Source organism: Syntrophaceae bacterium (genome assembly GCA_013177795.1).
Taxonomy (GTDB): domain Bacteria; phylum Desulfobacterota; class Syntrophia; order Syntrophales; family UBA2192; genus UBA2192.
Genome location: JABLXY010000003.1, coordinates 111,027 through 168,697, shown reverse-complemented (window position 1 = coordinate 168,697; position 57,671 = coordinate 111,027). Strand labels below are relative to the sequence as shown.

At 64.8% G+C, this 57,671-nt stretch carries 50 protein-coding genes and 1 pseudogene (2 of these 51 cut by a window edge); 10 read left to right on the top strand and 41 right to left on the bottom strand.

Features of this window, described 5'->3' with window-relative positions; genetic code table 11:
• The 3 genes from HPY67_10685 to HPY67_10675 all read left to right on the top strand — a co-directional run.
• Positions 1-340: the 3' end of a nitronate monooxygenase gene (locus tag HPY67_10685; protein ID NPV05184.1), read on the top strand. The gene continues 701 nt to the left of window position 1, outside the view; the window shows 340 of its 1,041 coding nt (coding positions 702-1,041); its start codon lies off the left edge, out of view; the stop codon is at positions 338-340.
• A gap of 213 nt (positions 341-553) precedes the next feature.
• On the top strand, positions 554-1,276 hold the full coding sequence (locus HPY67_10680) for an enoyl-CoA hydratase/isomerase family protein (GenBank protein ID NPV05183.1): 723 nt from the start codon (positions 554-556) through the stop codon (positions 1,274-1,276).
• Positions 1,277-1,539: 263 nt separating this feature from the next.
• A complete protein-coding gene (locus HPY67_10675; GenBank protein ID NPV05182.1) occupies positions 1,540-3,375 on the top strand; it encodes a GNAT family N-acetyltransferase in 1,836 nt (611 codons plus the stop codon).
• 170 nt (positions 3,376-3,545) lie between these two features.
• Here HPY67_10675 and HPY67_10670 read toward each other — a convergent pair whose 3' ends face one another.
• The 6 genes from HPY67_10670 to acs form a co-directional block, all read right to left on the bottom strand.
• Positions 3,546-5,249, bottom strand: a complete 1,704-nt coding sequence (locus tag HPY67_10670) for a long-chain fatty acid--CoA ligase (GenBank protein ID NPV05181.1) — start codon at positions 5,247-5,249, stop codon at positions 3,546-3,548.
• Between the two features lie 167 nt (positions 5,250-5,416).
• Positions 5,417-6,763, bottom strand: coding sequence for a transporter (locus HPY67_10665; GenBank protein NPV05180.1), 1,347 nt, complete (start codon positions 6,761-6,763; stop codon positions 5,417-5,419).
• Between the two features lie 207 nt (positions 6,764-6,970).
• Complete coding sequence (locus HPY67_10660) at positions 6,971-9,055, bottom strand: 4Fe-4S dicluster domain-containing protein (GenBank protein NPV05179.1); 2,085 nt, start codon at positions 9,053-9,055, stop codon at positions 6,971-6,973.
• Between the two features lie 508 nt (positions 9,056-9,563).
• Complete coding sequence (locus HPY67_10655) at positions 9,564-10,541, bottom strand: electron transfer flavoprotein subunit alpha/FixB family protein (protein ID NPV05178.1); 978 nt, start codon at positions 10,539-10,541, stop codon at positions 9,564-9,566.
• Between the two features lie 22 nt (positions 10,542-10,563).
• Positions 10,564-11,334 (bottom strand): electron transfer flavoprotein subunit beta/FixA family protein, encoded by a 771-nt coding sequence (locus tag HPY67_10650; protein ID NPV05177.1) that lies wholly within the window; start codon positions 11,332-11,334, stop codon positions 10,564-10,566.
• A 177-nt stretch (positions 11,335-11,511) separates the two neighbouring features.
• Positions 11,512-13,473 carry an acetate--CoA ligase gene (gene acs, locus HPY67_10645; GenBank protein ID NPV05176.1) on the bottom strand — a complete coding sequence of 654 codons (1,962 nt, stop codon included), beginning with the start codon at positions 13,471-13,473 and terminating at the stop codon, positions 11,512-11,514.
• Between the two features lie 807 nt (positions 13,474-14,280).
• Here acs and HPY67_10640 point away from each other — a divergent pair.
• The 4 genes and pseudogenes from HPY67_10640 (at position 14,281) to HPY67_10625 (ending at position 20,193) form a co-directional block, all read left to right on the top strand.
• Entirely contained in the window at positions 14,281-15,645 is a 1,365-nt protein-coding gene (locus HPY67_10640; protein ID NPV05175.1) for a porin, read from the top strand.
• Positions 15,646-16,014: 369 nt separating this feature from the next.
• Positions 16,015-16,218 (top strand): zinc ribbon domain-containing protein, encoded by a 204-nt coding sequence (locus HPY67_10635; protein NPV05174.1) that lies wholly within the window; start codon positions 16,015-16,017, stop codon positions 16,216-16,218.
• 104 nt (positions 16,219-16,322) lie between these two features.
• Positions 16,323-18,082 (top strand): annotated as a pseudogene (hflX, locus tag HPY67_10630) (GTPase HflX).
• Between the two features lie 53 nt (positions 18,083-18,135).
• Positions 18,136-20,193: a tetratricopeptide repeat protein gene (locus HPY67_10625; protein ID NPV05173.1), complete on the top strand. Its 2,058-nt coding sequence runs from the start codon at positions 18,136-18,138 to the stop codon at positions 20,191-20,193.
• 119 nt (positions 20,194-20,312) lie between these two features.
• On the opposite strand, the gene HPY67_10620 is transcribed toward HPY67_10625, so the two are convergent.
• From HPY67_10620 to HPY67_10595, 6 genes are all read right to left on the bottom strand, one after another.
• Positions 20,313-21,104: an SDR family oxidoreductase gene (locus tag HPY67_10620; GenBank protein NPV05172.1), complete on the bottom strand. Its 792-nt coding sequence runs from the start codon at positions 21,102-21,104 to the stop codon at positions 20,313-20,315.
• A 26-nt stretch (positions 21,105-21,130) separates the two neighbouring features.
• A complete protein-coding gene (locus HPY67_10615) occupies positions 21,131-22,036 on the bottom strand; it encodes a pyruvate synthase subunit beta (GenBank protein ID NPV05171.1) in 906 nt (301 codons plus the stop codon).
• 4 nt (positions 22,037-22,040) lie between these two features.
• Positions 22,041-23,249 carry a pyruvate ferredoxin oxidoreductase gene (locus tag HPY67_10610; protein NPV05170.1) on the bottom strand — a complete coding sequence of 403 codons (1,209 nt, stop codon included), beginning with the start codon at positions 23,247-23,249 and terminating at the stop codon, positions 22,041-22,043.
• Positions 23,242-23,535 (bottom strand): 4Fe-4S binding protein, encoded by a 294-nt coding sequence (locus HPY67_10605; GenBank protein NPV05169.1) that lies wholly within the window; start codon positions 23,533-23,535, stop codon positions 23,242-23,244. Before HPY67_10605 ends, HPY67_10610 begins: the two co-directional genes overlap by 8 nt.
• A 45-nt stretch (positions 23,536-23,580) precedes the next feature.
• Positions 23,581-24,147 (bottom strand): pyruvate oxidoreductase subunit gamma, encoded by a 567-nt coding sequence (locus HPY67_10600; protein NPV05168.1) that lies wholly within the window; start codon positions 24,145-24,147, stop codon positions 23,581-23,583.
• A 441-nt stretch (positions 24,148-24,588) separates the two neighbouring features.
• Positions 24,589-25,914, bottom strand: a complete 1,326-nt coding sequence (locus HPY67_10595; protein ID NPV05167.1) for a 3-deoxy-D-manno-octulosonic acid transferase — start codon at positions 25,912-25,914, stop codon at positions 24,589-24,591.
• A gap of 284 nt (positions 25,915-26,198) precedes the next feature.
• On the opposite strand from HPY67_10595, the gene HPY67_10590 reads away from it, so the two are divergent.
• On the top strand, positions 26,199-26,936 hold the full coding sequence (locus HPY67_10590) for a hypothetical protein (GenBank protein NPV05166.1): 738 nt from the start codon (positions 26,199-26,201) through the stop codon (positions 26,934-26,936).
• 137 nt (positions 26,937-27,073) lie between these two features.
• A complete protein-coding gene (locus tag HPY67_10585) occupies positions 27,074-27,739 on the top strand; it encodes a ribulose-phosphate 3-epimerase (protein NPV05165.1) in 666 nt (221 codons plus the stop codon).
• A gap of 104 nt (positions 27,740-27,843) precedes the next feature.
• On the opposite strand, the gene HPY67_10580 is transcribed toward HPY67_10585, so the two are convergent.
• Positions 27,844-28,959, bottom strand: coding sequence for a bifunctional oligoribonuclease/PAP phosphatase NrnA (locus HPY67_10580; protein NPV05164.1), 1,116 nt, complete (start codon positions 28,957-28,959; stop codon positions 27,844-27,846).
• A gap of 387 nt (positions 28,960-29,346) precedes the next feature.
• On the opposite strand from HPY67_10580, the gene HPY67_10575 reads away from it, so the two are divergent.
• Positions 29,347-29,877: a hypothetical protein gene (locus HPY67_10575; GenBank protein NPV05163.1), complete on the top strand. Its 531-nt coding sequence runs from the start codon at positions 29,347-29,349 to the stop codon at positions 29,875-29,877.
• Positions 29,878-29,968: 91 nt separating this feature from the next.
• Here HPY67_10575 and holA read toward each other — a convergent pair whose 3' ends face one another.
• The 28 genes from holA to HPY67_10435 form a co-directional block, all read right to left on the bottom strand.
• Positions 29,969-31,372, bottom strand: a complete 1,404-nt coding sequence (gene holA, locus HPY67_10570) for a DNA polymerase III subunit delta (GenBank protein ID NPV05162.1) — start codon at positions 31,370-31,372, stop codon at positions 29,969-29,971.
• 291 nt (positions 31,373-31,663) lie between these two features.
• Positions 31,664-32,320, bottom strand: coding sequence for a TIGR00730 family Rossman fold protein (locus HPY67_10565; protein ID NPV05161.1), 657 nt, complete (start codon positions 32,318-32,320; stop codon positions 31,664-31,666).
• 94 nt (positions 32,321-32,414) lie between these two features.
• Positions 32,415-32,606: a 30S ribosomal protein S21 gene (locus tag HPY67_10560; protein ID NPV05160.1), complete on the bottom strand. Its 192-nt coding sequence runs from the start codon at positions 32,604-32,606 to the stop codon at positions 32,415-32,417.
• Positions 32,607-32,813: 207 nt separating this feature from the next.
• A complete protein-coding gene (locus HPY67_10555) occupies positions 32,814-33,653 on the bottom strand; it encodes a lipoate--protein ligase family protein (GenBank protein NPV05159.1) in 840 nt (279 codons plus the stop codon).
• A complete protein-coding gene (gene gcvH, locus HPY67_10550) occupies positions 33,650-34,051 on the bottom strand; it encodes a glycine cleavage system protein GcvH (GenBank protein ID NPV05158.1) in 402 nt (133 codons plus the stop codon). The genes HPY67_10555 and gcvH overlap by 4 nt, the downstream gene beginning before the upstream one ends.
• A gap of 124 nt (positions 34,052-34,175) precedes the next feature.
• The gene (locus HPY67_10545) at positions 34,176-35,261 is read right to left on the bottom strand and encodes an aminopeptidase P family protein (protein NPV05157.1); all 1,086 of its coding nucleotides are present in this window, start codon (positions 35,259-35,261) and stop codon (positions 34,176-34,178) included.
• Positions 35,254-36,132, bottom strand: a complete 879-nt coding sequence (locus HPY67_10540) for a hypothetical protein (protein NPV05156.1) — start codon at positions 36,130-36,132, stop codon at positions 35,254-35,256. The genes HPY67_10545 and HPY67_10540 overlap by 8 nt, the downstream gene beginning before the upstream one ends.
• 197 nt (positions 36,133-36,329) lie before the next feature.
• Positions 36,330-38,018 carry a hypothetical protein gene (locus HPY67_10535; protein ID NPV05155.1) on the bottom strand — a complete coding sequence of 563 codons (1,689 nt, stop codon included), beginning with the start codon at positions 38,016-38,018 and terminating at the stop codon, positions 36,330-36,332.
• Positions 38,015-38,602, bottom strand: a complete 588-nt coding sequence (locus HPY67_10530; protein NPV05154.1) for a hypothetical protein — start codon at positions 38,600-38,602, stop codon at positions 38,015-38,017. The genes HPY67_10535 and HPY67_10530 overlap by 4 nt, the downstream gene beginning before the upstream one ends.
• A complete protein-coding gene (gene pilO / locus HPY67_10525) occupies positions 38,568-39,209 on the bottom strand; it encodes a type 4a pilus biogenesis protein PilO (protein ID NPV05153.1) in 642 nt (213 codons plus the stop codon). The genes HPY67_10530 and pilO overlap by 35 nt, the downstream gene beginning before the upstream one ends.
• Positions 39,210-39,211: 2 nt before the next feature.
• The gene (locus HPY67_10520; protein NPV05152.1) at positions 39,212-39,760 is read right to left on the bottom strand and encodes a PilN domain-containing protein; all 549 of its coding nucleotides are present in this window, start codon (positions 39,758-39,760) and stop codon (positions 39,212-39,214) included.
• On the bottom strand, positions 39,757-40,827 hold the full coding sequence (gene pilM / locus HPY67_10515; protein ID NPV05151.1) for a type IV pilus assembly protein PilM: 1,071 nt from the start codon (positions 40,825-40,827) through the stop codon (positions 39,757-39,759). Before pilM ends, HPY67_10520 begins: the two co-directional genes overlap by 4 nt.
• A 531-nt stretch (positions 40,828-41,358) precedes the next feature.
• Entirely contained in the window at positions 41,359-41,625 is a 267-nt protein-coding gene (locus HPY67_10510) for a septum formation initiator family protein (protein ID NPV05150.1), read from the bottom strand.
• 22 nt (positions 41,626-41,647) lie between these two features.
• Positions 41,648-42,853, bottom strand: a complete 1,206-nt coding sequence (locus HPY67_10505; GenBank protein ID NPV05149.1) for a hypothetical protein — start codon at positions 42,851-42,853, stop codon at positions 41,648-41,650.
• Positions 42,854-43,038: 185 nt separating this feature from the next.
• Positions 43,039-44,130, bottom strand: a complete 1,092-nt coding sequence (locus HPY67_10500) for a hypothetical protein (GenBank protein NPV05148.1) — start codon at positions 44,128-44,130, stop codon at positions 43,039-43,041.
• 262 nt (positions 44,131-44,392) lie between these two features.
• Positions 44,393-44,851 (bottom strand): dUTP diphosphatase, encoded by a 459-nt coding sequence (dut, locus tag HPY67_10495; GenBank protein ID NPV05147.1) that lies wholly within the window; start codon positions 44,849-44,851, stop codon positions 44,393-44,395.
• A gap of 115 nt (positions 44,852-44,966) precedes the next feature.
• Positions 44,967-46,238 (bottom strand): insulinase family protein, encoded by a 1,272-nt coding sequence (locus HPY67_10490; GenBank protein NPV05146.1) that lies wholly within the window; start codon positions 46,236-46,238, stop codon positions 44,967-44,969.
• Positions 46,198-48,327, bottom strand: a complete 2,130-nt coding sequence (locus HPY67_10485) for a polyribonucleotide nucleotidyltransferase (protein ID NPV05145.1) — start codon at positions 48,325-48,327, stop codon at positions 46,198-46,200. Before HPY67_10485 ends, HPY67_10490 begins: the two co-directional genes overlap by 41 nt.
• Positions 48,328-48,510: 183 nt before the next feature.
• Positions 48,511-48,777, bottom strand: a complete 267-nt coding sequence (gene rpsO / locus HPY67_10480) for a 30S ribosomal protein S15 (protein ID NPV05144.1) — start codon at positions 48,775-48,777, stop codon at positions 48,511-48,513.
• A 48-nt stretch (positions 48,778-48,825) separates the two neighbouring features.
• The gene (truB, locus tag HPY67_10475) at positions 48,826-49,761 is read right to left on the bottom strand and encodes a tRNA pseudouridine(55) synthase TruB (GenBank protein NPV05143.1); all 936 of its coding nucleotides are present in this window, start codon (positions 49,759-49,761) and stop codon (positions 48,826-48,828) included.
• Positions 49,758-50,714, bottom strand: coding sequence for a bifunctional oligoribonuclease/PAP phosphatase NrnA (locus HPY67_10470; protein ID NPV05142.1), 957 nt, complete (start codon positions 50,712-50,714; stop codon positions 49,758-49,760). The genes truB and HPY67_10470 overlap by 4 nt, the downstream gene beginning before the upstream one ends.
• Positions 50,695-51,063 carry a 30S ribosome-binding factor RbfA gene (gene rbfA / locus HPY67_10465; GenBank protein ID NPV05141.1) on the bottom strand — a complete coding sequence of 123 codons (369 nt, stop codon included), beginning with the start codon at positions 51,061-51,063 and terminating at the stop codon, positions 50,695-50,697. The genes HPY67_10470 and rbfA overlap by 20 nt, the downstream gene beginning before the upstream one ends.
• Entirely contained in the window at positions 51,044-51,388 is a 345-nt protein-coding gene (locus tag HPY67_10460) for a DUF503 domain-containing protein (GenBank protein ID NPV05140.1), read from the bottom strand. Before HPY67_10460 ends, rbfA begins: the two co-directional genes overlap by 20 nt.
• An 82-nt stretch (positions 51,389-51,470) precedes the next feature.
• Complete coding sequence (gene infB, locus HPY67_10455; protein ID NPV05139.1) at positions 51,471-54,086, bottom strand: translation initiation factor IF-2; 2,616 nt, start codon at positions 54,084-54,086, stop codon at positions 51,471-51,473.
• A gap of 55 nt (positions 54,087-54,141) precedes the next feature.
• Entirely contained in the window at positions 54,142-55,398 is a 1,257-nt protein-coding gene (nusA, locus tag HPY67_10450) for a transcription termination/antitermination protein NusA (protein NPV05138.1), read from the bottom strand.
• A gap of 73 nt (positions 55,399-55,471) precedes the next feature.
• The gene (locus HPY67_10445) at positions 55,472-55,984 is read right to left on the bottom strand and encodes a ribosome maturation factor RimP (protein NPV05137.1); all 513 of its coding nucleotides are present in this window, start codon (positions 55,982-55,984) and stop codon (positions 55,472-55,474) included.
• A gap of 186 nt (positions 55,985-56,170) precedes the next feature.
• Positions 56,171-57,007 (bottom strand): N-formylglutamate amidohydrolase, encoded by an 837-nt coding sequence (locus HPY67_10440; protein NPV05136.1) that lies wholly within the window; start codon positions 57,005-57,007, stop codon positions 56,171-56,173.
• A gap of 29 nt (positions 57,008-57,036) precedes the next feature.
• Positions 57,037-57,671: the 3' portion of a hypothetical protein gene (locus tag HPY67_10435; GenBank protein NPV05135.1), read on the bottom strand. 358 nt of this gene lie beyond the right edge of the window; 635 of the gene's 993 nt are visible here — the last part of the coding sequence; its start codon lies off the right edge, out of view; its stop codon occupies positions 57,037-57,039.

The following is a 57,671-nucleotide window of genomic DNA, read 5'->3' as shown; positions in this document are numbered from 1 at the left end:
GCCGGCGGCCCGAAGGGCCATCAAGAGGGGCCTCGACCTCCCCGCCGCGTTCTTCTCTTCCAAGGATATCGCCCGCCAGTTGAGGCTTCCCTATGCAAAGCTTTTTTTCGGCGTGCTGGCCTCGGGCTGGAAGAACGCAAGGCAAATGGCCTTCATGGCCAACGCCTTCAAGGCCATCCGGATCGCAACGGAAAGCGGCGACAATGAGAAGGGCGTTCTCACGGTGGGACAGGTGACGGGCCTCGTGCATGATGTCCCGTCGGTGGCCGAGCTGATGGAGCGGATCGTCGCCGAGGCGGCGCAGGTGCGCGAGAGGCTCGACCGGGCCATTCCGTTTTGATGGCTCACCGGGCTGGTTCCCTTCACGCGGCCGCAAGAAAAGGCCTCATCGTTTCCTCTCCCTCGACGGGAGGGGATCAAGGGGAGGGTGACGACTGATGTCAGGCCCCCTCACCCTGCCCTCTCCCGCAGGGGGAGAGGGTGCTTCTTCCATCGACAGCCGCGTCCCCAAACGAGATCCGCGGTTCTCAACGACATGCAGGAGGGAAAAGAGATGTCCATTCTGGAGTGGAGGAAAGAGGAAAGCGTCGCCGTCATCACTTTAACCAACGGTGAGAACAGGCACAACCCCGAGTTCGTCACGGCGTTTCTCGGGGCGCTCGACGAGATCGAGAAGGACCCCGCAGCCTCGTCCGTCGTCATCCTGTCAAGCGACGCGAAGAGCTGGTCACAGGGGATCGATCTCAACTGGATCATGGGGAAGATGCAGCAGAAGGACATCCAGGCGATCCGTGACTTCATGTACGGGATCAACAGCGTGTTCAAGCGGGTGTTGCTTTACCCCATGCCCGTGATCGCCTGCCTCAACGGCCACGCGGCGGCCAACGGGGCCATCCTGGCCTGCGCCTGCGATTTCCGCCTCATGCGCGCCGACAGGGGGTTCTTCTTTTTCCCCGAGATCGACATCGGCATCCCCTTCCTGCCGGGGATGATCGCCTTCCTGAAGAAGGCCATCCCCTACGACACGTTCAACGAGATGGCCCTGACGGGAAAGCGCTATACGGCGAAGGAGATGGCCGCCTGCGGCGTCCTCGTGAAGGCCTGCGACACGGAAGAGACGCTCATCGCGGAAACGATGGCCTTCGCGAAAACCTTCCAGAAGAAGCGGGGCGTCTTCGGCGAGATGAAGCGCCGCCTCCACGCGGGGATCGTCGAGGTGATCGAGAAAGAAGACCCGAAGTACATCGAGCCGCTGAAGCTGTTCTGGAAGGACTGATCTAAAAAAAGAAGCTGGGAAGCTGAGAAGTTGAGAAGCTCGGACAGCCCCGGGAGCCGTATGCTTGCCCTGCGATATTTCCAAGCTTCACAACTTCAAAACTTCCCAACTTCCCGTGGTTGACTCCGGGACGTTCCTGCCTTCATAATGCAAATGAAAACAAGAGGAGGACATTCTCGGTGCTCCACGGCCCCAAGAACCCGCCCTTCTGGAAAGACCGGATCGTCGATCCCGAGGCCGTGCTGGAGAAGATCAGGCCCGGCATGACGATCTTCCTCGGCACGGGGATGGCCGAGCCGCGCACCTTCGTCAGGCACCTCATGGCCTCGGACAGGGGGAACCTCCAGGACCTCGAGCTGATCCAGCTCGTAAGCCTTGGCGACACGGTCTCCATCGACGAGCGCTACTCGAAGAAATACCGCCTCAAGACGTTCTATTCCGGCTGGGTGGCCAGCGACGCCGTCACGGCGGGCCGGGTCGATTTGATCCCGAGCCGGTTTTCCCGGATCCCCTGGCTTTTTCGGTCGGGGGCCGTCCGCATCGACGTGGCCGTCATCCAGATCACCCCGCCCGATGGGCAGGGACACGCGAGCCTCGGCCTCGGGGTCGACGTGGCCCGCCACGCCATGGAGCAGGCGTCGCTCGTCGTGGCGGAGATCAACCCCGGCATCCCCCGGACGATCGGCGACACCTTCGTGCACATCGACGATTTCGACCTCTTCGTCGAGGCGAAGGAGCCCCCCATTTACCTTCCCCGCTGGCCCGTCCCGGAGGCCTACGACCGGATCGCCGAGCACATCGCGGCCGTCGTCGAGGACGGCAGCTGCCTGTCCTTCTCCATCGGGCCCATCTACGAGGCCCTGGCCGGCCATCTCCGTCACAAGAAGCACCTCGGCATCCACACGCCTTTCTTCACCGACGCCCTCATGGATCTCGTAAACTCCGGCGCCGTCACAAACCGGCGCAAGCGGTTCTTCCAGGGCAAATCGGTGGCCGCCTACGTGCTGGGGACCCCGGTGCTGATGCAGTGGCTCGACGGCAACGCGCTCGTGGACTTTCAGCCCATCGACGTCGTCATGAACCCCCGCAACATCGGGCTCAACGACCGCTTCATGGCCATCCTGCCGGCCCGCAGGGCCGACCTCACAGGCGGCATCGCCCTGCACGTCGGCAGGGGCAACGTAACGGCGGGGCCGGGCGCGGTGGCGGAACTCTTCGCCGGGGCGGCATTCTCCCGCGGGGGGCGCACGATCTTCGCCCTGCCCAGCCGCAACCGCAAGGGCGAGTCCAACATTCTCGTCTCGATCGCCGACTACCCCAACCAGTTCACCAACCAGGAGTCCCTCGACATGGTCGTGACGGAGTACGGGGTCGCCTACCTCACGGGGAGGACGATCCGGGAGAGGGCCCAGGCCATGATCGACATCGCGCACCCCGACGACCGGCCGCGGCTCGTGGAGGAGGCCAAGGAGGCGAAGATCCTCTACCGGGACCAGATCTTCCTGGCCGAGTCAGGGCACCTCTACCCCGAGCACCTCGCCCGGACGGAGACGTTCAAGGATGGCCTCAAGGTCCATTTCCGGCCCATCAAGCCCTCCGACGAGGACGGGATGCGGAGGCTCTTCTACCGGTTCTCCGACCAGGCCGTCTACTACCGCTACTTCTGCCGCATCAAGGCCATGCCGCACGGGAAGATGCAGGAATACGTCAACGTGGACTACCGGAAGACCATGTCCATCGTGGGGGTCGTGCTGGAGGATGGCGTGGAGAAGATCATCGCCGAGGGGCGCTACGTCCGCCTGCCGGACAGGCCCTACGCCGACACGGCATTCCTCGTCGACGAGGCCTACCAGGGCAAGGGGATCTCGACGTACCTGCTCAACATGCTGATCCGGATCGCCCGCGAGCAGGGCGGCATCGAGGGGTTCCGGGCCGACGTGCTGCTCGACAACAAGGCCATGCTCCGAGTCTTCGAAAAAACGCCCTTCCCGCTCCGTGCCGTCGTCTCCGAGGGGGCCTACGAGATCGTCCTTTCCTTCCGGGACAAGGACGCACCGGAGGAGCTCAAGCGGCTGGAGGAGGAGAAGCTGAACAAATAAAAACGAAATGTTGGAGTCATGGAATATTGGAAAATGCGTTTTTCAATTCATTTTGAGACCCGGTGTTCCATCATTCCATGTTTTCATTATTCCGGCGAAAAAAGGGAGAATAACGGAAACCCGCTATCCTCCCTTTTGTTTTGCGGCTGTGATGAACGGGGGTGGCTCGCCTATCCCTTTTTTCGCTTGGCCATCTCCTCGGCCTTGAGCTCCTTGCGCAGCACCTTGCCCACGGTGCTCTTGGGCAGCTCCTTGCGGAACTCGATCTCCGTGGGGAGCTTGTAGACGGCGAGCTTTGCCCTGGCCCACTCGATGAGCTCCTCCTGGGTGGCCGTCTCGCCTTCCTTGAGCACGACGAAGAGCTTGACGTTCTCGCCGCGCTTGGGGTCGGGGATGCCGATCGTGCAGCACTCCTGGATCTTGGGGTGCTCGTAGAAGACCTCGTCCACGTCCCTCGGGTAGATGTTGAAGCCGCCCGAGATGATCATGTCCTTCTTGCGGTCCACGATGTAGAAGTAGCCGTCTTCATCCATCTGGGCGATGTCCCCCGTGAAGCACCAGCCGTTGCGGATCGTGTAGGCCGTCTCCTCGGGCTTGTTGAGGTAGCCCTTCATGACCTGGGGGCCCCGGACGATGAGCTCGCCCGGCGTGTTGACGGGCATGTCGATGAGGCCGGTCTCGAGGTCCACGATCCGCGCCTCCGTATCGGGAAGGGGAACGCCGACACTGCCCACCTTGCGGGCGCCTCCCGCGAAGGGGTTGACGGTGACCACGGGCGTGGTCTCCGTCATGCCGAAGCCCTCGACGATGACGGCCCCCGTGATCCGCTCGAACTCGTGGATGACCTCGACGGGCAGCGGCGCGCTTCCCGAGAAGGCCCCCTTGATGCAGGACATGTCGGTCTTCTTGAGGTCCGGGTGGTTGAGCATCCCGATGTACATGGTGGGCACGAGCGCCGCGAAGGTGGGCCGGAACTTCCGTATCGCCTCCAGCAGCTGAGGGGGCTGGGGCCTGGGGATCAGCACGTCCGTCCAGCCCATGTGCACGGAGATGTTCATGGCGCCCGTCATGCCGAAGACGTGAAAGATGGGCAGGGCCCCCAGGCAGATCTCGTCGCCCTTCTTGAACTGCCGGAACCAGGCCTCGGCCTGCTGGATCTGCTTGCTCAGGTTGGCGTGGGTGAGCATGCAGCCCTTGGAGACGCCCGTGGTGCCTCCCGTGTACTGGTACATGGCCACGTCCTCGAAGCCGATCTTCGGCCGCGGCGGGTTGGGGCTGTACCTGGCGATGCAGTCCTTCCACTTGTAGACGTCGGGTGCCGGCTTGACGTCGGCGGCCATCTTCTTCTTTTTGGCCACCAGCGGGAAAAGAAGGCTCTTCGGGAAGGGCAGGTAGTCGCCGATGGAGGTGTAGACGATCTGCTTGATCTTCGTCTTCGGCCGCAGGTCGATCATGCGGTTGCCCAGCAGGTCCAGCGTGATGAGCACCTTGGAGCCCGAGTCGTTGAACTGGTGCTCCAGCTCCCGGTCGGAGTAAAGCGGGTTGTTGAGCACGGTGATCGCCCCGATACGCAGCGTGGCATAGTAGCTGATTACTAGCGGGATCGTGTTGGGAAGCAGGATCGCGACGGCGTCGCCCTGCTTGACCCCGAAGTCGGTCAGACAGGTGGCGAAGCGGTCCACCATGTCCTTCATCTGGCGGTACGTGATGGAGTATCCCTGGAAGATGAGAGCGGCCTTGTCGGGGTACTTTGCCGCCGTCCGGTCCAGGATGTCGGGCATGGTGATCTCTTCGTAGTTGATCGTGGCCGGCACTCCCGGCTCGTAGGACTTGAGCCAGGGCTTCTTGTAGTAGATGGAGTCTTCGTAGGCCATGGGGCACCTCAAAAGGCAGACATTAGGCCTGGGGCGTCAGGCATGAGGTTCCTGCGGAAGAAGATACGCAATATCTACCGCTGAAACCCTCGGCCTGCAGCCCGCAGCCTGTAAGTCAGCACCGAAAAGAAAGCCCGGACGAGCCGGGCTTTCTTTCGGAGCAGCGGTTAGAACTTGTAGCCGAGGCTGAACCCGAACAGATGGGCGATACCGTTCCGGAACTCCGAGGCCAGTATTCCGTCGGCCGGACGGGCCGGTATCGTCCGTGAGTTGATAAGGATCAGCGTGTAGGAGAAATCAGTCGTCCAGTTCCTGTAGTCCCAACCGAGGCCCGCGCTCAACATGTTACGGTCGTTCGCGGGCACGAGGTAATCCGCATACTGGTCGTTGATCGGCTCCTGGTCATAGGCGTAACTGACGCTCGCTCTCCAGTTGGGCATAAATTTCCACTCACCGCCGATCATGAAACGGTAGACGTCTTCCCAGTTCTTCGTCTTGGTCACCGTATCGACCCCCGGAGCGATGGGCAGCTTGTACGTGATCTGGAGCTTGTCGTAACTGCTCCAGCGTGTCCAGTAGATGCCGCCGCCCAGGGTCACGGTGGGAGTTGCCTTCCAGGCGATGCCCGCGAAGACCTCGTCAGGGAGATGGAGGCCGCCGGAGGCCTTCGTATCGCGCAGCAGCAACGCATTGGTTGCACCGAAAGCGGCCCACTGGGGGGGCTTCGTGAAATCGGCATCACCCTCGGTGATCTTCTGGCTCACCCGGCTGCGGTAGGAGATACCCAGCATCCAGTCCTCCGTGGGTTTGTAGTGCATCGCCAGGTTGAACCCCCACCCCCAGGAATCGCCTTTCAGCGTCGAATTGGCGTCGGGAAGAGTCGGGTATGTCGTGGCCGCCCCGCCGAACGTCCCGGCATTGATCTTCTGCTCGAGCTTCAGATCGAAATACATGAGGTTGAGGCCGCCGGCCACGGAGAATTTCTCGTTGACCTTGTAGGCGATGTTGGGGTTGAGCTCGAGCGAACGGATGCGGGCGTAGTAGCTGTTGTAGCGTCCGGGCCAGTTCGGGTCGAACTGCGTGCCGAGGCCGAAACGGGAGAAGATGCCGAATCCCGCCCACCATTTGTCGTTGATCTGCTGCGTGATGTAGGCGTGGACGGGGATCCACCAGTTGTCGGTCGAACCCGTGTCGTTGATTCCCGTGCCGGTCGTGCCCGGAACAGCGGCGCCGGGTGTGCCCGACCATGTGATCGAACCGGTGGTCAGCACATCCGTCTTGGGGTAGATGAACGTTGCGCCGCCCATGACCTGGGTGCCCTTGAGCTGGGTGATGCCCGCCGGGTTGTAGAAGACGGCCGACGCGTCGTCGGCCGTGGCCGTCAGGCCCGCCCCGAGGACGTTGCCGCGGGCACTGCCCTCATACAGGGCGAAGCCGGCGCCGAAGGCGGACGTGGAGAGAAAAAGAACGAAAAGGACGCTTAGAAACGGATAGACAGACCTCCTCCTGGACATAGTACCCCCTCCTAATAATTAAAGAACTGATGATGCATTCTGCGCCCGGGGGCGCTCTCCTCTTGCGGGTTTCTGTAATCATAACTTCCTGTCTATGTCAATGGAATTTATAAAAAAAAGTCCCTGCCCGCGGATGCAGGCAGGGACATCATTCCATCAAGTTCACTGACCGGGGGTCAAGCCGGCCCTTTCCCGTTCAGGACCCTCTCAGGCCTCCGCCTTCGGCGCCTCCATGGCTTCCCACACGATCTCGGCGATGTCCTTCGCAACGACCTTCTCCTCGGCGTTGCGGGCCTTGAGGCCGTCCATGATCATCGTGTTGCAGAAGGGGCACGCCGTGGCGACGCCCGTGGCGTTGACTTTCAGGGCCATGTCGGTGCGGTAGTTGTTGATCCGCTCGCCGTGGTGCTCCTCCATCCACATCCGGCCGCCGCCCGCGCCGCAGCAGAAGCCGTGGTCGTGGTGCTTTTCCATCTCCACGAGCTTGAGGCCGGGCACGGCCTGGAGGATCTTCCGGGGTTGCTCGTAGACGTTGTTGTAGCGCCCCAGGAAGCACGAGTCGTGGTAGGTGAAGAGCCCTTCCATGGCCTTCGTGGGCTTGATCTTCCCCTTGGCGATGAGGTCGGCGATGATCTCCGTGTGATGGTAGACCTCGTACTTGCCGCCCAGCTGAGGGTAGTCCTTCTTGATCACGTTGTAGCCGTGGGGGCAGGTGGTGATGACCTTCTTGACCCCGTAGCCGTTCATGACCTCGATGTTGGCCTGCGCGAGGGCCTGGTAGAGGTACTCGTTGCCGCCCCGCATGGCCGAGTCGCCGCAGCAGCTCTCCTCGGTGCCGAGGATGGCGAAGCTGACGCCCGCGGCCTGGAGGATCTTCGCGAAGGCCGCGGAGATTTTCTTGCCCCGGTCGTCGAAGGAACCGGCGCAGCCCACGTACCAGAGGTACTCGGCCTCGGGGTTCTCGGCCATCGTCTTGACCCCCAGCTCCTTCGCCCAGTCGCCGCGCATGTGGGCACCGATGCCCCAGGGGTTGGAGTTGTTCTCCATGTTGCGGTAGGTCAGCTGGAGCTCGGGGGCGAAGTCGGCCTCCATGAGGACCTTGTAGCGCCGCATGTCGATGATCTTGGGCACGTGCTCGATCATCACGGGGCAGTGCTCCATGCAGTGCATGCAGTTCGTGCAGTCCCAGACGGGGTTGACGCCCACGGCGTCGTTGATGAGGCTCTTCTCGCTCTCGGGCACCGCGGGGGGCTCCGCCCCGGGCCCCGCCGCCTTGGCGGCCTTCGCGGCGGCCGCGTAGAGCGGGGCGCGCTCGAGCCAGTGCTCCTTGATGTCCTGGATGAGCTTCTTGGGCGAGAGCTCCTTGCCCGTCAGGTAGGCCGGGCAGCCGTTCTGGCAGCGGCCGCAGCGCGTGCATGCGTCGGAGTCGAAGATCTGCTTCCACGTGAACTCCTCGAGCTTGCCCACGCCGAAGCTCTCGGCGTTCTCGAAGTCGCGGATGGGTTCGAGCTGGCCCACGGGCTTCAGGGAAGCCATGAACTGGTTGGCCGGCGAGGTCACGATGTGCAGCAGCCTCGAGTAGGGGATGTAGGCGATGAAGCCGAAGGCCAGGAAGGCGTGCACCCACCACATGACCTTGTGGGAGGTCTTGAGGGTCTCCATGTTGATCCCGACGAAGAACTGGCCCACCGTGTAGCCGACGAAGGACCACTTCTCGAAGTCGGGGTTGCCCGTCGCGACGATGCGGATGCCCTCGACGATGTAGCCCGTCACCATGATGGAGAGGATGAGGAGCAGCACGATGGCATCCTCGGGCCGGTTGTCCGGCTTGCCCTTGTAGCCCAGGCGGTCCGGCTTCTTGATGTAGCGCCTGTCGATCGCCAGGATGCACCCCACGATGGCAAAGAGGCCGAAAAGATCCATGATGAAGGAAAAGGCCAGGTACCCTTTGCCGGGCAGGTGGATGCCCGTGTAGAACGAGGTGGCGTCGATGGCGGCGCCCCAGATCAGGACGAAGAAGGCGAAGAAGATGAGGCCGTGGATCAGTCCCGGGTAGAAGTCCCGCCACACGGACAGCTGCAGGATGCCGTTACGGAAGAGGTTCTTGATGCGCTCGCCCCGGTTGTCGTCCCGGACTTCGGCCTTCCCCATGGCCTTCCAGAGATTCGAGCGCGTGTAGAGCCCGTAGCCCATGATGGCCAGGGCGATGATCGCGAAGATGTCGAGGGGAATCTGGTAGTTCGTGGTATTCCAGAATACCTCCCTCCCCTCGTTGCCGGGTCCAAATACCATGTTCTGCATACGTCACGTCCTCCATTCCACGGTTGCGTTTCGAGGGCCCCGCCGGAGCCCTCCGGTCAGGAAGGAGTCTCTCCCTGTCTCTCCCTCGGATCGCTGTCACCCTGCCGGGGAGCCCGTCCCCGGGGGCGACAAGGGCGTTCGTCAGCCCCCCGATCGGCCGGCCCGCCCTCGCCCTTCCCGTCACAGGGGATTGGACGGCCGTGTGGCGCTTCCGTCGACGTGCATCCGGTGGAGACGGCTTTCAGACAGGATTCGGCGAAGACGGAGGCACCCGGATTCGGCCGGGCAGGAGTGCCTATGTCCAATGAACAGGCAGTTGAAAAACACCTGCCTGCGGCGTTGCCCTCGTCCCTCGCCGCTCAACGTACACGACGCAGTACGCCTCGCCCCTCGGGATGTCGGGCGCCCTGCATTCAGGCATTTTTGCACCGCCTGAGCAAGGGCTATGGTCAAAGAGGAATCGGGGCCGGCCCCGGGCCGGCCCCGATCTGTGTCATCGTTACGCAAGCAGCTTCTTCGCCGCCGCCGTCACCTCGGGGACGACCTTGAAGAGGTCGTCCACGATCCCGTAGTCCGCCCGCTGGAAAATGGGGGCCTCGGGGTCCTTGTTGATGGCGACGATGTACTTCGACGAGCTCATGCCCGCGAGATGCTGAATGGCGCCGGAGATGCCGCAGGCGATGTAGAGGTTCGGCGACACGGTCTTGCCCGTCTGGCCGACCTGGTCCGTGGCGGGCCGCCAGCCGGCGTCCACGGCCGCGCGCGAGGCGCCGACGGCTGCGCCGAGGACCTTCGCGAGCTCCTCGAGCAGGGGGAAGTTCTCGGGGCCCTTCATGCCGCGGCCGCCGGAGACGATGATGTTGGCCTCGGTGAGCTCGATCTTGCCGCTCGTGTCCTTGGCGACCTCGGCCACCTTGGTCTTCAGCTGGCCCGCATCGAGGGCCGGGTCGAACTTCTCGACGGCGCCGGCCTTGGCGTTCTCCACGATGGGGAACACGTTGGGGCGCAGCGTCGCCATGGCGGGCGCCGCCTCGAAGGCCACCTCGCCGTAGCACTTGCCGGCGTACATGGGCCGCACGGCGACGAGCTTGCCGCCCTCGATCTTCAGGGCGGTGCAGTCCGTGGCCAGCCCGCAGGCCAGCTTGCCCACGAGCCTCGCCGAGAGGTCCTTGCCCTGCACAGATGCCGCCAGCAGCAGGATGGCGGGATCCTTCTCCTTGACGATCTTCGCGACAGCCGCCGCGTGCGCGTCCGTCGTGTAGGGCTCCAGGGCGGGGTTGTCGGCCACGTAGACCTTGTCCACGCCGTACTTGCCCAGCTCGGCGGCCTTGCCTTCGATGCCCGAGCCGCACAGGACGGCGCAGACCTCGTCACCCAGCTCGTCGGCCAGCTTGCGGGCCGCGCTGGCGATCTCGAAGCTCACCTTCCGGTAAGCCCCGTCTCTGACTTCCGCAACGATCCATACACCTTTTGCCATGGTTCGGTACCTCCTCCTTTCCTTAGATCACTTTCGCCTCTTCCCGCAGCAGCTTCACGAGCTCCTGAGCCTTCAGTGCCGGATCATCGCCCTGGAGGATCTTTCCGGGAGGTCTTGCCGGAGGCGGTACGGTCTTGGCAACCTTCGCCTTGACGGCGGCGGTGACGCCGATGGCCGCCGCGTTCTTCACGTCGACGGGCTTCTTCTTGGCCTTCATGATGCCGGGCAGGGACGCGTAGCGCGGCTCGTTGAGCCCCTTCTGCGCCGTGATGAGGCAGGGGAGGCTTGTCTCGATCGTCACGGTGGCGCCCTCGATGGCCTTCTGAGCCTTGACGGCCGTGCCGGCGATCTCGAGCTTCGTCACGAGCGTGACCGAGGGGATCCCCAGCAGCTCGGCGAGAATCGAGCCGACCTGGCCCTGGTCGCCGTCGATGGCCCTCTGGCCGCAGAAGATGATGTCGTAGGGAAGCCCCTTGATGACGGCGGCCAGCGCCTGGGCCGTCGTGTAGGCGTCGGCGCCGTTGAGGGACGGGTCATCGATGTGGATGCCCTTCTCGGCCCCCATCGCCAGCGCCGTGCGGATGGTCTCCATGGCCCGGGCGGGGCCGACGGACACGATGGTCACCTCACCGCCGAGCTTTTCCTTGAGCTTCAGCGCCTCCTCGACGCCGAACTCGTCGTAGGGGTTCATGACCCACTTGATCCCGTCCTCTACGATGCCCGATCCGTCGGGTTTGACCTTGATCAGGGTTTCCGTGTCGGGAACCTGCTTCACGCATGCAATGATGTTCACAGCTGCCTCCTTTCTTCGGACGCGGCGCGCCGGGCCGCCCTTCGGCGGCCCGACGGTTCGCGGACCCACATTGGTTGATATGCCTTCGGCATCCGGCTGAGGGTCCCGGCGTCGAAAATGAAAAGCCTCTCTCCCTCTGCGCCTCGAGCCCTTCGCCCTATGCCTTTTGCCTCGTTTCTACAGCCTGTTCTTGACGATGTCGTCGACCACGGAGGGGTCGGCCAGCGTCGTCGTGTCGCCCAGGTCGCTGATGTCGCCCGCGGCCACCTTCTTGAGGATGCGGCGCATGATCTTCCCGCTGCGGGTCTTGGGCAGACCGTCGGCGAACTGGATCTTCTCGGGCGTCGCGATGGGGCCGATGAGGGTGCGGACGTGCGCCACGAGCTCCTTCTTAAGCTCCTCGGACTTCTGGACACCCGTCTTCAGCGTGACGTAGGCGTAGATCGACTGGCCCTTGAGCTCGTGGGGGTAGCCCACGACGGCGGCCTCGGCCACCTTCGGGTGGGCGACCAGCGCGCTCTCGACCTCGGCCGTCCCCATGCGGTGGCCGGAGACGTTGATGACGTCGTCGATGCGGCCCGTGATCTGGTAGTAGCCGTCCTTGTCACGCCGTGCACCGTCGCCGGTCACGTAGTAGCCGGGGAACTGCTCGAAGTAGGTCTCCTGGAAGCGCTTGGGGTCGCCGTAGACGCCCCGCATGATTCCGGGCCAGGGCCTCTTGATGCACAGCGCGCCGCTGGCTTCCGTCTGGGTGATCTCCTTGCCCTCGTCGTCGAGCAGCACGGGCCACACGCCGAAGAAGGGCAGCGTCGCCATGCCGGGCTTGATGTCGATGGCGCCGGGCAGCGGGGTGATCAGGATGCCGCCCGTCTCGGTCTGCCACCAGGTGTCCACGATGGGGCACTCGCCGCGGCCGATCACGTTGTAGTACCAGTTCCAGGCCTCGGGGTTGATGGGCTCGCCGACGGTACCCAAGATGCGCAGTGTCGAGATGTCGGCCTTCTTCACCCACTCGTTGCCTTCCTTCGCGATGGCGCGGATGGCCGTGGGGGCCGTGTAGAAGATCGTGACCTTGTACTTCTCGACGACCTTCCAGAAGCGGCTCACGTCGGGGTAGTTGGGCACGCCCTCGAACATGATCGACGTGGCGCCGTTGCACAGCGGCCCGTAGACGATGTAGCTGTGGCCGGTGACCCAGCCGATGTCGGCGGTGCACCAGTAGATGTCTTCCTCGTGGTAGTCGAAGATGATCTTGTGGGTGTAGGCGACGAAGACGAGGTAGCCGCCGGTGGTGTGCATGACGCCCTTGGGCTTGCCGGTGGAGCCGGAGGTGTAGAGGATGAAGAGAGGATCCTCGGCGTCCATCCACTCGGGCGGGCAGTCGGCCGAGGCCTTCGCCATGGCCTCCTCGTACCAGATGTCCTTGGGACCCATGGTGGTCTTGATCTTGTCGCCCACGCGCCTGACGACGATGACCTTCTCGACCGAGGGGCACTCCTTGACGGCATCGTCGGCGTTGGTCTTCTGGGGGACGGCCTTGGCGCCGCGGAAGGTGCCGTCACAGGTCACGAGGATCTTCGAGGCGCTGTCCTGGATGCGGTCGCGCAGGGAGTCGGAGCTGAACCCGCCGAAGACGACGCTGTGGATCGCGCCGATGCGGGTGCAGGCCAGCAGGCCGATTGCCAGCTCGGGGATCATGGGCAGGTAGAAGCAGACCCTGTCGCCCTTCTTCACCCCGAGGGACTTGAGCACGTTGGCGAACTTGCAGACCTCCGCGTGGAGCTGCCTGTAGGTGAGGGCCCGGTCCTCGCCCGGCTCGTTGCCCTCCCACTGGATGGCGACCTTGTCGCCGCGGGTCGTGAGGTGCCGGTCGAGGCAGTTGTAGGACACGTTGAGCTTGCCGCCCTCGAAGAACTTGACGTAGATGGGGCCCTTGCGCATGTCGAAGTTGTAGTCCATGACCTTGTCCCACTTCTTGAACCACTCGACATACTCGCTGGCCACTTTCGCCCAGAAGCCTTCCGGGTCCTCAATGGAGCGCTTCCAAAGCTCGTCGTAGGCCGCCCTGCCGGCCACCCAGGCCGACTTCTTGAGCTTCTCCGGAACCGGATACACATCTTTCAGCTGTACATCTGCCATCTCCACTCCACCTCCATATGAACGTTATTTTCGGTGATATCCCAGGGAGAACCTTCCCGGTATCGAAACACCCCGCCCGCGGGCCGGGTCCACTGGCCGGTTGAGCGCCCGGAGGAAGCCCCGTGCCCGCTCGATGAGGGCTGGAGATCCGGCAGAGGCGACGCCGGGCTGGCGAGTGCGCCCTCCCGAATGGGAACGGCGCATGAAGATACTCCCTTGCTCCCCTCTCTGAAAAGCCGACGCACTATAAGTTGACGGTCCTTTTTTGTCAAGAAAAAAGTGGCTGATTTCATCGGATTTTACGGGCAAAACCGTTGCAAAAAAACCTCATTCCGCCGAGTATGTGTTTTTTTCTACACACCGCTTGCCATTCCCGGCGACCCGCGCTGGCGGGGGCGAATCCGCCGCCCGTAAATTTACATCATCATATCAAGAACTTAAGATCATCCCGTGGCACAACTGCCGGGTGGTACGGGAATTGCTCAATAATCGGGCCGTTCTTCGTATGACGGACTGGCGGTATTGCGTGTCCAGGGTTTGTGCGGGCGCAGCGGGACCGGGTCCCGGGTCGCCGCCGGCCAAAAAATGCTTGACACTCATCAGCCGCCGGTGTTAGTGGTTGACGCTAGTAAAACAGGGGGGGCACTGTGCCCCGAGAAAGGGGGTGAGGGGCAACCGTTTCGGTGCCGGGAAGGAGGGAGCATCCATCCCGAAACCGGCGGCCGCAAGGCCGCAGGATTCATCAGGATGCCCGTCGGCCCTGCCGGGGGGCGTTCACCAATCCCAAACTCGAAAGAGGAGGAGAAAATGAAGAAGCTTTTAATCGGTTTCCTCGCTGTCGGCCTGATCATGGGCTTCGCCATGACGGCCTCCGCTCAGCCGAACATCAAGGCGAGCGGGCAACTCTACGTGTACGGCACCTATGCCGATAACGTCAGCCTTCTGAAGAACGGCGACTCCCGCGCCAATATCGCGAACCGCCTGAGAATGCAGTTCGAGATCCAGGTGCAGGAAGGCCTGAAGCTCACGACCCGCTTCGACGCCCTCGAGAGGGTGTGGGGCGAGCAGCCGGCCGCGGCGGCCCCGAGCCCGGCGGCGTCCACGGCCAACATGGGTGCCGTTGCCACGGAGCGCAATATCTCCTGGGAGCGCGCCTACGTGACCTTCAACGCCCTCTACGGCGTGTTTGACGTGGGCTACCAGCAGTCCCGCGCCTGGGGCACCTGCGCGTTCTGCGACGACTTCGACTCCGACGCAGGCATCCACTACCGCTACATGATGGGCCCCTGGACCTTCGGCCTCGAGTACGAGAAGCGTGCCGATGCCAGCGCCTCCGGTGAAGGCTCCCGCCAGGGCGGCTACACCGTCGGCGGCACGGACAACGACCACGACGTCTACCACATCTTCGCGATCTACCGCTGGGCCACGGGCCAGGCGGGCCTGCGCTACGAGCTCGACCGCAACGCCACGGACGGCGCGCTGGCTGCTACCGAGTGGGTCTCGACCTACCACGAGCTGGCCCCCTACGTGCAGTGGGTCTCCGGCCCCTTCTCCATCGAGGCCGAGCTCCGCTACATCTGGGGTAAGCAGGACTTCGACGGGACCACGACGGACATCACCCGCAAGGGCTACTCGCTGTACCTGAACCCGAAGTACACGATGGGCGCCTTCTACGGCGGCCTCGAGTTCGCCTTCATCAGCGGCGACGACCCCACCACGACGGACAAGAACGAGGCGGGCGTCGCCGGCGGCCAGGGCTGGGATCCCCTGCTGATGTTCGGCAACTACTGGTTCAGCAAGCACCAGGCCATCCTGGGCCAGGTTAGGGACAAGACGGGCGCCTACGTGAACAACATCCCGGCGACCGGTGGCGGCGGCAGCGAGACCAACCTCATCATGTTCAAGCCCTACGTCGGCTGGAAGGTCAACCCGCAGCTCGAAGTGGTGGCCCAGTTCGCGTGGCTGAAGGCCGACGAGAAGCCGAGCGGCTACATTGATGACGACTACGGCCGCGAGCTCGACATCTATGCGACCTACAAGCTCTACAACAACCTGAGCTACACGGTGGGCTTCGGCTACTTCTGGACCGGCGATTACTTCAAGGGCACCAGCGCAGCCACCCAGCTCGACGACTGCTGGATGGTCATGAACGCCCTGAACTTCACGTTCTAAGCGGTCGCGACCGGCAGTTGCATGCAGCAAAAAACCCCGGGGGGCACAAGCCCTCCGGGGTTTTCCTTTTGCAGGCAAATCCCCTTCCCTGGCCCGTTGCGAAGACGGGTCCGTGACTTTTGAAAAACGCCTCTCTTGTATCCCCTCCCTCGACGGGAGGGGACAAGGGGAGGGTGAATGATTTCATAACCCCATCACCCCGGAATTCCCCGCCAAATCGTCTTGACAAGACCCCGGGGCTGAGACATATTTACGCCGAAAGCGTAAATGGCTTGCGGCGCATGGCAAAGGGCTTACGGCAATGCAAGCTGCTCTTACCCCTCAGCCTTTTGCCATTAGCCTTTTGCCGCAAGCAACGGAGTTGCGATCATGCCCTTATACGACTACGAATGCGTCAAGTGCGCCCACGTCTTCGAGGTCTTCCACAAGCTGAGCGAGGAGGGGGCGGATTTCCCCTGTCCGAAGTGCGGCGCCGGGAAGTCCCGCAAGCGCGTTTCGCCCTTCAAGACCGACGCCTGGTCCAAGTTCCTCGACACGATGGAGCGCCGGGTCAACCCGCACAAGTTCAAATGAAACCCAGGCAAACGGCGAAGGGCTGAAGGCCAAGGGTAAAAAGGGATTTTTCTTCGCCATTCGCCTTTAGCCCTTTGCCCTTTGCCATTTTCGGAGGCACAAGCATCAACCGCATCTACGGCAACACGGCCGGTCTCAAGGCCGGTCAGATCCGGCGCATCCAGCAGCTCTACCGCCGCAAAATCCCCATCGACAGGGTCCTCACCCTCGAGCTCGCCCGGCATCTGTGCGAGATCTCCCGGGAGACCAACCGGCAGATCGGCGTCCTGATCAGCCGCAAGGGCGACATCCATTTCGTCGTCGTCGGCGATCACCGCCAGATCGTCATCCCCAGCCTCGACGAGTTCCGCTCCGGGGAGGGCCGCCTCAAGGGGCTGCGGCTCGTTCACACCCACCTCGGCGGGGAGCCTCTCACCCGGGACGACCTCACCGACCTCGCACTGCTGCGCCTCGACTACATCAGCGCCGTGACGGTGGAGGAAGACGGCCGGCCCGGCAGGACCCACTCCGCCCACCTCATCCCGGAGAACCCCGACGGCCGCTACTGGCTCCAGACGGAGCCCGTCCACCCGTCCCGGATGGACCTGGACTTCGCCGGCTTCATCCGCGACCTGGAGGACCAGATCGCGAGGACGCAGCGCACCCGGCGGGTCGCCTCCCGGGAGCGGGCCATCCTCATCCGCGTCGAGACGAACCCGCGCAGCCGGGTGGACACCCTGCCCGAATTGAAGGAACTGGCCGAGTCCTGCGGGGTGGAGGTCTTCGACTCGATCACCCAGCACCGCCCGGAGATCGACCCGAAATACCTCATGGGCAAGGGGCGGCTCTCCGACACGGTGATCCGCGCGCTGCAGATCGGCGCCAACCTCCTCATCTTCGACCACGAGCTCACGCCCGCGCAGGTCCGCTCCATCACGGACTTCACGGAGCTCAAGGTCATCGACCGCACGCAGGTGATCCTGGACATCTTCGCCCAGAGAGCCCACAGCCGGGACGGCAAGATCCAGGTGGAGCTCGCCCAGCTCAAGTACATGCTCCCCCGCCTCATCGAGAAGAACACGGCCATGTCGCGCCTCACGGGCGGGATCGGCGGCACCGGGCCCGGCGAGACGAAGCTCGAGATCAACCGCAGGCGGGTGCGGGACCGGATCCACAGGCTCGAGGAGGCCCTCAAGGGCATCCAGAAGAGCCGCAGCACGCGCAGGGCGGGCCGCGAGAAGGCGGGGCTCCCGGTCATCTCCATCGTCGGGTACACCAACGCGGGAAAGTCCACGCTGCTCAACGCCCTGACCCAGAGCGACGTCCTTGCCGAGGACCGGCTCTTTGCCACCCTCGACCCGAAGAGCTCGCGGCTGCGTTTCCCCCGCGACACCGAGGCCGTCATCACCGACACGGTCGGGTTCATCCGCAACCTGCCGAAGGAGCTCTTCGCCGCGTTCCGCGCCACGCTCGAGGAGCTCAACGAGGCCGACGTGCTCGTGCACCTCATCGACGTGAGCAACCCCGATTTCGAGGAGCACATCGCCGCCGTGGAAAAGATTCTCGCGGATCTCGACATCGCGGCCAAGCCCACGATCCGCGTCTTCAACAAGGAGGACCGGCTGGCCGACAAAGGACTGCTCTCGGACCTCTGCAAGCGGTTCGACGCCATCGCCATCTCGGCCCGCAACCCGTCCACCTTCGGGGTCCTCCTGGACCGTCTGGAATGGCTCATCCGGAACCGCGGGACGGCGGACACGGCCGCCCCTTCACCGGGGACGGAACCCCACGCCGCGGCGCAGTAGAACATGAAGGGAAAACGAACGACGGCCGGCCCGGGAGCAGGCGGAGAATTCCCTTGACGAAACGCGCGACCCAGCCCTAGAGTGCGGGGTGCTGCCCGCGCGGCCGAAGCTCCTGCGGAAACGGCTCGACTCGATGGAAGAGAATCCACCTCGATCCCCCTTTAGCAAAGAGGGAGGATCCAAGCTCCGTTACGACGCCCTCATCGTGATCGCCCTGCTGGTCGTGACCGCCGCGGTCTACGCACAGGTCAGGGACTTCGACTACGTCAATTACGATGACCCGTTCTACGTCCGGGACAATCTCATCGTGCAGCGCGGCCTCACGGGGTACGGCGTGAAGTGGGCCTTCACGATGACGACCCTGGGGAACTGGCACCCGCTGACGTGGCTGTCGTACATGCTCGACTGCCAGATTTTCGGGGCCGGCCCCGGCGCCCATCACCTGGTCAACGTCGTCTTTCACGCGCTCAACGCGATCCTTCTCTTCCTCGTCCTGCGGCGGGCGACGCAGGCCCGGTGGCCCAGCGCCTTCGCCGCCGCCCTGTTCGCCCTGCACCCCCTGCACGTGGAGTCCGTCGCATGGATCTCCGAGCGCAAGGACGTCCTGAGCGCCTTCTTCTGGATGCTGACGATGGGGGCCTATGTCCTCTACGCCGAGCGGAAGGGGCCTGCGCGGTATCTGTCCGTGGTCTTGCTGTTCACGGCGGGCCTCATGGCCAAGTCCATGCTCATGACCCTGCCCCTCATCCTGCTGCTGATGGATTTCTGGCCCCTCGGACGCCACGAGACGGCCCGCACCCCCGCACCGGCGAAGGCTGTGCCGCCCCCCCGCTCGTCATCCGGCGGCAGGAAACGCCGGGGGGGACAAGCGGGGCGCAAGCCGGCGGCGCAAGCCGGCGCCGCCGGCGACCTGCGGCGATTCATTCCCCTTTTCGCGGAGAAAGTCCCGCTTCTCGCCCTGTCGATCGCCGCCGGCGTGACGGCGATCATCACGCAGCAGAAGAGCGGCGCCGTGGTATCCCTCACCCACCTGTCGCTTGCCGACCGCGTGGGCAATGCCCTGGTGTCGTACGTCCTCTATCTGTGGAAGACGGTCTGGCCCTCGGGGCTTGCCGTGTTCTACCCCCTGCAGCCGTGGTCCCCCGCGGCCGTTCTTGCAAGCGCCCTGCTCCTTGCCGCTCTCTCGGCTGCGGTGTTCCGGTGGGGCCGGGCGTTTCCCTACCTCGTGTTCGGCTGGCTCTGGTATCTCGTGACGCTCGTGCCCGTGATCGGCCTTGTCAAGCTCGGGGATGCCGCCATGGCGGACCGCTACACGTACATCCCCCTGATCGGCCCCTTCGTCGCCTTGAGCTGGGGGGGACGGGACCTGGCGAAACGGCTCCGGCTGCCGACGGCCGTTCCCGCGGCGGCGGCCCTCGGGGTACTTGCCGCATGCACGATCGTGACCCACGGCCAGATCTTCCACTGGAGGGACAGTCACGCGCTCTTCACGCGCGCCCTGGCCGTCACGGAAAAGAACTACCTTGCGCACACCAACCTCGGTGCCGCTCTGATTGCGGACGGGAAGGCGGACGAGGGCCTGGGGCACATCGAAAAGGCAATCGAGATAGCCCCCCGTTTCGCTCACGCCCACTACAACCGGGGTGTGGCTCTGGAAAGAATGGAAAGGCGGAGCGAAGCTGTTGAGGCATACAAGAAGGCTCTTGCACTGAATCCAGACTACGCGGATGCGGCCTACGCCAACGGCAACCTTGCCCTGGAACGAGGGGACGCAGATGGCGCCGTATCCTATTTCGAACGGGCAATCCGTACCCCCGAACCCCAGCCCAGGGCGTTCGCGGGACTTGCCGAGGCCTGTTTGCTGAAGGGCCGGGTCGACGAGGCCTTGTCCTGGGGCCTGGCGGCCCTCGAGTGGCAGCCCGGCGATGCGAAGCTGCACTACAACATCGGGAGCATCTACGTCTACAAGGGACGGGTCGACGAGGCCATCAGGCATTTCCGCGAGGCTGTCCGCCTCTCGCCCGAATACGCCAGGGCCCACAACAATCTCGGCAGCGCCCTGATGCTGAGAAACCGCATCGACGAGGCGGTCGACCACTTCCGGGAGGCCGTTCGGCTGGACCCCGATTACCGAATGGCCCGCGAGAACCTCAGGGACGCCCTGGCCCAGCAGAAGAAGGGTGGGAGGTGAGAGGCTGAGAAAAAGAAAGGGCATCGGGAACGAATCTCCCGATGCCCTCTTTGCATTGCGCCCTCAGCCTTTTGCCCTTCGCCAAACGCCTTTCGCCTTATGCCTCACGCCTGCCTTTGTCACATGATCCCCTTGTACCACCCCCCGTCGATCTGGACGGCGGCGCCTGTGATGTAGCCCGCCCGCTCCGAGGCGAGATAGGCGACGAGGCTCGCAAATTCCTCGGGGGTTCCGATGCGCCGCATGGGAATCTCGGCCTCCCACTTTCCGATGATCGCCTCGGGGGTCGTCCCCTGCTTGGCCGCCAGCACCTTGGCAAGGTTGCGCACGCGGTCCGTCATGGTGTAGCCCGGGCAGACGCTGTTGACGGTGATGTTGAAGGGGGCCAGCTCGTTGGAGAGCGACTTGGCGAAGCCGATCACGCCCGAGCGCACCGTGTTGGACAGGATGAGGCCGTCGATGGGCTGCTTGACGGCGATGGAGGTCATGTTGATGATCCGTCCCCAGCGCTTCTCCTTCATGATGGGGACGGCCTCGCGCGTCATCACGATCGTGGAGAGGAGGTTCAGGCGGCACCCCCTGAGCCACAGCTCGTCGTCGATCTCGAGGAAACTCATCGAGGGGGGCCCACCGGCGTTGTTCACGAGAATGTCCACCGTGCCGAAATGGGCCGACGCCTTCTTGACGAACTCCTTTGCCTGCCCGAGGTCCGATACGTCCGCCGGGATGGCAAAGGCGCGGCCGCCCGTTGCCTTCTGCAGGGCTTCGGCGGCCTCCTGCAGGTGCGGGTCGTCGAGGGCGCAGATGGCGACCTTCGCCCCCTCGCGGGCGAATTCCATCGCCACGGCAAGCCCGAGCCCCTGGCTCCCCCCGGCCACTAGGGCCACCTTTCCATTCAATCCGAGATCCATGTCTTTTCCTCCTTCTTACCTTCCGGTCACTTGGATTCCTCCGCCTTCCTCTTGTACTCCTCCCAGCGGTCGTCCACCCAGGCCTGGAGCTGGTTGAGCTGCTCGATGCTCATCTTCCTGAAGCGGCCCTGCCGCTCCACGTAGTGCACCACGGGGAGCTTGTTGCCCTTCTCGGCCAGCGTGCGGCTGCGCCCCGTGAAGCGGAACTTGCCGTTTTCCACCTCGAAGAGCACGCAGATGCCCGTGTCGACGGCGAGCCGTCCGATGCGGATCGTGTCCTTCGTGGGGTACTGCCAACCCGGGGGGCAGGGCGTGTGGATGTGGATGAAGCGCGTCCCCTTGATGCGCTTGGCCCGGACGAACTTGTCGTAGAGGTCGATGGGGTAGGCCGGCGTCGTCGTGGCGATGTAGGGGATCTGGTGGGCCTCCATGATCTTCAGGAAGTCCTTCTTGTGCTGCTGCTTCGTGAGCACGGGGGTCGTCGTCGTGAGGGCACCCATGGGCGTCGCGCTCGAGCGCTGGGTGCCCGTGTTCATGTAGCCCTCGTTGTCGTATGCGACGTAGATGAAGTCCGTCCCCCGCTCGGCGGCCCCCGACAGGGCCTGGATGCCCATGTCGTAGGTGCCCCCGTCGCCGGCGAAGGCCACGACGGTCGTCTCCGTCCGGTTCAGGGCGGCAAGCCCCGCCGCGATGCCCGATGCCGAGGCGGCCGTCGCGGCGAAGGTGGAATTCACGCTGGGGACGAGGACCGGCGTGAGCGGATAAAGACCGTGGAGGACGCAAAGGCAGCAGGCCGGAAACGTCACGATCGTGTCCTCCCGCAGGGCCTTGAGGGCGAAGCGGTAGGCGATGGAGAGCCCGCAGCCCTGGCAGGCCCTCGTGCCGGGCAGGACGTATTCCTTCTCGTGGATCTTGAAGAGATTCTGCGGCATGGCTTCACTCCGTGGCGCAATTGAGCCAGGTGGTTCTCAGATTCCGCTCGCCCGCCTGGATCCGGGCCAGGGACGACTTGACGGCTTCCACCAGTTCCCTTGCCTTCACGTCACGGCCCCCGAGGCCCGCCACGTGATCGTGGATGGGCGCCTGGATCCCGCTGCCGTAGAAGGCGGCCTTGAGATCGGAGCACAGCCCCCCCTCGTAGCCGTAGCTGATGCTCTTCTCGAAGAGGATGATGGCCCGGGCGTTCCGGAAGGCCTCGACGGCCTCCTTCGCCGGGAAAGGCCGATAGGAACGGATCCCCACGACGCCGGCCCGTATCCCCTCACCGCGCAGGGCGTCGGCGGCCACCGTCGCCTCGGCGGCGAGCGACCCCATGCTCGAGAGGATCACGTCGGCGTCCTCCGTCCGGTATGTCCAGAGCATGCCGCCGTGGTCGCGCCCGAAGGCCTCCGCGTAGAGGCGGTTCACCTCGCGGATGACCTCCGGCGCCTTTTCGAGGGCGTTTTGCAGCTTCCAGCGCATCTCCATGTAGCCGTCGCAGAGGGTCCCCTCGGCATCGGGGCGCCGGTTGGGCAGGAGGACCGAGTTGAGGGTCAGCGGGTTCGCGGCGTCGAGGATCGTGTGGGGCTTGTAGGGCGGCAGGAACTTCCGCACCGCCGCCGGGGACGGGGCGATGACGGGCATCATCGTGTGGGAGAGCACGAAACCGTCGTAGCACACCATGACGGGGGCGTAGACGGTCTCGGCGATCCGGTAGGCCTGGATCACCGTGTCGAGGATCTCCTGGTTGTCGCGGCAGTAGAGCTGGATCCAGCCCGTGTCGCGCTGGGCCAGCGAGTCCTGCTGGTCGTTGAAGATCGACCAGGGGGCGCCCACGCCGCGGTTGACGCAGCACATGACGATGGGGAGCCTCGAGCCCGCCGCCCAGTGCAGCTGCTCGTGCATGTAGAGCAGGCCGTTGGCGCTCGTGGCCGTGAAGACCCGCGCCCCGACGGTGGAGGCCCCGATGCAGACCGTCATGGCCGAGTGCTCGCCCTCCACCCGGACGTACTCGGCGCGCAGCTGGCCGCTCTCCACGTATTGGGAAAGGATCTCGGCGAGCTGCGACTGGGGGGTGATGGGGTAGGCGGCGATGACCTGGACGTCGCACAGCCGTGCAGCGAGCGCCGCCGCCTGGTTTCCGGTGATGATGCGCGCGTCAGTCATTGCACTGGTCCTCCCTCACCATGCTGATGGCGCGGGACGGGCACTCCTCGGCGCAGATCCCGCAGCCCTTGCAGTACTCGAGGTCGATCTCGACGGGGATCCCCGCCTTGACCACCGCCTCGGGGCAGTAGAGCCAGCAGAGGTAGCAGGCGGGCCGCTTCTTGACGGAAGGCGTGCACTTGCTGTGATCGATGACGGGCCTCAGGTCGCGCCAGTCCCCGGTCCTGCCCGCCTCGCCGACGGTGGGCCGGCACATGGCGGAGATGTTCTCGTCTTTTTTCTTCATAATCGTTCGCCTCTGCCTCTTGGTGATCGGTTTTTGCCTTTTGCCCTACGCCTTCCTTTTCACAACCGTTCCCTCGTAGGCGGCCCGCACCGTCTCGAAGTTCTGCGAAGCGGCCGCCGCCGGGAGCTTGCCGCGCAGGGCCTTCTCGATGTTGCCCAGGGAGACGATTTCCGTGGCTTTCGCGAAGGCGCCGAGCATGGGCGTGTTGATCACCGGAGCGCCTTCCTTCGTGAGGCGGAGCTTCAGGGCGATCCCCGTGGCGTCGACGACGGCCACGTCGAAATCGCCGTCGAACCCCACGTCCGCGGGTTTCGCGCACGTGTTGATGATGACCGTCCCGCCCTTGCGGATCCGGCCCTTCACGTCCACGACGCCGAGGAGGGTCTCGTCCAGCACGATGCCGATGTCGGCCATCTCAACCTGGGAGAACATCCGGATGGGTTCTTCCGAGATGCGCGTCGAGGCCGTGACCGGTGCCCCGCGGCGCTCGGGGCCGAAGGTCGGCGCCGAGGTGACGCCCTTGAAACCCTCCAGGTATGCCGACTCCGCCAGAATCTGCGCGGCGACGACGGCGCCCTGGCCTCCCCGCCCGAACCAGATGATCTCTTTCATGGTGCCCCTGCGCTCCTTGTGTTGCCGGTCGATAAAAAAAGGCCATGAGCTTCCTGCCCATGGCCTTTAGAATTTCGTCTTCGATTCCCTAAATTCTAAAAACGACGGGCGATCGGGTTGTCCGCAGAAGCAGGAGCAGAGCGAGGCACAATAGCCCGTTGAGGCTCAGCAACTCTCTTCCCGCACCGATCGACGTCATTTCGCCTGATTTCCTCACAAAGTATCACCTAGATATAGGAAAGGTTTCGGGTTGTCAACAACAAAATAGGCACCAGGCTTCAGGTCCCAGGCGTCAGAAAAGAAAAAAGCATTTTGTCGGCTGATGGCCAGTAAGCCTGCTTCGCCGAACCCGTCCAGATCAGGTCAGTCATCGCGCACCCGTTACATATGCAAGCATCAGGCCCGATCCGAGAGGGTGATGCCCGCAGAACGGCCGACGGATCAACCTCCGAGGCCGCTTTGCCTGCCGCCTGATGCCTGCTGCCTGTCACCCAGGGCCCGGATGATCATCGCCGCGTAGCGCTCCGCGGCGCCGCGGCTCGACAGGACCCGCCTCTGACCCTCGGACCCGCGGCGCCTGAGCTCTTCCGGATCCGAAAGGATGCGTTTCATCCCGTCGAGGAGTTCCCTCTCGTCGCGCACGCAGATGCCGGCACCGGCCTCCTCCAGGAGCGCCTTTTCGTCCAGGAAGTCCTCCATGGAAGGCCCGTAGAAGACGACCTTGCCCCAGGCGGCGGGCTCCAGGATGTTCTGCCCCCCTTTCGGCACGAGGCTCCCGCCGCAGTAGACCACGGAAGCAAGGCTGTAGAGGCCGAAGAGCTCGCCGATCACGTCGACCACGACCACCTCGCCCTCCGGCTCCCGGCCCGCCCGGATCTCGCTCATCAGGATGCAGGCATGCCCCTGGGCCGCGGCCAGATCGCGCACGGCCGCACCCCGCTCGGGGTGACGGGGGACGAGAATGAGCCGCAGGTCCGGAAAGTCGCGCAGCAGCTCGCGGTACACGCTCAAGACAACCGTCTCTTCCCCCTCGTGGGTGCTGCCGGCCACGAATACGGGCATGCCGGGCGGCACCCTGAGCTGTGCGGCTTTGAGGGACCAGAGCTCGCCGCTGACCCGCGAGGCGAGACTGTCGTACTTGGCGTTCCCCATGACGGAGACCTTCTCCGGCGCGGCCCCGATCGAGCGGAGGCGCTCGGCATCCACCGCGGAGATCACGCCGAACCGCTCAACCGACGCGAGGACCCCCTTCCAGAAAAAGGCCGTCCGCGAATACCGCCGGAACGAGCGGGGGGAGATCCGCCCGTTGACCATGACGGCGGGGATTCCGCGCCTGACGCAGCACCGCAGGAAGTTGGGCCACAGCTCCGTTTCCGTCAGGACGACGATGTCGGGGGAAATCCTGCCGATGACACCCTTGACGACCCAGGGAAGGTCGAGGGGGAAATACATGAAGGCCGTTGCCTGGGGGACGAGCTTTCTCGCCATGGCCTGGCCCGTCTCCGTTCCGGTGGAAAGGACAATGGAAGCCTGGGGGAGTTTCCCCCTCAACGCTGCCACGATGGGTGCCGCCGCCGTGACCTCGCCCACGGAGACGGCATGGACCCAGACCCGCGGACGGCCCTGGATGGCGGAAAGGGTCTCCCGGGGCATCCTGCCCAGCTTCGGCCCGATGCTGCGGCGGTACTTCCCCGCCACGAGAATCTTGAATGCGTAATACGGCGCAAGGAGCGCGAAGCCCGCCAGCAGGACAAGGTTGTAGAGCATGATGAGCACCGCCCGACGATAATGCGGTTCCCGGGCACTGTCAAGCCCGCTTTATCCGGCTTCCGGGCCCGGGTCGTCAACGCATGCGGCGGATCATGCGTTTCCAGACGGCATGCGGCGCGTGGCTTGCGGCCAAGGGTGAAGGGGAGTCCAAATCCCCCGGCCTCTTGCCTTGAGCCCTCCGTGATTGACAACCCCCGGTGAATGGTGTAGTTTGGGCATCGGCTCCAAAGAGCCCGAAATCACGCAAGAATGCGCATCATCGCAAACGGAGAGAATCCCCCATGAACGCCAGAAAAGCACTCATCGGCACCGCCGTCGCTCTGATCGTTGCAGCCCTGCTCGTGTCCTGCGCCCGCTACCAGAGGCAGGTCGTACCCTTCAAGATGCCGCAGGCCTATCCCAATGCAACGACCGTCGGCGGCGCCGTCGTGGCCTCCAGGGCATGGGACAACCGTGAGGAAGCCCAGAATGCGTTCGGGTTCGACATCCGGCCCGATATCCTCCCGATCCAAGTCGTATTCGACAACAAGGGGAACCATCCCCTCGAGATCGTAGCGGAGCAGACGATCCTCATCGACGTGGAGAACAACGCCTGGCAGGTTCTCGACGCCAGGCTCGCCTACGACCGCATCGCGAAGAGGACGGAGCTCGGCGAAGTCGCCCCGGGCGCGGCAAAGTACGGCGCCCTCGGGGCCGTGGCGGGAGGCATCATCGGCGCGGCGATCGGGATCGTGAGCGGCCAGGGCGTGGGCGATGCCGCCATGAAGGGGGCGGCCGCCGGGGCGGCAACCGGGGCCGTCCTGGGGGGCTCGCAGGCCATGTCGGACGGCGACGTCCAGCGGCAGATCCGCGAGGATCTCAGGACGCGCTCCCTGGAGCGCAGGGCCGTGGCGCCGCAGGAGATTGCCCACGGGTTCGTCTTCTTCCCCGGGGAGGCCAAGAAGGCCCAGGAGCTCCGGCTGCGGCTGCGCGAGGCGGATACGGGAAGGGTCTACCCGCCGGTCGTCCTGCGCTTTTAAGGAAAGCGGCACTGTATCGGAAACAGGGCCTGCACCTCTGTTCTCCTCCCCTGGCGGGAGGAGGAAGTGGAGTTCCCCCTCACCTCCATCCTCTCCCGCGGAGGGGAGAGGACGGAACTTGTACAAGGAAACCCTCGATGAAAAAGCAGATCGCCCCGTCCATCCTCTCCGCCGATTTCAGCAGGCTGGGGGAGGAGATCAAGGCCGTGGAGAAGGCCGGCGCCGATCTCATCCACGTGGACGTCATGGACGGCCACTACGTCCCGAACATCACGATCGGCCCCGGCGTCGTCGCGTCCCTGCGAAAGACGACAAAACTCCCCTTCGACGTGCATCTCATGATCGAGGAGCCGGACCGCTACATCGATGCCTTTGCCGAGGCCGGCAGCGACATCATCACGGTCCACGCCGAGGCGGTCATCCACCTGCACCGGACGGTGCACTACATCAAAGGAAGGGGGATCAAGGCCGGGGTGTCCCTGAACCCCTCGACGCCGCTGTCCTGCATCGAGGAGATCCTGCCGGACATCGACCTGCTGCTGATCATGACGGTGAACCCCGGGTTCGGCGGACAGACGTTCATCCCGGGGATGCTGCCCAAGATCCGAAAGGCCCGGGAAAAGGTGCGCAGCCTCGGCCTGGGGACGGCCATCGAGGTCGACGGGGGGGTCACGCCGGAGAACATCGGAAGCCTCGCAGAGGCCGGCGCAGACATCTTCGTGGCCGGCGCCGCCGTGTTCGGCAGCCCGTCTTATGCTGACACGATTGCCCGGATGAAAGCGATACTCGGCGGGACGCGATAGTCTCAGGCAGGCTTGTATGACGTTGAGAAGTTAGGAAGCTGGGAAGCTGAGAAACGACAGGGATCAGCAACAAAGAGTGACATTTCCCCAAACTTCACAACTTCTCAACTTCCCAACTTCCTTTCTTCACCGGGTGCCTCAACCGGCTCCGCCTTCCGCGGCCCGGCGGCCTCGCGGCTGTAGGCCAAAAGGCTTTCCGCCTTCGAGTCTTTGCGCTTGATGGCCTTGAGGAATCTCGCCACCAGGATCTCCGTCAGTTCCTCGAAGGTGTGGCGGGGCTTCTCGCCTGCCGGGACCTTCCCGCCGGCCATCATCTCGTGCCCGCCGCCGGTCCCCAAGTCCGCCACCATTTTCTGGGCGATCCGGTCCGCCGATCCCCGGCGCCTCTTCGTCCGAAGCGAGAAATAGACGTCCCCGACGAATTCACCCATGGAGAGGACCCACTTGACCCCCTCGGTGCGGACGATGAGATCGGCCATCTCCGCGATGATTTCCAGGTGTTCCACATGGCCCAGGTTCAGGATGACCGCGTCCCTGTAGAGCCGGGCGCTGCTGATGGCCTTCTCCAGCATGCTCAGGTAGTCCCGAGGCACTTCCGGATGCTCAATCTGCGACAGGAGGCGGAAGAGAACCCTGTTGTAGTAGTACATGCAGGCGTCGATGTCTTTCACGCTCACCCCGCGCCCGAGGTCACGGGTGTCGGAACGGACCCCGTAGAGAAGCGCCGTGGCCACCTTCCGGTCCACCTCCGTGATGCCCGCGTCCCGCAGGTACTCCGCGAGGATCGTCGAGGTGCTCCCGTAATCGGTCCGGATGTCGTAGTACTTCGCCTGGCGGGTCCTGGCCCGGAAGGGCATGTGATGGTCGATGACGATGTCGGGGATGACGGAGCGGGGCAGCGAGTTGTTCCCGGCCCCCGGCTGCGTGTCCACGAGGGCAATGACGCTGAAATTGCCGAGATTGACCTCGGAGAGGGAGCGGAGGTCGATTTTCAGGTGGCGGATCATGGCCCGGTTCTCGGCGCGTCCCACGACGCCGCTCGAGGCGATGATCGCACCAACCTTCCACTTCGCATGGAGGAGGTACTTGAGAGCAAACGCCGCGGCAAGCGCATCGGGGTCGGGGTGATTGTGCGTGACAATCAGGACCTTGCGCTTGCCCCGAACGACCTCGTAGAGCCTTTCGAGACGGGTCTGGTTGTTCGTGCCGTTCTGAGCCATGATGTCAGGGTGCCGCTTGAACGCCGCGGCACCGATCGGCCGATCCCGGTTCCTTCACCCGGCTGCGCGGGGCCCCGGGTGCGACGATGCGCCCGGTCCTCGTTGCGCCTCCCAGAACCCGCCGAAACAGCCCGGACCCGGACCGAAGACCCCGGGTCGCTGAGGCGTAGGGGCGATTATACGGCTTTGGGGGCGAATGTCCACTTTTTTTTCTGCACCCGCCCCGCTTTGTTTTTTTACCCGCGGCCTATTGAAGGCTCCGGTCGAGTGGGGTATTGTACAAAAAGGCATAAGGCGAAGGGCATAGAGCTGATGGAAAGAAAGAAGAAAGCATTCCCCGCGCCCCAGGCCTTTTGCCTTTAGCCTTCAGCCTTGAGCCTGTTTGTCATGCATCTCATCATCGACGGCTACAACCTGATCCGGCAATCGGACACCCTGCGGGCCCATGAGCGTCAGGGCCTTGATGCGGGCCGCAAGGCCCTCGTCCGGATGCTGGCCGGCTACCGGAGGGCCGTGGGGCACCGCATCACCGTCGTCTTTGACGGCTGGCTCGGGGGCCCTCCCCAGGAGGAACGAGACCGGGAATCGGGCATCGACATCATCTACTCCCGCCGCGGGGAGAAGGCGGACGAGGTCATCAAGAGACTGGCACGGGGGCACGCCGGCGAGACGATCGTGGTCACCTCGGACCGTCCCGTCATGGATGCCGCCGCGCGTGCCGGGGCCGTCGCCATCGCCTCGCGCGAATTCGAGGAACGAATCCGCCGGCCCCGGGTTGCACCGGCGCCGGTCCCGGACCTTCGCGACAAGGACGACGGGGAGGACTCCCCGCCGCCGCGGGGAACGAAGAAAAAAGGCCCCTCCCATCGGACATCCAAGCGGGAGAGGCTCCGGCAGAGGGGAATGAGCAAACTCTGACGGTCGCAGACGCGCAGGCGCTGCGAAGTTCAGGAGTGCGGAAATCAAGAGGAATCCCCTTCCTTCCGGAGTCCTCGACTTCACAACTGCTTCACGTCTCAACTTCGCGTTGCCGCCCCCCATGGCCGCACAAGTCGATGAGCAGCCGCTCGAGCAGGAGCCTGGGCTCCTGTCCCGTCGACTTCATCGCCACGTCCGCAGCCAGGACCCGGTCCATGTACGCGAGCAGCTCCCCGTGGGAGTAACGCACCGAGTTGCGCAGGGCGTTGTAGATCACATAGGGATGCTGGCCCGCGAGGGTCGTCCCCCGGCCCAGCTCCGCCTCGCACTCTTTGACCGCCGGGTAGACGGCCCGCTGAAACCGGCCGAAGTCCATGCCGGCCTGGAACCCGCCGAGCCTGCCCGACTGGAGCAGGACCTTCCCGTGGAACAGAAAACGGACCTCTCTCGTGATCATCGCCAGGATCACGAGGGGATGGACGCCCTGGTAGAGCAGGTCGCCGAGGCTCGCCAGGGCTTTCCGCAGATCGCCGGCCACGAGGGACTCCGTCAGGTCGAAGACCGTGTCGTCGCGCGTGCGGCCGATGACCGCCTCCACGTCCGCGGCCCCGATCTCCGCCCTGTCCCCCGCATAGGTGATCAGCAGGTCGAGCGCCTCGGCCGAATCCCTCAACCGGAACCCCGTCTTTTTCCCGAGAACGATCCACGCCTCGGGGCTGAGCGATTTCTTTTTCCTTGCGAGCTTTTCCCGCAGGTTCTCCATCATGAGACCGCGCCGCCTCGACTCGCTGCGCGTCTGCAGGAACGACAGCACGACGCCCTTGTCGGCCATCACCTTGAAGAGCCTCTTTCGGCGGTCCACCGTATCGGCCGAGACAATCAGAACGTGCCCCTCCGGCAGGCCCGAGGCGAGCAGATCCTCCAGGGCCTCCGTGCCGCCGGGCCGCGCCCGGTCGGCGAGGCCGTGCGCGATGCAGTGCTCCAGCACACGGGGAAGCCACTTGTCCCGCTCCGCGGCCCCTTCCTCCCCCGCGATTTCCCGCCACTGCTCATCGGGGATTCTCCGCCAGCCCTCGTCTCGGAGCTGTTCGAGGCTCCAGCCCGCGACGTCGATCAGGACCATGAAGGTCCGGGCCGCCGCCGGGAGGTCCGTCTCGACGCTGTCGGCGATTTTCCGGACGAGTTCGGGGACCGAGGTCTTCGAGTAGAAGAGGCGGGTCTTCCGCAGGACCACGGCCTTGGGGCCCGGGATGAGGGAGGGGGTCAGGAGGGTCTCGCACACGGCATTCACCCCGCCCGATTCGTCATCCATCACGAACAGGCTCAGGTCCCTGTCCTTCTCCGGGATCAGGGCGTCGATGATCTTCCCCAGGGCTTCCTCGACGAGAAAGTCCTCGTCCCCGTAAAGAAGGTAACAGGGCGCGCCCTTGCCTTTTGCGATGTCCTTCAGGACCGCCTCGAGGCTCTTTTCCGCAACCGGCTCATTCTGGCTCATGACTCGATTTCACCGAAACGATCATCCGCAAGCTGCAAAAGCCTGCGGACCGTGAACGATATACATCAAATGTGGGAAAAACGGGAGAGGATTATGCTCGCATCAGGATGAACGAAAGAATGGCGGATGGGCAGAGAGAGCGGGAAAGGCGTCGGACTGCATGGCATCGGCTGCTCGAAAATGACCGGATGCAAGGCCCCCGAAAGCCCGAGGACTGGGGTGTACCGCGCCGTGCGCCGCAGGGACGAGGGATGAGGGAAACGCCGCAGACGGCCGTTTCGGGACAGCCGATCAGACGATGACGAACCTGCGGATGTACTCGACGATCTCCTCCGGCTCGTCGAGGACGCGGAACAGCTCCATGTCCTCCCGGGAGATCATCCCCTGGCCGAGCATGGTGTCCCTCAGCCAGGCGAGGAGCCCCTTCCAGTAATCGCTGCCCATCAGGATGACCGGGAAGCTCTTGATCCGTTTCGTCTGGATCAGCGTGAGGGCCTCGAAGAACTCGTCCATGGTGCCGAAACCGCCGGGCACGATGACGTAGGCCACGGCGAACTTGACGAACATGACCTTCCGGATGAAGAAATACTTGTGGTAGAGCCTGACGTTGGCAAACTCGTTGGGGGTCTGCTCGAAGGGCAGGCGGATGTTCATCCCCACCGATGTCCCGCCCGCCTCGGCGGCCCCCTTGTTGGCCGCCTCCATGATGCCGGGCCCCCCGCCTGTGATGACGCTGAAGCCCTGCTGGGCCAGGAGCCGGGCAAGGTGCTCTGTCTTTTGGTAGTAGGGGTTGGCAGGGGTTGTCCGGGCTGAGCCGAAGATGGTCACGGCCCGCCCGATGTCGGAGAGTTCCTCGATGGCCTCGACGAATTCGGCCATGATGCGGAACATGCGCCACGATTCGTTGACGGAGAGGGCATCGACGAGGTATTGCTTTTCTTCCATCAGGCGCAGTGCGAGGAGCAAGGCAGGAACACCGCAGCGAGGTTCCTGCCCCCATCCCCGGTGAGGGTTGTCTTCGAATATGCGTCCATGCGGCCGGTTACGAGTGGCGCCGTCTCTGAATCTTGGCAAGCCGCCGTCTGGCCTCGAGCGCTTTTCTCTTGCGCTTGACGGAAGGCTTTTCGTAGGCGCGACGCAGCTTCAGCTCCTTGAACAGGCCGTTCTTCGACAGCTTGTTCTTGAGAACCTTCAACGCCTTGTCGACATCGTTGTCGAAAACCTTGACTTCCAAAAATGATCGCTCCCTTCCTTTTGAATTCGTGAGAAACCCGAAACCCCCGATCAGGAAAAATATCCCACTGCAACGGAATCAAAGGCAATTCCGCGGTTGGAGAGGATGCGTGAGCCGATCGTCGAGTCCGATTTTCCTACGCGAAACTGTTGAAGATTATTAAAAAAGAAAATTTTTGTCAATCAAAACTTTGCGGCTCGGGCCGTTTCATGCATCGTCCGTGCTCCCCTCGTCTGCCGAGCCTCCCCTGCCCTCCAGGTTCCATCGATCGGTCCCGTATTTCTCCCTCAACAGCCTCTCCTTCAGCGATTCCTCGGCCGGGCTGAGGACGCCCTCGGCCAGGCGGATGCCCAGGGTGTCCTCGAAGGCCGCCCGCAGCAGGCCGGCCAGTTCCTCGTGCCCGACGGCACGCCCGAGCTGCTCCCGGAGGCTGGTCGTTGTTCTTCTGACCCCCTCGACGGACACCCCCATGACCGAGGCGGTCCGCACGGGGTCGATGTCGGCAAGGAGCGAGCCGTGCTGGAGAAACGCCCCCCCCGAGCGGACCTGGGCGCTTCCGCAGATCTTGCGCCCGCCCACGAGGAGTTCGTACCGGGACGGCGCGGCGAAGCAGTATCCCTCCAGCGCGGTCCCCGCCGCCGACCGTCCGTCACAGGCGACCTCGGGCGTCAGGCCCAGCCGGCAAAGGGCCTCCACGATGCAGGCGCTCACGACCCGGTAGGTTCCGATGATGTCGCCGGTGAAGAGGGGGTGGTCGGCGGGGGCAACGAGAGAGTAGGTCAGCTCGTGTTCGTGCAGGACGGCCTTGCCGCCCGTGGGACGGCGCACGATGTCGACCCCCGCCCGGCGGCAGGCGCCGACATCGATTTCCCGGCCTGTCTTCTGGAAGTACCCGAGAGACACGGCGGGGGGGCTCCATCCGAAGAAGCGAAGCGTCGGCGGCAGTCCCTCCCGGCGGTTGAGGCGGAAGACGGCCTCGTCGATGGCCATGTTCTCGGCGGCGCGCAGCGCCCGGTAGGGCAGGAAGCGCCACGGGGCGTCACTCATTCCTCATCCCCGGCTTCCTCGCCGACATAGTCCCGGTACTCCTCCGCGTCGAGGAGGTTGTTGAGCTCGTCGAGATCGCGCATTTCCACCATGATCAGCCAGCCGGACCCGTAGGGGTCGCTGTTGATCACGCTCGTGTCGTCCTCGATGTCCTCGTTGACGCTGATGACCTCGCCGCTGACCGGCGAGATGAGTTCCGCCACCGACTTGGCCGACTCGATCGAGCCGAAGGCCTCGTCCTGCTCGACCTCCTTGTCCGGCTCGGGCAGCTCCACGGAGTAGATTTCCCCGAGCTGCCCTTGGGCGTAGTCGGAGATCCCGACGGTGGCGATGTTGCCGTCGACCCTCACCCAGGTGTGTTCACGGCTGTAGAAGAGATCCTCTTGAAAAACGGACATGATTCTTTTCCCAAATCATGAAGTTAAGACGTTGTGAAGTTGCGAAGCTCGGGAAAGCCTGAAGCCGGCCGATGGTCCCGGTCCGTCCAAGCTTCTCAACTTCCGAGCTTCCCAATTTCCATCCTTATCCGATCACCTGCATCTCCTTTGAAAACTCCGTGAGCACGCGCACGCCCCCCTTCTCGACGACGGCCGTCACCTCGATGCGGATCCCGCAGAGACCGGGCAGATAGATGCCCGGCTCGATCGTGATGACCATGCCCTCCTCGAGGACGGCCTCCGACAGGGCCGAGAGCCGGGGCGCCTCGTGGATGTCAAGGCCCACCCCGTGACCCGTCCCGTGGGAAAAGCGCGGGCCGTAGCCCGCCTTTTCGATGACTGCCCTTGCGGCGGCGTCCACATCGCGGCATGGCACGCCGGGCCTCACCGCCTCAAGGGCCCTGTCGTGGGCCTCCTTGACGAGGGCGTAGAGCTTCTCGTGTCGCCTGCCCGCCCGGCCGATCACGAAGGTGCAGGTTTCATCCGAGTGGTACCCGCCGCTGACGGCCCCGTAGTCGACGACCACGACGTCCCCCGGCCGGATCTTCCGCCTGCCCGGCCGCGCGTGGGGCAGGGCGCTGTTGGGACCCGATGCAACGATCGTGTCAAAGGCAAGCCCCTCCGCCCCCTTTTTCCGCATCTCGTACTCGAGCTCGACGGCGATGTCCAGTTCGCACGCGCCGGGGCGGATGCTCCCCAGGGTCGATTGCATCGCCCCGGTGGCAATCCGGATCGCCTTGCGGATCTGATCGATCTCGGAGGGGTCCTTCACGGCGCGAAGGTCGCCCAGTTCCGACGCGAGCGGCTTCCAGCGGACCTTCTTCGCCTTGCGCCGCAGGTCATGGAAAAGCGCCACGGACATGGCGGCCGGCTCGAAGCCGACGACGCCGTACTTTTCGGCCGTCAGGGCATCGGCGATCCCCTCGGCCTTGTCGCGGTAGAGCACCACCCGGGCCCCCGGGGCCTGTTTTGCGGCCTGGGTCGTGTAGCGGCCGTCCACGAGCAGGGAGGGCTTCCCGGCGCCCACCAGGAGGGCCCCGTCGCTGCCGGAAAAGCCTGTCAGGTAACGGATGTTCCTGAGATCGAGGATGAGGATCGCATCCACGCCCGAGCGGCGCATGATCGCCCGAAGCCGGGACAGTCTCGCGGCCGTTGACGGTTTGTCAGGCATGCTTCTTCATCCTGTCGAGAGAGACGAGCCAGCGGTTGAGGGTCCCGACGAGCGCGGCACGGCGGTCCGGGGCCGGGGCGCCCGGGGCGGAGCCGACGGCCCCCGGTGCCTGGGGCTCCTCGGCCTCAAGCGATGCGGCGCCCGCCGTGTGGCTGAACAGGCCGTGAAAGGGAGGCGAGGCGGGGTCCCCGAAAAACAAGTCCCTGTCGTTCCGGGCCGGGGTCTCCTCGGCCTCGAGCGGCGGCCTGCCGTCCCCGCCGGAGAGCGACTGCAGCCTGTCGAGCCTCTCCAGGGCGGCGCGGTTCTGGGGGTCCGCGGCGAGGATTTCCCTCAGGAGCGCCTCGGCGAGTTCCCTGTAGCCCTGCCGGGCATAGAGATCGGCCAGGGTCAGGGTCTTGAAATCGGCCGCCCGGGGCAGTCCGGCCTCCTCGTCCGGCTTCTCGGCCGCCTCCGGGTAGGCGCGGCTCTCCCTGCGCAGGCGGTCCTCGAGGTCCTGGATGGCCTCCGCGGATTCGGGGTTGATCGCCATGTAAATGCGGGAGGCCCGATCGGCCTCGTCGTCGAGACCCTGCCCCCGGCACAGCTCGGCGAGGATCCGGAAGGCGGGCGACCACCGGGTCACGTCGCGGGCGAGCTCCCTCAGCACGTCGAGCGCCGGGGCCGTTTCCCCCTTGCGGAACCACCCGATGCCCAGTACGGTCCGGGCTTCGACGTCGTCCGGGTACACCCGCAGGCGCTCGAGGGCCATCTCGACGGCACGGGCGGGGTCCTGCTCCAGAAAGGCCTCGGCCCGGGCGATGAATTCCCTGCGGTCCATCACCTCGCTCAGCCTCACCATCCCGAATCCGTCCTGGCTGCCGTTTTTCTCCATCGGCCGGGTTTCCGTTCCCTTTCCGTCTTCTTCTTGTCCTGTATTTCGCGTTTCCGCCCCTTCGGGGCCCCGCGTTCAGTCGGGGACTAACACAGCGTCCCGGGAGTGTCAAGGTTCAAAAAAACCCCGCGGCCCTGTGGACCGCGGGGTTTCGGCTTCTTCCGCCTTGCGCGTTACGGCATCCCGGCTTTGCGGGCCTAGATCCCCTGGGCGAGCTGCGCGTCCTGCACGACCCGGGGCGTGATGAAGATGAGGATCTCGCGCTTGAGCCTCTGCTCCTCCTCCGCCTTGAACAGCCAGCCGAACAGGGGGATCTTGTAGAGCCCGGGCACGCCGCCGACACCCTTGGAGTCATTGGACTTGTAGATGCCGCCGATGACGATCGTGTCCCCGTCGTAGACGACGACGGTGGAGTCGACCTCGTTCTTGTTGATGGGCGGGTTGCCCTGGATGGAGCGCGTGTAATCGGCGTAGTCGTTCGTGGCCTTGATCTCCATGGAGATCTTGCCCTCGGGGGTGATGGTCGGCTTGACGTCGAGCTTGAGCACCGCCTCCTTGAACTGGATGGTGCGGGTGACGACGCCGCCCGAGGTGGACTCGGTGACGTAGGGGATCTCCTCGCCCTGCTTGATCGTCGCCTTGACGTTGTCGAGCGTCGTGACCTTCGGCGACGAGATGATCTTGCCCTCGCTCGAGCCCTCCAGGGCGTGGATCTGGGCGCTGATGACGAACTTGTTGGAGCCGGCGACGATGCCCAGCAGCGGCGTGTTCGAATAGGTGTAGGGGAAGTTCACGGCGAGGTTGCTGCCGGTGAACCCGATGCCGCTCGGGAGGGTCTGCGCGATCGTCGTCGCACCCGTCGTCCCGGTCGTCAGCCCCGTGGCGTAGCCTGCCGAGCCGCCGAGAATGCCGAGATTGGTGCTGTTGATGTTGGTCGCGCCGCCGGCGCCCCACTGGACACCGAGCCGGCGGGTGAAGGTCTCGTTGGCCTCGACGATCTGGGCCTCGATGGAGATCTGCTTCAGCTTGCCCCGGGAGACGTCCTCCTTGAGGCGCTGCTCCTCGGCCTTCTTGATCTTGTCCGCGGGCATGACGACGATGACATTGCCCTGCGTCTTGGTCCCCAGCTGCTGGATGTCGAGGATCGTCTCCAGGGCCTGGTCCCAGGGCACCTCGTTGAGCTTCATCGTCACGGTGCCCTTCACGTCCTCGCCGGCCACGATGTTGAGGCCGCTCACCTCGGCGATGAGGCGGAAGACGCTCCGGACGTTGGCATCCTGGAAGTCGGCCGTGATCTTCTGGCCCGTGTAGACCTTGGCTTCCTTCTTCTCGGTCTTGGTCTCCCTGGCCTTCGGCGCGGGCCGCATCGCCTCGACCTTGGCCACCTCCTCCTTCATCCGTTCGCTTCGCGGCAGGCTGACCGTGTCGATCTCGACGATGAGCTGGTTCCCCTCCTCACGCACGAGGTGCGGCACGGCATCCCGCAGCGCGACCTTCAGGGTGGCGACGGGCCGCTCGCCCGATTTCATCTGATCGCCGGTGACGCCCTCGACGACCTTCAGGCCGCCGTCGGCGGTCTTCCTCTTCAGCTCGTCGGGCACCATCATCCGGTCGAAGGTGAGCACGAGCATCCGGGCCGATTCCCGGGAGGCCGTGTACCCCATGAGCTTGGAGGTCGTGATGATGACCTTTTCCTTGTCCGCCGCCCTGTCGAAGGCGATCCTCTCGATGTAGCCGACGGCGGCGGGCGCATCGGCCGGCGCCGGGGCCCCGGGCTTGGCGGCCGCCTCCGCCGCCGGGTCGGGACCGGCGTTCATCGTTGCGCAGCCGGCAACCAGCATCACACAGCATGCAATCGTCAGTGCCCACAGGCTCAGCTTCTTCATGGTCTTCCCTCGCCTTCCTCTTTATGGAGCTTCAGCGCCACACGGTGCGACTTTTCCTTGCCCTTGGTGCCTTCCCCGACTTTCTCCTCGACGATGACCCGGTCGGGGAGGATCTGGATCACCCTTCCGCCGTTCTCGCCCATGAGCGTGCCCAGGTACACGATGTAGCCCTTGCCGGCCCCGTCCTCGACCATGGCCACGCGCTTCGACGCCGACCCCGCAATGCCCGTCACGCGGACCTTGTCCAGGGGCACCCGCTGCAGGGGTGTGAGGTGGCCCGTGTACTTTTTCTTCTCCGGGCCCTTCTTCGCGGGGGTCGGCAGCTCGAGCCGCACGAACGGCTTGAAGGGGTCGGTCTTGCCCTTCGGGTCGTACCGGTAGTCCGGCATCTCGAGGGCAGCCTCCCCCGGTTTCACCGTCGCGGGCGCCGCCGCGGGAATCGCCGAGGCCACCGCCGTAGCGGGCGGCGCCGCGGGCGTGTCCGCTGCGGGGGCCGCCGTCGCGGCAACCGCAAGCAGGAAGACGAAAGCCAGGCTTCCCGCCAGGGGCTTACTTTTTCTGCGCTGCTTTCTTGTCCGTTCCATCCGCCTTCTTGCTCCCTTCAACGGGCTTTTCGACAAACATGTAGGTCTTGATCAGGAAACTCGTCGCCAGGGTGGGGCCCTTGGCGCCGTTGGCGTCCTTCGTCCCCTCGCGCCGCTCCATGGAGATGTCCGAGACGTTGACGATGCGGGGCAGCTTCGCCACCTTCTCGAAGAACGTGGCCGTGTCGTGATAGACCCCGGTGAGCGAAATCTTCACGGGCAGCTCGGCGTAGAACTCCTTTTCGACGGGGGCCAGGGGCTCGAAGAGCTGGAACTCCACGCCCCCGATGTTCTCGGCCTCCGACATGGAGATCAGCAGGCCCGGGATCTCTTTCTGCTCGGGCAGTTTCGCCATGGCCACCTTGAGCTGCTCCTGCAGCTGAGCGATCTCCCGCTCGAACTTGAGTTTCTCCTCCATGAGCTTCTGCTTCTGGGTGAGTTCCCTCTGCAGGTCCGCGAGCCGCACCTGGAGCTGCTCCTCCTGCTGCATGGCGTTTTGATAGTACAGCGAGTAATAGGCGAATCCCAGCAGGATGAAGAGCACGAACATCGCCAGGACCTTCTGCCGGACGGGCATTTTCTTGAGATCGTCTACGCTCAGTGCCATGCTCAGAACCCCTTCTTGAGACCGCAGGACAGGGTGAACTGCTTCAGCTTGTTGCCCGCGATTTCCGTTTGTTTCGACGAGACGAGGTCAACGGTGGTCAGGTGTTTCGATTTCTCCAGGTTGCGCATGAACTTCGCGATCGCGACGTTGTCCCGCGCGAACCCGTCGATCTTCACGTCCGCCTCTGTTTCCTTCATCGACTTGACCCAGACCTGGTTGGCCGGGACCATGGCGGTCAGCTCATCGAGGAAGTAGACCTTGGCGAAGCGGTTCTTCTCGAGGTAGCTGATGATGTGGAGCCGTTTCTCGAGGATCTCCTTCGCCTTCTTGTACTGGTTGATGTCGCCGATGTTCGACTTGAGCTGCTGGAGCCTCTGCTCGGTGCCTTGCACCTCGGCCTCGAGCTCGTTGAGCTTCATCACGGTGAAGACGTGGAACCCGACGAGCAGCACCGCGAAGACGGCCCCCAGGGCACCGAGGATGACGACCTGGTTCTTCGACTGGACTTCCTTTTTCTTTTCCCTGTAGGGAAGCAGGTTGACCTTGATCATTTGTCCCCGATCCTCCTCATGGCGAGCCCGACACCGACTGAGGCCTGCGGCCCGATTTCTTTCAGGTCCTCGGCGGAAAACGATTTCTTGTCGGCCGAAACCTTGCGGAACGGATTGGCGATCTCGACCTCCACGTTGAGCCGCTGCACGAGCGCGTCTGCGATCCCGGGCATCCGGGCCGTCCCGCCGCAGAGCAGGATCTGCTTGATGTACCTGCCCGGGTAGGTCGACCGGAAGTAATCGACGGAGCGCTCGATCTCCAGCAGCAGGGGATCGGCGCAGGCGAGAAGCTCATCCCGGCTCTGCTCGTCGCCCGATGCGGCCTTCTCGAGCTTCATGCGCTCGGCTTCCTCGAAGGAGACCCCTGTCTTGTCCTGGAGGGTTTCCGTGATCGAGGTGCCGCCCAGCGGGAAATCGCGGATGAAGATGGAGGCGCCCCCCTTGACCACGTTGATGTTCGTCATGCTGGCCCCGATGTTGACGAGGATGCAGACGTCCTCGTGCCCGTAATCGTAATTCTCCTCGTACATCGTCTCGAGGGCGAAGGAGTCCACGTCCATGATGGCCACATCGAGCCCCGCCTTCTTCAGCGTGTCCACGTAGCTCTGCACGACGTCCTTCTTGGCGGCCACGAGGAAGACCTCCATCTGGCCCGGGCTCATGTCGCTGGACCCCAAGATCTGGAAGTCGAAGTTGACGTCCTTCATGTCGCCGAAGGGAAGGTACTTCTCGATCTCGTCGCTGATCAGCTCGCGCAGCGACTCCTCGTCCATGGAGGGGAAGCCGATCTTCTTGGCGATGACGGAGTATCCGGAGAGGGAGGTGACGACGGTGCGGGCCTTGCAGCGGGAGATCTTGAGGAGTTCCTTGATGCGCTCGGCCAGGGCATTGGGGTTGGCGATGATGCCATCGGCGATGATGCCCTTCGCGAGGGGAATGCTGGCGAAATTCTGCAGCACGTAGCCGTCGGGTCCCTCGGCGATCTCGGCGAGCTTCACGGAACTGGATCCGATGTCGAGCCCCGCAATCTGCTTCTTGCTGGAAAACAGGCCGTTGAGTTTGAACATGGGGTCCTCTGTGTCTGGCGGTCTCCTCCGGCCGGTCAACCGGCATCGGGGAGAGGGGTTAAGGCCGATTCACTTCACACCACTTCGGGCAATACGTTAAGCAAGCATTGTGCCACGGTCGACCCGGGAATCCGCCTTTGGAGGGGCTGCCGCGGCTGCGGCCCCGGAAGGCCTTGATTCGGAGGCCTTTTCGGCCGGGTTGCCTTCAGGATGCCCGACCGACAGGCCTTGCGGCGGGGGAAACCCCCAACGGTACTAATCGGCAGGGACGGGGCCGGGGTTAAATGAAATTTGCTACGGACGGTGCCTTGAACGGGGCGGCTGCCGTGAAAGAGGCTCCGGGACTGTGTTTCCGGGGCCCTGTCAGGCTTTTTGACACACTCTGTACAGGGACAGGGGAGAAGAAGGGGATTCTGAAGCTGTGAAGATGTGAAGCTGGGAAACTTGGAAGCGCTGGAAGTTATTGTGCGGTCACCGGACTATCCGAACTTCTCAACTTCCCAACTTCTAAACTTCCGAGTTTGAGGAGGGTCACTCCACGCGCCGGTAGACCCGGTCGCTCGGCTTCACCATGCCGAGCTCGTCGCGGGCCACCTTCTCGATGTATCGCAGGTCGTTGCGGAGAAGGAGGATTTCCTTTTTCAGGGCGTCGTTCTTCGCAGCGAGCTCCTCGTTGCCATGTCGCAGATCGAGAAGCTTCTGGTTGAGGCGGTGATTGTCGAGGACCCCCCGGCTGCCGAAGAGGATGGCCGACCCCGTGAGGATCAGGAACAGCAGAAGCACTCTGCCCGCCTTCATCCGCCACCCCCCGACAACGGCATCAGCGTTTGCGGTGTCCCCCGGTCGGTTCTCTGCTGACCGAGGGCAGGAGCGCCTGGGGCTCGCCCAGCAGGAATTCCCTCTTTTCGATCCAGGTCTTGAGTGTCTCCGCAATCTGCCGGGCCTTGTAGTAGCTCGACATGGAGGCCGTGGCCACTTCCTTCCCGTTGAGGATGATCCGGCCGCTGCGAAGTTCCTGATAGCTCACTTCGCCGAGGCTCTTGATGTCGCCGCCGCCCGGATAGTCCATGCTGTAGTCGTAGACCTGGGTCTTGATGTCCGCGTCCTTCACGGCGGTGAAGCGTGCCATCTCCTCGTCGAGCACGGGGATCGGGATCCCGATGCCGACGTAGAGGGAAACGCCGTAGCCCAAGAAGCTCGCGCCCGTGAGCCACTCCGGGGACATGGTCTTCAGGTCGCCGATGACGGCGAGGGTCCCCGCCCCGCCCGTCGGGACGCCGTTGGGTCCCCGCGGCGTGTCCGGGTGGTGCTGGGTGCCGTGCCAGGCCACGTACCCCTGGGCCCCGCCGAGGAAGATGCGGGTCCCGATCCCGATCGTCCGGTAGTAGGGGTCGTTGAACAGGGGGCTGAGCTGTCCCGAGGTGGAGTAGTTGGCGTTGGCCATCCGCGGGCGCAGGACCCCCATGTAGGTGTAGATCGTCTTGTCGGACATGTTCACGGCGCAGTTGTAGTTCTGGTAGCAGTTGCGCGGGTTGAAGAGGATCGCGTCCCGCAGGTCCTGCAGCACGATGTTCTTCTCCTGCTTGCGCGAGGGGTAGCAGTCCGTGCCGTAGCCCTCCATGCGAAGCCGGATCACGTTGCCGGCCACGAGATCCTCGATGACGTGGCCCCCGCCGTAATTGAACTCGCCGGGGAAGACGCTGTTGAGGGGGTCGCCCTCGGCCACCTCGGTCGCCCCGATGTAGCAGTCGACCGCCGCGAGGCCGCCGTAGGCCGCCACGTCGTTGAGCCAGACCTTGTGGGCCTTGATCCGCGGGGAGGTGTGGCCGAAATTCAGGAAGGCCCCCGATGAGCACATGGGCCCGAAGGTGCCCGTGGTCACGACGTCGACCTTCCGGGCCGCTTCCACGTCGCCGTGACGCTCGACGATGTCGATCATCTCCTCGGCCGTCACGACGACGGCCTTGCCCTGCCGGATCTTCTCGTTGATCTCGGCGATGGTCTTCTTGACTTTGAAGGTCTTCACCATTCTGCTCTGTTCGGCCTGTCCTGTCTATCTTCCTTGTCGAAAACCCTCAGCCTCACCAAGGTGTCAGGTATCAGGTGGCAGGTGACAGGTCAGAAAGAAGGATCTGCTGCCTGTTGCCTCCACTTCCTCATTTCCTAACTTCCCATCTTCTTAACTTCCTGATAGCAACAAAAACACGTTACCTACTGATACGCCCTTAGGGGCACTATCGGTTTTTCATTGAGCCGGTAGTGGAACAGCACCGTCAGGACGTTTTCGATCCCGCGGTCGCTCCAGCGGGCCCCGACATCGGCCCTGCGGTTGAGTTCCCTCATCTCCCGCTCCAGGGGAGCGGTGGTCGTGAAGGCAAAGCCCTTGTCGGCCTGCCAGCTGAAGGCGTGCGGCTGAGCGTTTTGGAGGTGCTCGGCCGACTGACGGAAGCCGTCGCGCTGCAGCTCTTTGATAAAGGCATCCAAGCCCTCGGGGGCTCGGGGCCCCCGGCGCCACAGCAACCGCTTGAGGCGCTTCTGGTAGTGCCGGCGCTGCTCGACCTGCATGCCGTCGAGCCAGAGGTAGTGATTGAGCTGGTGCACCAGATGCCAGCGGCAGCGCTGGACCGCAGAGGCACAGGCCTCGAGGTTCAGGCCCCCATCATGCACGAGCCGCTCGATGGGCAACCCCAGCAGTCGCCGGCGAAGCCCCTCGGCATCACCCACGTGCACGTGCACCAGCCGCTTGACGATGGTCGGGCGTCCGGCCACCGCGGGACCCGGGATGGCGCTGACGGCCAGATAAACGGCCGAGCCCCGCGGGTTCTTCCCCGCCTTGACCCGGGTGCCGTCGACCAGCACGGTCTTGCCGGCCACCTCGTCGCTCGGGGCGAGCGTCGCGGCCCGGGCGGCGATCTGGCGCCGCAGCCCCTCCGGGGAAGGCGCATCGGCCAGCAGCGCGCGCAGGGCCCAGGAGGCCCGCCCGAAGGGCATCTGGATCCCCAGCCCGATGGCCTTCTCGACCAGCTCGTCGAGGAAGCGCCGCCCGAAGGGAAGCCCCAGCACGGCATTGACCGGCCGAAACGTCCGGCCGCAGGCCTTGCAGCGCATCTGCAGGACCGCCAGTGACAGGCGCCCCCGCGACGTCCGCAGCACCCGGCTCCGCCAACCCTTGCGGATCAGCGCCGTGCCGTCGCAGCGCGGACAGCGCAGCCGGCCCCGATGGGCCGACAGCCACTGCAGCTGGATGTCCCGAAGCCGCTGCCCGTAACTCCGGGGAAAGGCCTGATCGTACAGGGCGGCCAAATGAACAAACAACCGGTTGACAACGTCCCCGGGGCAGGCAACAATCCATCCGGGAGGGGTAACTCTCCTGGGAGCATCTTGATACCTCCTTTCGAGTTTTGGCGAATTCTCCAAAGGCGTATCAGATGCTCTCTGCTTTTTCAAAGAACAGGTAACGCGTATTTTACGCTATCAACTTCCTAACTTCGTGCATTTTCCGTCTATTAGATCATTTTCAATTCAATGTCCAACAGAAATCCGGGAAATGCAAGACTGTCAAGCCTTACCCGGTGTGCCCGAAGCCGCCGTCGCCCCGTTCCGTGGCGGGCAAGCCGGGCTGCGGATCCCACCGGACCCAGCAGACCGGCGCGACGATCATCTGGGCGATCCGGTCCCCCCGCCGGACGACGAAGGGCTCGGCGCCGTGATTGATCAGGATGACGCGGATCTCGCCGCGGTAATCGGCGTCGATGGTGCCCGGCGTGTTCAGGAGGGTCACCCCGTGTTTCAGGGCGAGGCCGCTCCGGGGCCGGATCTGCGCCTCGAAGCCCTCCGGCAGGGCGATGGCGATGCCCGTGGGGACGAGGGCACGCTGACCCGGGGGAAGGACCAGGTCGCCCTGCACGGCGGCCATGAGGTCCATCCCCGCCGCGTGGTCCGTCATGTAGCCCGGAAGGGGAAGGTCCTCCGAACCGTCGACCCGCGTGACGGTGACAGTGATTTGCTCTCTGGCCGGTTTCATCACCCGAATGACCTGTCTATCAAATCACGGCTTGACGCTGCCCGCGCGCGAGGTGACAGGCTCCAGGTGGCAGGCCGGGAAGCGGGAAATCTGTTGCCTGATGCCTGTTGCCTTCTTAGAGTTCGATGTTGTCCGCGGGCATTTCGGCCTCGGTCATGTCGCCGAGGAAAACCATGGACAGGTTGTCCCGCGTGAACATCTGCGCACAGAGGGACAGGATGTCCTCGGCGCTCACGGCCTCGATCCGGCCGACGATCTCCTCGGGCGGCACGTTGCGGCCGAAGTAGATCTCGTTGGTCGCGAGCTTCTGCATCCGGTTGTCGGTGCTCTCCATGCTCAGCAGCAGGTTGCCCTTGATGAGCTCCTTGGCCGACTGCAGCTCCTTGTCCGAGAACGGCTCGGTCTTCATGCGCCGCATCTCGGCGAGGATGATGTCGATGACCTCCCGCGTCTTGTCCTTCGAGGTCCCGACGTAGACGTTGAGCATGCCCGTGTCCCGATAGGAAACGATGTAGGAGCGCACGGCGTAGGCGAGGCCACGCTTCTCGCGGATCTCCTGGAAGAGCCGGGAGCTCATGGACCCGCCGAAGACGGAGTTCATCAGGATCCCCGCGAACCGGGTGTTGTCGAGCGTCGCCGGGGCCGGCGTGCCCACGACGAGGTGGAGCTGCTCGAGGTCCTTCTCGAAGCAGGACAGGCGCGCCGTGGTGCGCGGCGGCTCGTCGGCAGGCTGCTGCCGCAGGGCGGGCAGCGTGCCGAAGAGCTTCGCGACGAGGTCGACCAGCTTCTCGTGTTCCAGGTTCCCCACGGCGGCGATGACCAGGTTGTCCCCCCGGTAGCGCTCCTCGAAGAAGGTCAGGACCTCGCCCCGGTCGAAGGCGTCGACGGAGTCCCTCGTCCCGAGAACGGGCATGCCCAGGGAATGCCCCTCCCAGAAGTGCTTCTCGAAGAGGTCGTGGATGTACTCGTCGGGCGTGTCCTCCACCATGCTGATCTCCTGGAGGACCACCGACTTTTCCTTCTCGATGTCGTCGGGCCCGAACAGGGAGTTGTTGAAGATGTCCGCCAGCAGGTCGATGGCCAGGGGGAGGTGGTAGTCGGGCACCTTGACGTAGAAGGCCGTCAGCTCCTTCCCCGTGAAGGCGTTCATCACGCCCCCGACGGAGTCGATGTCGGAGGCGATGTCGAAGGCCGAGCGCCGGGCCGTCCCCTTGAAGAGCATGTGCTCGATGAAGTGGGCCGTCCCGTTGATCCGCTCGTCCTCGTGACGCGAGCCGCAGCGGACCCATGCGCCGATCGAGACGGAGCGGACGTGGCGGATTTCCTCCGTGATGACCTTGATCCCGTTAGAAAGGACCGTTTTTCGGTACGTCTGCACCCAGGGCATCCTTCCGGCTCAGGCGGATCTTCCCGTTCGAGTCGATCTCGAGGACCTTCACGGGGATCTTGTCGCCTTCCCTGACCACGTCGGTCACCTTGGCGACGCGCTTCGTGTCGAGCTGCGAGATGTGGACGAGCCCCTCGGTGCCGGGCAGGATCTCCACGAAGCAGCCGAAGTCGACGACCTTCTTCACCGTGCCCATGTAGATCTTGCCGATCTCGGCCTCCTCGGTGAGCCATTTCACCATGGCGATGGCCCGGTCGGCGGCCTCGAGGTCGGCCGAGGCGATGAGAACCGTCCCGTCGTCCTCGACGTCGATGGTCACCCCCGTCTCGGCGACGATCTGGCGGATGTTCTTGCCGCCCGTGCCGATGAGGTCGCGGATCCGGTCGGGCCGGATCTTCAGGGTGAGGATCCTCGGGGCGTACGGGGAGAGTTCCTTGCGGGGTTCGGCGATCGTCTCCTTCATCTTGTCGATGATGAAGAACCGTCCCTCCTTGGCCTGCTGGAGCGCCTTGCGCAGGATCTGCTCGTTGATGCCGTCGATCTTGATGTCCATCTGCAGGGCCGTGATGCCCTTCTTGGTGCCGCAGACCTTGAAGTCCATGTCGCCGGCGTGGTCCTCGTCGCCGAGGATGTCGGACAGGACGGCCACGCTGTCGCCCTCCTTGAGCAGGCCCATGGCGATGCCCGCCACGACGTCCTTCACCGGCACGCCCGCGTCCATCAGCGAGAGGCTCCCGCCGCAGACGCTGGCCATGGAGGACGAGCCGTTCGAGGAGAGGATCTCCGAGACGGTGCGGATCGTGTAGGGGAACTCCTCCTGGCTGGGAATGACGGGAAGCAGCGCCCTGCGGGCCAGTGCCCCGTGGCCGACCTCGCGCCGGCCGGGGCTCCCGAGCCGCTTCACCTCGCCGACGCAGTAGGGCGGAAAGTTGTAGTGGAGCATGAAGGAGCGCATCTCCTCGCCCGTGATGTAGTCGAGCCGCTGCTCGTCGGAGGACGTCCCCAGGGTGATCGTCACCAGGGCCTGCGTCTCGCCCCGCGTGAAGAGGGCCGAGCCGTGCGTGCGGGGCAGCAGGCCCACCTCGCACTGGATCGGCCGGATCTCGTCGTAGGCACGGCCGCCGACGCGCCGCTTTTCGGTCAGGATCATGGTCCGCAGAACGCTGCGGTCGATCTTCTCGATGACGTGCTCGACGAGGGGCTTGAGCGACGGGTCGTCCTTGCAGAGGGTCTCGATGGCCTTCTCGCGGACTTCCCGGATCTTTCCGTACCGGTCGAGCTTCTCCGGGATCCGGTACGCCGCCTCGAAGCCCTCCTTCACGAGGTCGGAGATCTTCCGGTAGAGCGCCTCATCGACGACGGGGGGCGTGAAGGGCCGCTTGGCCTTGCCGATGGCCTTCTGCATCTCGTCCTGCAGGTCGATGACGGGGCGCATGGCCTCCAGCGCGAGGTTGATGCCCTGGACGATGTCATCCTCGCTCAGTTCCTGGGCCCCGCCCTCGAGCATGACGAGGTTGACGTCATAGGGCCTGCCGCCCGTCCCCGGGGTCACCTTGCGCCCCGAGATGAACAGGTCGAGGTCGCTGTTTTCCATCGAGGTGGGGTTGGCGACGAGCTTGCCGTCGATCCGGCCGATCCGGACGCCGGCGATGGGCCCGTTGAAGGGGACGTTGGAGATCTGCAGGGCCGCCGAGGCGCCGAGCAGGGCCGCCACGTCCGAGTCGTGCTGCCCGTCCACGGAGAGCACCGTGGCGATGAGCTGGGTCTCGTAATTGTAGCCCTTGGGGAACAGGGGGCGGATGGACCGGTCGATGATCCGGCAGATCAGGATCTCCCGCTCGTTGGGCCGCCCCTCTCGCTTGAAGAACCCGCCCGGGATCTTGCCCGCGGCGAAGGTCATCTCCTGGTAATCGACGGTGAGGGGCAGAAAGTCGAGCCCCTCCCGCTGCGCCCGGGATGAGACGATGGTGACGAGCACGACCGTCTCCCCGTAGGTCACGAGGACGGCGCCGTCAGCCTGGCCTGCGATGTACTGTGCCTTGATGCTGATTTCGCTGCCCGCGAACTGTGTCTTGAAAATCTGACTCATACGCTTTCTATCTCCTTGCTGATGACTCGATTGATGTTGCGCGCGTGCACCCGGCGGAACCCGCAGGGCAGACGGATCCCCTGTCCTGAACGGGCCCGTCCCGATGCTTCGGCCGGGAATGCCGCGGCGGACGCCTGACCCGGGATGCAATCGGGCCGGCGGTTGCGGGCGCCGCCGCCGGCTCTACTTCCTGAGACCGAGCCTTTCGATGATCTTCCGGTAACGGGTCACGTCCTTGTTCTTGAGATACTCCAGCAGCCGCCGGCGCTGCCCGACGAGCTTCAGAAGACCCCGGCGGGAGTGATGATCCTTCTTGTGCGTCTTGAAATGCTCCGTCAGGTACTGGATCCTGGCGCTCAGCAGGGCAACCTGCACCTCGGGAGAGCCCGTGTCGCTCTCGTGGGTCCTGAAGCCGGCAATGATCTCTTTCCTCTTTTCTGCGTCAAGCACGTCCGTTGATCCTCCCTTTGCTCACAAATGATTTGTGTTCGATCCGTTTCATGACTCGGTGAAGACTCTCAGGATGCGGGCCACCCGGTCCCGGGCGCCCAGCATCGGGATATCCTCCGATGCAACGACCATGCGGGCCAGCGCCACGAGGCGCCCGGACCCGCTCGTGAACTTTACCACATCTCCCGCGGCAAGAGAAGGGATTTGCAGCCCCGCCAGGGCCCCGGCGTCGGGCTGGCGGCCCCTCCTGAGCTGCTCCTCCACGTGCGGGGGCACCGGGATGTCCCCCACCCCCGCAAGGGCCCGCCCCGGCGGGATGAGCCCCCGCTCGAGCCGCTCCCGGACGGCGGCGTCGCTTGCGCCCTCCAGGGAAACGGCGTCTTCCAGCCGAAACCTGCCGCTGGCCGTCCGGCGCAGGCTCTCCAGGGCGGCCCCGCAGCCGAGCCTCTCGCCCATGTCGGCGCACAGCGTCCGGACGTAGGTGCCCTTGGAACAGGTCACGTCGAACCGCACCCGGGGCATCTCGACCGCGCGCAGGCGGATCGCCCGGATCTCGACCTGCCGCGCGGGGGGCACCAGGTGCACGCCCTTGCGCGCCCACTTGTAGAGCGCCCGGCCCCGGACCTTGACGGCCGAGTACTGCGGCGGCACCTGGGTGACGGTTCCCGCAAAGCCCTCGAGCACGGCCCGGATCTCCGCCTCCGTCACCCGGGGCTCCTGCTCCCCGAGCACACGCCCGGTCATGTCCTGGGTGTCCGTCCGGACGCCCAGGCGCATCGTGACCTCGTAGACCTTGTCGTCTGCCGCGAGGAAGGCGGCCAGTTTCGTCGCCTCGCCGACGCAGACGGGGAGCACGCCGGTGGCCATCGGGTCGAGGGTGCCCGTGTGGCCCGCCTTCTTTTCTCCCAGGATCCTCCGCACGCGGTCGACGGCGTCATGGGAGGTGATCCCCGCGGGCTTGTCGACGACGACGACGCCGTTCATCGGCCACCGTTCTTGATCGCGTCGAAGAGCCGCTTCTTGACCGTCTCCGCGTCACCCTCGATCCGGCAGGCCGCGGCGTTGATGTGGCCGCCGCCCCCGAATTTCCGGGCCACCTCCTCGACGTTGAACCGCCCCTTGGAGCGCAGGCTGACCTTGTAGAGCCCTTCGCCGATCTCGCTCAGGAAGGCGGCCACCTGCACGCCCTCGATGGAGCGGGGGTACTCGACGAAGCCCTCCGTGTGCTCCCACTCGGCGCCCGCCTCGTCGAGCATGCTCTTCGATACCGTGAGGGCCGCGATCCGCCCCTGCCAGTCGAACTCGAGGGTGGTCAGGGCCCGGGCCAGCAGCCGGATCTTCACCGCCGGGTAGGTCTCGTAGACCTTCTGGGCGACCCAGGCCGGGTCGGCCCCCTTCTCGAGGAGCCGGCCGGCGGCGGCGAAGGTTCCCGGTCCCGTGTTCGAGTACCGGAAGGCCCCCGTGTCGGTCAGGATCGCCGTGTAGAGGTTGACCGCCATGTCCTTCGTGATCTCGAGGCCCATTGCGTCGAGGAGCCGGAAGACCATCTCGCCCGTGGAGCTCGCCTCGGGGTCCGTGAGCGTCAGGTGGCCGTACCGGTCGTTCGAGATGTGGTGATCGATGTTGACGATCTGCCGGATCCCGGCGATCCGCGGCGCCTCGTCGCCCACGCGCTCGATCTCGCTGCAGTCGAGGATGAAGACGGCGTCAAAGCCGTCCACGGGGCCCAGCCGGTTCACGATGACCTCCGCATCGGGCAGGAAGGCGTACATCTGCGGCGTGCGGTCCTGGTTGTAGACGACGGCCTCCTTGCCCAGGCCCCGGAGCGCCTCGTAGAGGGCGAGCTCCGATCCCACGGCGTCCCCGTCGAGCCTCACGTGGGAGGTCACGAGAAAGCGGCGGCCCCTCCTGATGATGTCAGCGATCGATTGGATCATCCGGTTCTTCTTTCCTGATCGCCTTGAGCAGCTTCTCGATCCTCGAGCCGTACTCGAACGAGGAATCGTAGAAGAAGCTCAGCTCCGGGACGTATCGGAGCTGCAGGCGCCTGCCGAGCTCGCGCCGGACGAAGCCCCTGGCCTTCGAGAGGCCCTGCCCGACCTCGTCGCTCATGCGGTCCTTGCCGAGTTCGACGACGTAGATGCGGGCCGAGCGGAGGTCGTCCGTGAGCCGGACATCCGTCACGGTGATGTTGGCGATCCGCGGGTCGTGGGCCTCGCGGCGGAGAATCTCGGCGAGTTCCTGCTTGATGAGGTCCGCGACCCGGTCAGCTCTCTTGTAATCCATCGGGCAGCGCCCCCCCGTCGTACCGGCCCGTCATGTCGGAGTAGTTCGTGATCTCCCTGCGCACGTTGACGACTTCCGCCAGGCGGAGGTTCTCGACGAAGTGCAGGACCCTCTCCATCTTCGAGTCGACGAAGACCCGGTCGTTGCCCACGACGGCAAAGCCGATGATCCCCCGCTTCCAGTTGTCGTGCCCGTCGACCTCGGCGATCGAGATGTTGAACTCGTTCTGCGTGCGGCGGATCAGGCTCTTCATCACGCCCCGCTTCTCCTTCAGGGAGCGGCTCTCGTGGATGTGCACCTCGATGGTCCCGACGCCGACTACCATACCGACCATGCATCCCTGCGGCCCGTCCGGTCCGGACCGGCCTTCCGTCCCCTCGTCTCCCGACGGAAGAGACGGGACGGACCTATTGGAGTTTCCTCTCGATTTGCTCCGTGATGTACGCCTCGATCACGTCCCCCACGCGGATGTCGTTGTAGCCCTCGATGCCGAGGCCGCACTCCATCCCGGCGGCCACTTCCTTCGCATCGTCCTTGAAGCGCTTGAGCGAGGCGATCTTGCCGTCGTAGACGACCACCCCGTCGCGCACGAGCTTCACGCTGGCGCTGCGCGGGATCTTGCCGTCGGTCACGTAGCAGCCCGCCACGGTGCCCACCTTGACGATGCGGAAGGTCTCGCGGACCTCGGCGCGGCCCTGGACGACCTCCCGGAACTCGGGCTCCAGCAGGCCCTCCATGGCGGCCCGCACGTCGTTGATGGCGTTGTAGATCACGTCGTAGAGCTTGATCTCGACGCCCTCCTTGCCGGCGATCTCGACGACGCGCGCATCGGGCCTCACCTTGAAGCCCAGGATGATCGCGTCGGAGGCCGACGCGAGCATGACGTCCGTCTCGGTGACGGCGCCCGTGGAGCTGTGGATGATCTTCAGCTTGATCTCGTCGGTGGAGAGCTTGTTGAGCGCCTCGGTCAGGGCCTCGAGCGACCCCTGGACATCGGCCTTCAGGATCACGTTGAGCTCCTTGGCGCCCTCCTTGATCCGCTGGTAGAGCTGCTCCAGGGTGATCTTGGAGGTGGCGGCCAGCTCCTTTTCGCGCTCCTTGCGGATCCAGTACTCGCTGATGCTCTTGGCCTTCTTTTCATCCTCGACGCCGATGAACTCCGAGCCTGCCTGCGGGACGCTGGAGAACCCGATGACCTCCACGGGCATGGAGGGGCCCGCCTCCTTGACGCGCTGCCCCTGGTCGTTGATCATGGCGCGCACGCGGCCCCACTCCGTCTTCGCGGAGAAGGCGTCGCCCTCGCGCAGCGTCCCCTCCTGGATGAGCACCGTCGCCACCGGGCCGCGGCCCCTGTCGAGCTTGGCCTCGATGATGATGCCGCGGGCCGGGCGGTCCGGGTCGGCCTTCAGCTCGAGCACGTCGGCCTGCAGGAGGATGAGCTCGAGCAGGTTCTCGATGCCGATCTTCTTCTTCGCGGAGATGTCGGCGAAGAGCGTATCGCCCCCCCAGTCCTCGGGCACGAGGCCGTGCTGTGCGAGCTCCTGCTTGATCCGGTCCGGGGTGGCGTTGGGCTTGTCGATCTTGTTGACGGCCACGATGATCGGGACTCCGGCCGACCGCGAGTGGTTGATGGCCTCCACGGTCTGCTCCATGACGCCGTCGTCGGCCGCCACGACGAGGACGACGATGTCCGTCACCTTCGCCCCGCGGGCGCGCATGGCCGTGAAGGCCTCGTGGCCCGGCGTGTCGAGGAAGACGATGTCGCGGTCCTTGACGCGGACGTGGTAGGCGCCGATGGCCTGCGTGATGCCGCCGGCCTCGCCGTCGATGACGTTGGTCTGCCGGATGGCGTCGAGCAGCGAGGTCTTGCCGTGGTCGACGTGACCCATGACGGTGACGACGGGCGCGCGGGGCTTCAGGTTCCGGGGCTCGGCCTCGACCCGCTGCATCAGCTCGTCGTACTCGGCCGTGACGGCCTCGACCTGGTAGCCGAACTCGGCGGCGATCAGGGTGGCCGCATCGACGTCGATGGCCTGGTTGATGGTGACCATCATGCCCAGGCCGAGCAGCTTGTTGATGACGTCGCTGGCGCGCACGCCCATCTGCTTGGCGAGCTCGCCGACGCGGATGGCCTCGGCAATCCGGATCCGCCGCTTGATCGCCTTGGGCGTCGTGATCTCCGTCTTCTTCATCTTGACGACGGCCGCCTTGCGTTCGCCCTTCCAGCGGGGGGATTCCTCCTCCTCGATCTCCCGGAGCCGGACCCGCTTGTCCTTCTTGTCGATGACCTGCTTGATCATCGTCTTCTTCTTGGCGGCCACGGAATCCATGACCACCTCGACGGCCTTCTTGCCTTTCTTGTCGGCGCCCGGCGCGGCACCCCTCGCCTCCGCGCCTGCCGGCGTGGCGGCCTGGCCGCGCGGATGGACCGGCGCGGGACCTGCGGGTTTGCGGATCTGGGCCTGCGGGGTGACCGCGGCCGGGGGCCTCGGGCCTTCCCTCCTCTCGGCGGGCTCGGGCCGGCGGATGATCTGCGCCTGGCGGGAAAGGTCGGGCTCCTTTTTCACGGGGGGCTCGGGCTTTGCGGGGGCCTTCTCGGCCTCGGGCGCCGCCGCGGCGGCCGGGGGCTCCTCCGCCCGGGGCTCGGCGGGCTTTTCCGCTTCAGCGGCTGGTTCGGGCTGTTCGACCTTCTTTTCCTTCTCCGGCGGGGCGGCCTCGGGCTTCTCGGCCGGCTCCGCCTTCTCCACCGGCTCGGCCGGCGCCGCGGGGGCTGCGGCCTCGGCGGCCTCCTCGGCCGGCAGGCGGACGGCCCGCCTGCGGATGACCGTCGACTTGACCCGCTTCTCGACGACCTCCTTCTCGCCCTTGGCGGCGAACTCGCGGCGGACCCGCTCGACCTCGCTGTCCTCGAGAGTGCTGGAGTGGGACTTGACGGCGATGCCAAGGGTCTTGAGCCTCGCGATGAACTCCTTGTTCTCGACCCCGAACTCCTTGGCCAGTTCGTAAACTCTCATCTTGGACATGCTCGAAACCCCCGAAAAGTATGGTTCAGCCCGGGCTTGAGGCCTTTCTCAAGGCTCAGGCGGCACCCCCCGCATCCTTCTCCACGACCTGCGCGGCCCTCTCGACGATGCCCTGCGCCTTCTCGGCGTCCATCCCCGGGATGGCCTTCAGGGCCTCGGGGTCCGCCGACGACAGGGCGGCGACGCTCTTGTAGCCTTCCTTGAAGAGGAGCTCCGCTGTTGCCTCGTCGAGGTCGGGGACCTTCATGAGGCTCTTGGGCCCCTCCTCGGCCTGCTTCTGGAGCATCGACTCGTTCTTCACGTCGATCTTCCAGCCCGTGAGCCGCACGGCGAGCCGGACGTTCTGGCCGCTCTTGCCGATGGCGAGCGAGAGCTGGTCGTCGGGCACGATGACCTCCATGGACCGCTCGTCCTCGTACATGAAGACCTTGCTCACCTTGGCGGGCGAGAGGGCCGAGCAGATGTACTTCACGGCGTCCTCCGAGTAGGGGACGATGTCGATCTTCTCGCCCTTGAGCTCCTGGACGACGCTCTGCACGCGGGAGCCCCGCATCCCCACGCAGGCCCCGACGGGGTCGATGTCCTTGTCGAGGGTCCGGACGGAGATCTTGGAGCGGTTGCCGGGCTCGCGGGCCACGTTGACGATCTCGATGAAGCCCTCGGAGATCTCCGGCACCTCGAGCTCGAACAGGGCGCGCAGGAACCCGGGGTGGGTGCGGGACAGGACGATCTGGGGGCCCTTGGAGATCTTCTTGACGTCCACGATGAAGGCCCGGATCCGGTCGCCGCGCTTGTAGGTCTCGCGGTGGATCTGCTCCGAGGGGGGGATGACGGCCTCGGCGCGGCCGAGGTTCACGATGATGCTGCCGCCCTCGAAGCGCTGGACGAAGCCGCTGACGATCTGGCCCTTCTTGTCCTTGTACTCGTCGTAGATCTTGTCGCGCTCGGCGTCCTTGACCTTCTGGATGATGATCTGCTTGGCCGTCTGCACGGCGATGCGGCCGAAGCTGGCCGCGTCGATCTTCATGCCCAGGCTGTCGCCCGGCTCGGCCTCCTCGTCGAGGTCCCGCCTTGCCTCCTCGAGGCTGATCTGCGTCTCGGGGTCCAGCACCTTCTCCACGACCGTCTTGAACTGGAACACCTCCAGCTCTCCCGCCTCCTCGTTGTACTTGGACTCGAGTTCCACCTTCGGCCCCAGCTTCTTGCGGGCCGCGGTGAGGATGGCCGACTCCAGGGCTTCGATGATGACCTCCTTCTCGATCCCCTTGTCCTTGCCCATCTGCTCGATGAGACGTTTCAACTCCGGAAACATGCGTGACCTCCTGGTTCCAATACGGCACAGGGCTGAGGGCTAAAGGCGGATGGCGTGGAACGTTCTTCGCCTGTCACCTTTTGCCTTTTGCCTTTTGCCCTTTGCCGGACAGTTCGTATTCAAGATTCGCCTTCTGGATGTTCTCCCGGTCGATCCGGACGGATCGGCCGTCCACGTCGAGGGTCACGACCCTGCGCCCGCCCTCCGTCGCGTAGTCGACGCAGGTGCCCAGGAAATTCCGCGAGCCGTCGATGGGCTCCCGCGTCCGGATGCGGACCCTCGAGCCGCGGTACCTCTCGAAATCCTTGTCGCGGGTCAGCGGCCGGTCGAGCCCCGGCGTCGAGACCTCCAGCGTGTAGGGCCCCGGCGGCAGATCGTGCACGTTGAGCAGGTCGCCCAGCTGGTGGCTGAGGGCCGTGCAGTCATCGAGGGTCGCCCCGCCCTCGCGGTCGATGAAGATCCGCACGAGCCACCGGGTCTTCATCCGCAGGCACTCGAGCTCCACGAGCTCGAGCCCCTCGGACTCGAGGACGGGCTCGACGAGCCCGATCATCCTCTCGCGGTATGAGGAATGAACATCCTGCATAATGCTTGCGGCAAAGGGCCTGGGCCAAGAGCCCTTTTCCCTCGAGCCTGTGGCCTTTTGCCTGTCTTTAAAATAAAAAAGTGGGCAAAGGGGCCCACTCGAATAGGAACCATTCGAATTTCGGGTGCTTTTCTAGCACAGAAAAAGCGCCGATGCAAGCAAAAAAACAGGGCGCGGGGAGACGATTTACCGGTCAGCCCCCGGGGTGTGCGCGGCGATGGCCCCGCGCAGCGCGCGGCCCAGGGCGTCGATGCGCCCCTCGTCCAGGGTGCCCGTGCGCTCGTCCATGTAGACCTTGGCGATCTCCGTGGGCAGCACCAGGATGCGGGGGTCCCACCCCGTCAGGCGGCGGCAGAGCTCACCCTCCCCCGTGAACACCCTGTTTTCTTCCACCGTCGCGGGGATGCCCGGGACTTCGATCCGGGCAAGCTCGCGCAGCCACGCGTCGATCCGGTCTCCCCACCGCCGCCGGTCGAGCAGCGCCGTCCCGAGATTGAACAGGGGGGGATTCCGGATCCCCTTTTCGATTTGGCGGGAGAGGTTGTAGGAGTGGATGTCGTAGACGACGCACTGGCCGAAGCGCTCCAGCAGGACACGGATGCAGCTGCCGATGAACCGGTAGAATGCCTCGTGCTTTTCCAGGGAGCGGCGCACCATGGCCTCGGGCAGGGGGGCGCTGTAGACCTGCACGCCCCAGAACTGCTCGGCCGTCAGCGGCACGGCCCGCTCCGGGGGACGGTTCAGATCGTACTCGGCCCTCGAATCCAGTCCCCAGACGGCGTTGGCGCTGCCCCGGATCATGCGGTCCGTTGCCGGGTCCTCCTCGAAGAGGCGGTCCTGTTCCGGGATCCGCACCAGGGGCAGCAATTCCTCGCGGACCTTGTGACCGGCATGGACGGCCACGGCGAGGGCGGGGGCCGACAGGTCCAGGTCGAAGGCAAAGCCGCCCTCGGGCCCCTCCCCCTGCACGCGTGTTGCGCTCCGGAGCCGCTCGACGATCTCGGGGTCGAAGGGAACGCGCATGGCTCTATCCCGCTTCCGCTCCTCTTCTCTCAACGAAGCCCGTGCCGCTCCAGGGCGGAGTGGACGATCAGGTGGAGCATGTTGCGGTACTCCTCCATGGGCCCGCCCGGGGAGGGGTGGTAGAGCGAGTAGATCTGCGGGCTCCAGCTCTTCACGGGCTTGAGCCCCGGGATGCCGTTGACCTCCATCACACGCAGGCGCCCCTGCGCGTCGACGCGCATGTCGACCCGCACGTGGTCCCAGCACTTCAGGGCGTCGGTGGCCTTCTTCGTCAGCTCCCGGGCCTCCTGGGCCCTTTGCTTGTCCGTGGGGATGCTGATCTTCGTCAGCCCCACCCCCCGAAGATCGCTTCGCAGGATCTGATGCCTGCCGAAGTGGGACCTGTCTACGGTGACGAGGCCGGGGAGGATCTCCTGCAGCCTGCCGTTTCCGAGCATGAGGACCGTGTACTCCTCGCCCGGCAGGAACTCCTCGACGAGCGCGGCCTGCTCGAGCTTCTCGTGGACGTATCGGATGCGCTTCGCCAGCTCCTCGGGATTGTGGACGACGCTGTCGTCGCTGATCCCGACGGAGCGGGACTCGCAGTTGGGCTTGACGAAGGCGGGGAAGGACACCTCCGGCAGCGCGTCGCCGGGGGACACCAGGGCGAAGGCCGGGACGAGCA

Bases quoted from the DNA above. Each gene is read 5' to 3' on its own strand.
- HPY67_10470 (NPV05142.1), bottom strand. From the start codon at position 50,714: ATGATCCAATCGATCGCTGACATCATCAGGAGGGGCCGCCGCTTTCTC.
- HPY67_10490 (NPV05146.1), bottom strand. From the start codon at position 46,238: ATGCCCTGGGTGCAGACGTACCGAAAAACGGTCCTTTCTAACGGGATC.
- HPY67_10440 (NPV05136.1), bottom strand. From the start codon at position 57,007: ATGCGCGTTCCCTTCGACCCCGAGATCGTCGAGCGGCTCCGGAGCGCA.
- pilO (NPV05153.1), bottom strand. From the start codon at position 39,209: ATGGCACTGAGCGTAGACGATCTCAAGAAAATGCCCGTCCGGCAGAAG.
- HPY67_10640 (NPV05175.1), top strand. From the start codon at position 14,281: ATGAAGAAGCTTTTAATCGGTTTCCTCGCTGTCGGCCTGATCATGGGC.
- HPY67_10580 (NPV05164.1), bottom strand. From the start codon at position 28,959: ATGGCTCAGAACGGCACGAACAACCAGACCCGTCTCGAAAGGCTCTAC.
- HPY67_10605 (NPV05169.1), bottom strand. From the start codon at position 23,535: ATGAAGAAAAAAGACGAGAACATCTCCGCCATGTGCCGGCCCACCGTC.
- HPY67_10530 (NPV05154.1), bottom strand. From the start codon at position 38,602: ATGGAACGGACAAGAAAGCAGCGCAGAAAAAGTAAGCCCCTGGCGGGA.
- pilM (NPV05151.1), bottom strand. From the start codon at position 40,827: ATGTTCAAACTCAACGGCCTGTTTTCCAGCAAGAAGCAGATTGCGGGG.
- HPY67_10635 (NPV05174.1), top strand. From the start codon at position 16,015: ATGCCCTTATACGACTACGAATGCGTCAAGTGCGCCCACGTCTTCGAG.
- HPY67_10545 (NPV05157.1), bottom strand. From the start codon at position 35,261: ATGCCTGACAAACCGTCAACGGCCGCGAGACTGTCCCGGCTTCGGGCG.
- HPY67_10485 (NPV05145.1), bottom strand. From the start codon at position 48,327: ATGAGTCAGATTTTCAAGACACAGTTCGCGGGCAGCGAAATCAGCATC.
- acs (NPV05176.1), bottom strand. From the start codon at position 13,473: ATGGCAGATGTACAGCTGAAAGATGTGTATCCGGTTCCGGAGAAGCTC.
- HPY67_10680 (NPV05183.1), top strand. From the start codon at position 554: ATGTCCATTCTGGAGTGGAGGAAAGAGGAAAGCGTCGCCGTCATCACT.
- holA (NPV05162.1), bottom strand. From the start codon at position 31,372: ATGAGCCAGAATGAGCCGGTTGCGGAAAAGAGCCTCGAGGCGGTCCTG.
- HPY67_10445 (NPV05137.1), bottom strand. From the start codon at position 55,984: ATGCAGGATGTTCATTCCTCATACCGCGAGAGGATGATCGGGCTCGTC.
- HPY67_10540 (NPV05156.1), bottom strand. From the start codon at position 36,132: ATGGAGAAAAACGGCAGCCAGGACGGATTCGGGATGGTGAGGCTGAGC.
- HPY67_10615 (NPV05171.1), bottom strand. From the start codon at position 22,036: ATGCCGCAGAATCTCTTCAAGATCCACGAGAAGGAATACGTCCTGCCC.
- HPY67_10575 (NPV05163.1), top strand. From the start codon at position 29,347: ATGCATCTCATCATCGACGGCTACAACCTGATCCGGCAATCGGACACC.
- rbfA (NPV05141.1), bottom strand. From the start codon at position 51,063: ATGGATTACAAGAGAGCTGACCGGGTCGCGGACCTCATCAAGCAGGAA.
- HPY67_10585 (NPV05165.1), top strand. From the start codon at position 27,074: ATGAAAAAGCAGATCGCCCCGTCCATCCTCTCCGCCGATTTCAGCAGG.
- HPY67_10555 (NPV05159.1), bottom strand. From the start codon at position 33,653: ATGAGTGACGCCCCGTGGCGCTTCCTGCCCTACCGGGCGCTGCGCGCC.
- HPY67_10460 (NPV05140.1), bottom strand. From the start codon at position 51,388: ATGGTAGTCGGCGTCGGGACCATCGAGGTGCACATCCACGAGAGCCGC.
- HPY67_10655 (NPV05178.1), bottom strand. From the start codon at position 10,541: ATGGCAAAAGGTGTATGGATCGTTGCGGAAGTCAGAGACGGGGCTTAC.
- HPY67_10590 (NPV05166.1), top strand. From the start codon at position 26,199: ATGAACGCCAGAAAAGCACTCATCGGCACCGCCGTCGCTCTGATCGTT.
- HPY67_10600 (NPV05168.1), bottom strand. From the start codon at position 24,147: ATGAAAGAGATCATCTGGTTCGGGCGGGGAGGCCAGGGCGCCGTCGTC.
- HPY67_10610 (NPV05170.1), bottom strand. From the start codon at position 23,249: ATGACTGACGCGCGCATCATCACCGGAAACCAGGCGGCGGCGCTCGCT.
- HPY67_10520 (NPV05152.1), bottom strand. From the start codon at position 39,760: ATGATCAAGGTCAACCTGCTTCCCTACAGGGAAAAGAAAAAGGAAGTC.
- truB (NPV05143.1), bottom strand. From the start codon at position 49,761: ATGAACGGCGTCGTCGTCGTCGACAAGCCCGCGGGGATCACCTCCCAT.
- HPY67_10675 (NPV05182.1), top strand. From the start codon at position 1,540: ATGACGATCTTCCTCGGCACGGGGATGGCCGAGCCGCGCACCTTCGTC.
- gcvH (NPV05158.1), bottom strand. From the start codon at position 34,051: ATGTCCGTTTTTCAAGAGGATCTCTTCTACAGCCGTGAACACACCTGG.
- HPY67_10665 (NPV05180.1), bottom strand. From the start codon at position 6,763: ATGTCCAGGAGGAGGTCTGTCTATCCGTTTCTAAGCGTCCTTTTCGTT.
- HPY67_10660 (NPV05179.1), bottom strand. From the start codon at position 9,055: ATGGTATTTGGACCCGGCAACGAGGGGAGGGAGGTATTCTGGAATACC.
- HPY67_10670 (NPV05181.1), bottom strand. From the start codon at position 5,249: ATGGCCTACGAAGACTCCATCTACTACAAGAAGCCCTGGCTCAAGTCC.
- HPY67_10510 (NPV05150.1), bottom strand. From the start codon at position 41,625: ATGAAGGCGGGCAGAGTGCTTCTGCTGTTCCTGATCCTCACGGGGTCG.
- dut (NPV05147.1), bottom strand. From the start codon at position 44,851: ATGAAACCGGCCAGAGAGCAAATCACTGTCACCGTCACGCGGGTCGAC.
- nusA (NPV05138.1), bottom strand. From the start codon at position 55,398: ATGTTTCCGGAGTTGAAACGTCTCATCGAGCAGATGGGCAAGGACAAG.
- HPY67_10595 (NPV05167.1), bottom strand. From the start codon at position 25,914: ATGCTCTACAACCTTGTCCTGCTGGCGGGCTTCGCGCTCCTTGCGCCG.
- infB (NPV05139.1), bottom strand. From the start codon at position 54,086: ATGTCCAAGATGAGAGTTTACGAACTGGCCAAGGAGTTCGGGGTCGAG.
- HPY67_10625 (NPV05173.1), top strand. From the start codon at position 18,136: ATGGAAGAGAATCCACCTCGATCCCCCTTTAGCAAAGAGGGAGGATCC.
- HPY67_10620 (NPV05172.1), bottom strand. From the start codon at position 21,104: ATGGATCTCGGATTGAATGGAAAGGTGGCCCTAGTGGCCGGGGGGAGC.
- HPY67_10535 (NPV05155.1), bottom strand. From the start codon at position 38,018: ATGAAGAAGCTGAGCCTGTGGGCACTGACGATTGCATGCTGTGTGATG.